The 48,033-nt window shown below is 28.6% G+C and carries 51 protein-coding genes; 7 read left to right on the top strand and 44 right to left on the bottom strand.

What is annotated here, in order from left to right; translation table 11 throughout:
- Positions 1-66: 66 nt before the first annotated feature.
- The 4 genes from B3630_RS13770 to B3630_RS13755 all read right to left on the bottom strand — a co-directional run bounded on the left by B3630_RS13770 (position 67) and on the right by B3630_RS13755 (position 3,349).
- A complete protein-coding gene (locus tag B3630_RS13770) occupies positions 67-1,101 on the bottom strand; it encodes a M42 family metallopeptidase (RefSeq protein ID WP_346870176.1) in 1,035 nt (344 codons plus the stop codon).
- 182 nt (positions 1,102-1,283) lie between these two features.
- Positions 1,284-1,706: a GNAT family N-acetyltransferase gene (locus tag B3630_RS13765; RefSeq protein WP_346899102.1), complete on the bottom strand. Its 423-nt coding sequence runs from the start codon at positions 1,704-1,706 to the stop codon at positions 1,284-1,286.
- Between the two features lie 340 nt (positions 1,707-2,046).
- Positions 2,047-2,559 (bottom strand): ferritin-like domain-containing protein, encoded by a 513-nt coding sequence (locus B3630_RS13760; protein WP_346899100.1) that lies wholly within the window; start codon positions 2,557-2,559, stop codon positions 2,047-2,049.
- A gap of 97 nt (positions 2,560-2,656) precedes the next feature.
- Positions 2,657-3,349, bottom strand: a complete 693-nt coding sequence (locus tag B3630_RS13755; protein WP_346899098.1) for a Crp/Fnr family transcriptional regulator — start codon at positions 3,347-3,349, stop codon at positions 2,657-2,659.
- Positions 3,350-3,443: 94 nt separating this feature from the next.
- Between B3630_RS13755 and B3630_RS13750 the strand changes: the two genes are divergently transcribed.
- The gene (locus tag B3630_RS13750; RefSeq protein ID WP_346899096.1) at positions 3,444-4,127 is read left to right on the top strand and encodes a YjjG family noncanonical pyrimidine nucleotidase; all 684 of its coding nucleotides are present in this window, start codon (positions 3,444-3,446) and stop codon (positions 4,125-4,127) included.
- Positions 4,128-4,305: 178 nt separating this feature from the next.
- Here the strand turns inward: B3630_RS13750 and B3630_RS13745 are convergent, their stop codons facing one another.
- From B3630_RS13745 to B3630_RS13640, 22 genes are all read right to left on the bottom strand, one after another.
- A complete protein-coding gene (locus B3630_RS13745; RefSeq protein ID WP_346870180.1) occupies positions 4,306-4,683 on the bottom strand; it encodes a PH domain-containing protein in 378 nt (125 codons plus the stop codon).
- 161 nt (positions 4,684-4,844) lie between these two features.
- Positions 4,845-5,828 carry a lipoate--protein ligase gene (locus B3630_RS13740; RefSeq protein WP_346899094.1) on the bottom strand — a complete coding sequence of 328 codons (984 nt, stop codon included), beginning with the start codon at positions 5,826-5,828 and terminating at the stop codon, positions 4,845-4,847.
- A gap of 53 nt (positions 5,829-5,881) precedes the next feature.
- Complete coding sequence (lpdA, locus tag B3630_RS13735; protein ID WP_346899092.1) at positions 5,882-7,261, bottom strand: dihydrolipoyl dehydrogenase; 1,380 nt, start codon at positions 7,259-7,261, stop codon at positions 5,882-5,884.
- 158 nt (positions 7,262-7,419) lie between these two features.
- Positions 7,420-8,874, bottom strand: a complete 1,455-nt coding sequence (gene gcvPB, locus B3630_RS13730) for an aminomethyl-transferring glycine dehydrogenase subunit GcvPB (protein ID WP_346899090.1) — start codon at positions 8,872-8,874, stop codon at positions 7,420-7,422.
- On the bottom strand, positions 8,874-10,214 hold the full coding sequence (gene gcvPA / locus B3630_RS13725; protein WP_346899088.1) for an aminomethyl-transferring glycine dehydrogenase subunit GcvPA: 1,341 nt from the start codon (positions 10,212-10,214) through the stop codon (positions 8,874-8,876). The genes gcvPB and gcvPA overlap by 1 nt, the downstream gene beginning before the upstream one ends.
- Before the next feature lies 1 nt (position 10,215).
- Positions 10,216-10,611, bottom strand: a complete 396-nt coding sequence (gcvH, locus tag B3630_RS13720) for a glycine cleavage system protein GcvH (RefSeq protein ID WP_346899086.1) — start codon at positions 10,609-10,611, stop codon at positions 10,216-10,218.
- Between the two features lie 12 nt (positions 10,612-10,623).
- A complete protein-coding gene (gene gcvT / locus B3630_RS13715) occupies positions 10,624-11,730 on the bottom strand; it encodes a glycine cleavage system aminomethyltransferase GcvT (RefSeq protein ID WP_346899084.1) in 1,107 nt (368 codons plus the stop codon).
- A 241-nt stretch (positions 11,731-11,971) separates the two neighbouring features.
- Positions 11,972-12,454 (bottom strand): flavodoxin family protein, encoded by a 483-nt coding sequence (locus tag B3630_RS13710; RefSeq protein ID WP_346899082.1) that lies wholly within the window; start codon positions 12,452-12,454, stop codon positions 11,972-11,974.
- A gap of 90 nt (positions 12,455-12,544) precedes the next feature.
- Entirely contained in the window at positions 12,545-13,972 is a 1,428-nt protein-coding gene (locus B3630_RS13705) for a potassium/proton antiporter (protein ID WP_346899080.1), read from the bottom strand.
- A gap of 222 nt (positions 13,973-14,194) precedes the next feature.
- Positions 14,195-15,244, bottom strand: a complete 1,050-nt coding sequence (locus tag B3630_RS13700; RefSeq protein ID WP_346899078.1) for an ABC transporter substrate-binding protein — start codon at positions 15,242-15,244, stop codon at positions 14,195-14,197.
- A 4-nt stretch (positions 15,245-15,248) separates the two neighbouring features.
- Complete coding sequence (locus B3630_RS13695) at positions 15,249-16,031, bottom strand: ABC transporter permease (protein WP_346899076.1); 783 nt, start codon at positions 16,029-16,031, stop codon at positions 15,249-15,251.
- Positions 16,025-16,858, bottom strand: coding sequence for an ABC transporter permease (locus B3630_RS13690; RefSeq protein ID WP_346899074.1), 834 nt, complete (start codon positions 16,856-16,858; stop codon positions 16,025-16,027). The genes B3630_RS13695 and B3630_RS13690 overlap by 7 nt, the downstream gene beginning before the upstream one ends.
- 1 nt (position 16,859) lies before the next feature.
- Complete coding sequence (gene potA / locus B3630_RS13685; protein ID WP_346899072.1) at positions 16,860-17,909, bottom strand: spermidine/putrescine ABC transporter ATP-binding protein; 1,050 nt, start codon at positions 17,907-17,909, stop codon at positions 16,860-16,862.
- Positions 17,910-17,973: 64 nt separating this feature from the next.
- Positions 17,974-18,513, bottom strand: coding sequence for a helix-turn-helix domain-containing protein (locus tag B3630_RS13680; RefSeq protein WP_035130168.1), 540 nt, complete (start codon positions 18,511-18,513; stop codon positions 17,974-17,976).
- Between the two features lie 532 nt (positions 18,514-19,045).
- On the bottom strand, positions 19,046-19,324 hold the full coding sequence (locus B3630_RS13675; protein WP_346899070.1) for a hypothetical protein: 279 nt from the start codon (positions 19,322-19,324) through the stop codon (positions 19,046-19,048).
- 52 nt (positions 19,325-19,376) lie between these two features.
- The gene (gene aroQ / locus B3630_RS13670) at positions 19,377-19,820 is read right to left on the bottom strand and encodes a type II 3-dehydroquinate dehydratase (protein WP_346871444.1); all 444 of its coding nucleotides are present in this window, start codon (positions 19,818-19,820) and stop codon (positions 19,377-19,379) included.
- Between the two features lie 18 nt (positions 19,821-19,838).
- Complete coding sequence (gene aroE / locus B3630_RS13665) at positions 19,839-20,651, bottom strand: shikimate dehydrogenase (RefSeq protein ID WP_346899068.1); 813 nt, start codon at positions 20,649-20,651, stop codon at positions 19,839-19,841.
- 37 nt (positions 20,652-20,688) lie between these two features.
- A complete protein-coding gene (locus B3630_RS13660; RefSeq protein WP_346899066.1) occupies positions 20,689-20,967 on the bottom strand; it encodes a chorismate mutase in 279 nt (92 codons plus the stop codon).
- A gap of 150 nt (positions 20,968-21,117) precedes the next feature.
- A complete protein-coding gene (locus B3630_RS13655; RefSeq protein ID WP_346899064.1) occupies positions 21,118-22,068 on the bottom strand; it encodes a patatin-like phospholipase family protein in 951 nt (316 codons plus the stop codon).
- 64 nt (positions 22,069-22,132) lie between these two features.
- A complete protein-coding gene (locus B3630_RS13650) occupies positions 22,133-23,038 on the bottom strand; it encodes an alpha/beta hydrolase (protein WP_346899062.1) in 906 nt (301 codons plus the stop codon).
- 162 nt (positions 23,039-23,200) lie between these two features.
- Positions 23,201-23,974: a peroxide stress protein YaaA gene (yaaA, locus tag B3630_RS13645; RefSeq protein WP_346899060.1), complete on the bottom strand. Its 774-nt coding sequence runs from the start codon at positions 23,972-23,974 to the stop codon at positions 23,201-23,203.
- A 65-nt stretch (positions 23,975-24,039) separates the two neighbouring features.
- On the bottom strand, positions 24,040-24,693 hold the full coding sequence (locus B3630_RS13640; RefSeq protein WP_346899058.1) for a pentapeptide repeat-containing protein: 654 nt from the start codon (positions 24,691-24,693) through the stop codon (positions 24,040-24,042).
- Between the two features lie 357 nt (positions 24,694-25,050).
- On the opposite strand from B3630_RS13640, the gene B3630_RS13635 reads away from it, so the two are divergent.
- Positions 25,051-25,959, top strand: coding sequence for a patatin-like phospholipase family protein (locus B3630_RS13635; RefSeq protein ID WP_346871437.1), 909 nt, complete (start codon positions 25,051-25,053; stop codon positions 25,957-25,959).
- Between the two features lie 97 nt (positions 25,960-26,056).
- Here B3630_RS13635 and B3630_RS13630 read toward each other — a convergent pair whose 3' ends face one another.
- The 4 genes from B3630_RS13630 to yeiL form a co-directional block, all read right to left on the bottom strand.
- Positions 26,057-28,150, bottom strand: a complete 2,094-nt coding sequence (locus B3630_RS13630) for a diguanylate cyclase (protein WP_346899056.1) — start codon at positions 28,148-28,150, stop codon at positions 26,057-26,059.
- A 52-nt stretch (positions 28,151-28,202) separates the two neighbouring features.
- The gene (locus tag B3630_RS13625) at positions 28,203-29,567 is read right to left on the bottom strand and encodes an MATE family efflux transporter (RefSeq protein ID WP_346899054.1); all 1,365 of its coding nucleotides are present in this window, start codon (positions 29,565-29,567) and stop codon (positions 28,203-28,205) included.
- Positions 29,568-29,771: 204 nt separating this feature from the next.
- Positions 29,772-30,746: a ribosome small subunit-dependent GTPase A gene (rsgA, locus tag B3630_RS13620; protein ID WP_346899052.1), complete on the bottom strand. Its 975-nt coding sequence runs from the start codon at positions 30,744-30,746 to the stop codon at positions 29,772-29,774.
- A 490-nt stretch (positions 30,747-31,236) separates the two neighbouring features.
- Positions 31,237-31,917, bottom strand: coding sequence for a transcriptional regulator YeiL (yeiL, locus tag B3630_RS13615; RefSeq protein WP_346899050.1), 681 nt, complete (start codon positions 31,915-31,917; stop codon positions 31,237-31,239).
- Between the two features lie 149 nt (positions 31,918-32,066).
- On the opposite strand from yeiL, the gene B3630_RS13610 reads away from it, so the two are divergent.
- A complete protein-coding gene (locus B3630_RS13610) occupies positions 32,067-32,492 on the top strand; it encodes a DMT family transporter (protein ID WP_346899048.1) in 426 nt (141 codons plus the stop codon).
- A 58-nt stretch (positions 32,493-32,550) separates the two neighbouring features.
- Positions 32,551-33,018, top strand: coding sequence for a DMT family transporter (locus B3630_RS13605; RefSeq protein ID WP_346899046.1), 468 nt, complete (start codon positions 32,551-32,553; stop codon positions 33,016-33,018).
- A 105-nt stretch (positions 33,019-33,123) separates the two neighbouring features.
- Here B3630_RS13605 and B3630_RS13600 read toward each other — a convergent pair whose 3' ends face one another.
- Positions 33,124-33,738, bottom strand: a complete 615-nt coding sequence (locus tag B3630_RS13600; protein ID WP_346899044.1) for a DUF488 domain-containing protein — start codon at positions 33,736-33,738, stop codon at positions 33,124-33,126.
- A 147-nt stretch (positions 33,739-33,885) separates the two neighbouring features.
- Here B3630_RS13600 and B3630_RS13595 point away from each other — a divergent pair, with 147 nt between their 5' ends.
- Both B3630_RS13595 and B3630_RS13590 read left to right on the top strand, forming a co-directional pair.
- Positions 33,886-34,371 carry a permease gene (locus B3630_RS13595; RefSeq protein WP_346899042.1) on the top strand — a complete coding sequence of 162 codons (486 nt, stop codon included), beginning with the start codon at positions 33,886-33,888 and terminating at the stop codon, positions 34,369-34,371.
- Entirely contained in the window at positions 34,368-34,916 is a 549-nt protein-coding gene (locus B3630_RS13590; protein WP_346899040.1) for a permease, read from the top strand. Before B3630_RS13595 ends, B3630_RS13590 begins: the two co-directional genes overlap by 4 nt.
- 149 nt (positions 34,917-35,065) lie before the next feature.
- Here B3630_RS13590 and B3630_RS13585 read toward each other — a convergent pair whose 3' ends face one another.
- The 13 genes from B3630_RS13585 to B3630_RS13525 form a co-directional block, all read right to left on the bottom strand.
- Positions 35,066-36,196, bottom strand: coding sequence for a DUF5808 domain-containing protein (locus tag B3630_RS13585; RefSeq protein ID WP_346899038.1), 1,131 nt, complete (start codon positions 36,194-36,196; stop codon positions 35,066-35,068).
- Between the two features lies 1 nt (position 36,197).
- Positions 36,198-36,584 carry a GntR family transcriptional regulator gene (locus B3630_RS13580; protein ID WP_346899036.1) on the bottom strand — a complete coding sequence of 129 codons (387 nt, stop codon included), beginning with the start codon at positions 36,582-36,584 and terminating at the stop codon, positions 36,198-36,200.
- A gap of 15 nt (positions 36,585-36,599) precedes the next feature.
- Positions 36,600-38,246, bottom strand: a complete 1,647-nt coding sequence (locus tag B3630_RS13575) for an ABC transporter permease (protein ID WP_346899034.1) — start codon at positions 38,244-38,246, stop codon at positions 36,600-36,602.
- Complete coding sequence (locus B3630_RS13570) at positions 38,239-38,952, bottom strand: ABC transporter ATP-binding protein (protein WP_346899032.1); 714 nt, start codon at positions 38,950-38,952, stop codon at positions 38,239-38,241. The genes B3630_RS13575 and B3630_RS13570 overlap by 8 nt, the downstream gene beginning before the upstream one ends.
- 208 nt (positions 38,953-39,160) lie before the next feature.
- Positions 39,161-39,670, bottom strand: coding sequence for a L,D-transpeptidase (locus B3630_RS13565; RefSeq protein ID WP_414633015.1), 510 nt, complete (start codon positions 39,668-39,670; stop codon positions 39,161-39,163).
- 95 nt (positions 39,671-39,765) lie between these two features.
- Positions 39,766-40,962 (bottom strand): alanyl-tRNA editing protein, encoded by a 1,197-nt coding sequence (locus tag B3630_RS13560; RefSeq protein WP_346899030.1) that lies wholly within the window; start codon positions 40,960-40,962, stop codon positions 39,766-39,768.
- Between the two features lie 62 nt (positions 40,963-41,024).
- Positions 41,025-42,002, bottom strand: a complete 978-nt coding sequence (locus tag B3630_RS13555) for a D-2-hydroxyacid dehydrogenase (protein ID WP_346899028.1) — start codon at positions 42,000-42,002, stop codon at positions 41,025-41,027.
- A gap of 385 nt (positions 42,003-42,387) precedes the next feature.
- Complete coding sequence (locus B3630_RS13550) at positions 42,388-43,626, bottom strand: cation:proton antiporter (RefSeq protein WP_346899026.1); 1,239 nt, start codon at positions 43,624-43,626, stop codon at positions 42,388-42,390.
- The gene (locus tag B3630_RS13545; RefSeq protein WP_346899024.1) at positions 43,623-44,252 is read right to left on the bottom strand and encodes a TetR/AcrR family transcriptional regulator; all 630 of its coding nucleotides are present in this window, start codon (positions 44,250-44,252) and stop codon (positions 43,623-43,625) included. The genes B3630_RS13550 and B3630_RS13545 overlap by 4 nt, the downstream gene beginning before the upstream one ends.
- Before the next feature lie 194 nt (positions 44,253-44,446).
- Positions 44,447-45,058 (bottom strand): class I SAM-dependent methyltransferase, encoded by a 612-nt coding sequence (locus B3630_RS13540; RefSeq protein ID WP_346899022.1) that lies wholly within the window; start codon positions 45,056-45,058, stop codon positions 44,447-44,449.
- Positions 45,059-45,089: 31 nt separating this feature from the next.
- Positions 45,090-45,284, bottom strand: a complete 195-nt coding sequence (locus tag B3630_RS13535) for a hypothetical protein (protein ID WP_346899020.1) — start codon at positions 45,282-45,284, stop codon at positions 45,090-45,092.
- A 134-nt stretch (positions 45,285-45,418) separates the two neighbouring features.
- The gene (locus B3630_RS13530) at positions 45,419-46,312 is read right to left on the bottom strand and encodes an SPL family radical SAM protein (RefSeq protein WP_346899018.1); all 894 of its coding nucleotides are present in this window, start codon (positions 46,310-46,312) and stop codon (positions 45,419-45,421) included.
- A 22-nt stretch (positions 46,313-46,334) separates the two neighbouring features.
- The gene (locus tag B3630_RS13525) at positions 46,335-46,784 is read right to left on the bottom strand and encodes a DUF523 domain-containing protein (RefSeq protein WP_346899016.1); all 450 of its coding nucleotides are present in this window, start codon (positions 46,782-46,784) and stop codon (positions 46,335-46,337) included.
- Between the two features lie 339 nt (positions 46,785-47,123).
- Here B3630_RS13525 and B3630_RS13520 point away from each other — a divergent pair, with 339 nt between their 5' ends.
- Positions 47,124-47,972, top strand: a complete 849-nt coding sequence (locus B3630_RS13520) for a patatin family protein (RefSeq protein WP_346899014.1) — start codon at positions 47,124-47,126, stop codon at positions 47,970-47,972.
- Positions 47,973-48,033 lie beyond the last annotated feature (61 nt).

The raw sequence follows: 48,033 nt of genomic DNA, 5'->3' as shown, positions 1-48,033 counted from the left end.
CCCATGCTGGGCGCACTTAAATAAGACTCAACCTACCATATCTAATGATAAATTGAGTCTTAATAACTATCTTGTTAAGTAAGCATATAATAATTTTATTGTTCCTTCTAAAGCTGTATAGTGAGTTCTTTCCATTCCATGAGAAGCATGAACTCCAGGTCCTATTAGTGCACCTTTAATATTATTTCCACCACTAAGTGCTGCTCCAACATCTGAACCATACATTGGATAAATGTCTACAGCATATTTTATTTCATTGCTTTTAGCAAGACTTACTAGGTCTGTAGTCATATTAAAATCATATGGCCCATTAGAATCCTTAGCACAGATAGAAACATCATATTCTGTACAAGATAAATCTTCTCCAATACATCCCATATCTACAGCTATCATTTCTGTTATATCCGATGGTATATAGGCTGAACCATGTCCAACTTCTTCATAAACAGATATAAATACTTTAGTAGTATAGGTAGGAACTATCTTTTCACTACTTAATATATGAAGAAGATTCATTAAACATGCAACGCTACCTTTATCATCTATAAATCTAGATTTTAAAAATCCACTTTCTGTTATAGTAGTTTTAGGATCTATAAATATAAAATCTCCAGGGCATATGCCTAGTTTTTCTACATCTTCTTTAGATTTTACAACTTCATCAAGTCTTACTTCCATATTCTTTGGATCACGAGCTTTAGATTTTGCATCTTCATACACGTGAATAGCAGGACTAGTGCTTAAAAATGTTCCATTATATATTTTTCCATCTCTAGTTCTAACCTTACAATATTCAGCATCTAAAGTAGGAACTATCGGTCCTCCAATTAAAGTAAACTTTAAAGTACCTTCACTAGAAATAGATCTTACCATAGCTCCTAATGTATCTACATGTGCAGATAACCCTATTACTTTGTCATTACTCTTTCCAGGAACAGTTATAACTCCACAGCCTTTAACAGTCTTTTCAAAAGTATAACCTAGCTCTTCTGTAATTGATTGGATTTTATCCATAACTTCATAACAAAATCCACTTGGGCTATCAATAAGCAATATTTCTTTTGCTGTATTTAAAACCTTTTCTTTGTTTACTGTTATCATTTTTCGCCCTCCCAATAATATAAATTTTATATTTCTATTATTCTGTAATCTTAGATATAAAGTAATTAATTTTTAAAATATCTAAATAATTATAATAGTCATATAATTTAGTCTCTCTAAATATTATAATATTCATCTATAAATTATTAAAGGGTTTATAAAAATATTTTTTATAAAGTTTTCTATTCAATAAATCCCTTTTCTTTCATTTTTTCAGCATTATTAAATAAAGCCATACCAGTTTTCATCTTTCTAAAATTAAAGCTATTATAAAATCCTTCTTTTCCCTTAGCAGCATATAAAATTACATTACATCCTCGCAATGACTCAAGTATAGTGCTTACAATTAATTTTCCTATACCTTTACCTTGATACTGCGGCAATATAGCTACATCATAAATTGCACCTTGATAAACTCCATCTGATAATGCTCTTCCAAATCCAATAAGCCTATTGTTATCATATATAAACACAGTAATATAACTATTTTCAAATGCTTTCTTATGGGTAGCTTCATCAAAATATCCCATACCTCCCAGCTTTAATATTTCTGGTATTAAGCTCCAATCCACCTTAGCACAGTCTTTTTCTATTTTTATATTCATAATATCACTCCCAAGTTATGTTGTTTTATGCTAATTATTGATTCTTATATTTATCAATTTTTAAGGTTTTATATAAGCATAGCCTTCTTCTTCTTTCTTTACAATTTCAGCTACTCCACCAGATACTACTTATATAAAATCTTATATAATAATGTTTAATCATAGCTATGAATTATTTTTTCCCAGTGTATTAAGTTAATAATATCTATATTAAAATAAAAAGTCCACCTCTCTTATATTAAATTTTCTTTCTTAAAAATAAAATAATCTGTGCTCCCCCATTAGTATAAGGATAATAATATTCTCCTTATTGGGTTTACACAGATTATTTTATACATTCTTATAATGTTCCATATTCATCTTTATCTAAAATAATTAAAGCTCTCGTTAATTCTTCCACATGTTCCTTTTCATCCCTAGTTATTTCATTTATAATTTTAATTAAAGTATCGTTATTTATATTTCTCACAAATTGTTCATAAAGTAAAATAGCCTCTAGTTCTCCTTTTATTCCTTTTCTAATAGTTACAAGTAGATTAACATCCTTATCATATTTATTAGTATAGTCTTTATACTTCTCTTTAGATGATATATCTACATGTTCTTTGGCTTCTTCCTGTAATTCCGCCTGTTCTAGATCAACACATCTTAGAGCATTTAAAAACATTGCATAATGCCTTTTTTCATCTTCCATAATATGATGAAATAACTCTTTAAGTTCTTTGTTTTCTGTAACTGCTATAAAATGACTATAATCATTTATTGCTACAACTTCTGCAACAAGTCCCTCTCTTAAAAAATCTTCAACACTTTTTGCTATGCCTTGCGGTTGTCTTTCAGTAGTATAACTCATAATAGTCCCCTTAATTATTTATCTACATTATATATATATTAAAAATTATTTTATCTTATGAATGGTTCTTGTACATTTACATATATTACTTCTGTATCTAAAGAGATTTCATATACACATTTTTAGATAACTCACTAAGTCTATCCTCATCTAATACATATATTTTTTTATTATCACATTTTATAATTGATTTCGATTCAAGCTCTTTAAATGTTCTCACCAAATGCCTATAAGTTGTTCCTAAAAATTCAGCAATCTCTTTAAATGATGAGTTTAAAAGTATATAATTTTTATCATCTTCTAAATGCTCAACTAGGTAGCTAGCTAGCCTATTTACAAGGGGATATACAAAGTTATATGAACTATTATTAATGGTTTCATGAAGCTTTTCACTTAAAGAGCCTACTAAATGATGTAAAAAGTTCACATTATCAATATAATTTACTCTAAGTATAGTTGATGGTATGGCAATTAAAAAAGTATTTTCTATAGCTTCAACATTACATTGTATGGGCTTATTTTTTAAAAACTCTAAATCTCCTATAGTATTAAAGGCTTTATAAAACTTTAATAGCATTGATTTACCATTTTCAAAGAGATAGGATATTTTAATTTTCCCATCTACAAGTAAATAGTAATATTCAAGTTCATCCTCCGCTTCTAATATAACTTCATCTTTTTCATAAAAATGGAGTTGAGCATAGTTTACTATATACTCATCAAATAGTTCTTCTATGTTATACTTAACAAAATACTTGTTTAAGAGTTGTTGGTTCAAAATTTTTTTCATAAATTCTCCTTATCATGACATATGTCCTATAGCTATATATATGAATATGGTAACTTATGAATTAGAGGATGTAAAGTATAGATGGAGGTTTATTATGAATTACGAAGTTATAATATTTGATGCAGATGAAACCTTATTTGATTTCAAAAAGTCCGAGAAATATGCTCTTAAAAATACTATGATTGAGTTCGGCATAGAGTATGATGAAAATTATCATTTAAAAGTATATAAGGATATAAACACACTTATATGGAAAGATTTTGAAAATAGACTTATCCTTCAGAGGAATTTGAATATTGAAAGATTTAAAAGATTATTAAGTAAATTAAATATTAAATTTGATGAAGTTAAATTTGCAAAATCATATATAAAACATTTGTCCTACGCATCATTTTTATACGATGATAGTATAGCTCTTATAAAAAGTCTATATAAGGACTATAGACTTTTTATAATTACTAATGGTCTTAAAGATGTCCAAGATAATAGAATAAGAAAATCTGTTATAGGAAAATATTTTGAGGATGTAGTAATATCTGATGAGATCGAAGTATCTAAACCTGATCCAAAAATATTTCAGCATACTTTAAAAAATATAAATCATACTGATAAAACAAAAATATTAATGGTAGGAGATAGCTTAACTTCAGATATACAAGGTGGAATAAATTTTGGTATAGATACCTGCTGGTTTAATTCTAATAAGATTATAAACAAAGGTGCTATAAAACCTACATATGAGATTACTAATCTTATGGAACTTAAGAATATAGTTTAAAAATAGATAATATTAATTCTTAGTTAACAATATACAATTTATATATTTATTTTAACAGCATAGAGCCCGTGAAAAAAAGTGGATTCACCAAGAATCCACTTTTACATATTCAAACTATTTTTTCTTTAACTTTAATCTTAGCTTCTAATACTCACTATCATGCACTATTATGTTTATACTATCTACTACAATATTCTGCTAATATTGATTGTACTTCATAAATGTTACAACTGCTGCTAAAGGTCTTTTCTATAGGCATGCTCATTCCCGAAACAAATATTTTAAGTTCTGCATCTAAATCAAAATGTCCTGATGTTTCTACTTTGAAATTAGTAATTGCTCTATATGGTACTGAATGATACTCTACCTTTTTACCAGTAACCCCTTGCTTATCAATAATAATTAATCTTTTGTTTGTAAATATAATCATATCTCTTACTAGCTTGTATGCTTTTTCCATTTGTTCATTAGAACCTAATAATTTCATATAGTCTTCCTTGATTTTATTGATATCCACCTCTGACGCATTTCCTATTACACTACTAAATAATCCCATGACCACCACTCCCTTTATAAAATCAATTTAATTATACCCTAAATAACAAATATTAGTAAATACTTTTATATAGTTTATCTTCCCTTAAATATGTTTTTATGTGTCCTTATATTTACTTTATATATACTGTAATTAAAATCTATCACTTAATTTAAACAATTTTATAAAAAAAATAATTCTATAAAATCTTCTTTTTTTATGTTTCCAAAATATCTTTTCATATTAATATTATCTATTACGCTGTGAATTTCTTCAGTATTATGCTTTTTACCTATAAGAGCTTTTTCAATATTTTCAATATTTCCTTCTCCAAAGAAATCTCCAAAAATTTTTATGTGCTGCATTATACCCTTTTCAACATCAATACTTAACTCTATAGTACCAATAGATAACTTTTTCTCATTATAAAAATTATATTTGGGCGACTTTCCAAAATTCCACTGCCAAGTTTCATATTTAGTTTTGACTAAATTTTTAACCTCTTCAATTTCCTTATTATCTAAAGTAGTTATAACCTTATCTTTTTCTTCTTTACCGATATACTCAAATATTTTATTTTTAAAATCTATAACACTAAAGGATTCCTGTAGATGTTCACTAATATTTGTAATTCTACTAGATACAGATTTAACTGCTTTATCTGAAAATTTTATGGGTTTAGAAATTAAGGCATCACTTAAGTTAACTATGTCAGAAGAAAATAATAAAGTCCCATGATGCATTACTCTATTTTTATATTTACATTGAGCATTTCCAGAAAACTTCTTACCATCTATTAAAAGATCATTTCTCCCTGAAAATTCTGCCTTTACTCCTAATTCATTTAATACACCGATGATTGGAATAACGAATGTCTGGAAATCATTAAACTTTTTTCCATCATCCTCAACTATAAATGTAAAATTTAAATTCCCAAGATCATGAAAAACAGCTCCACCTCCACTTTGTCTCCTCACAACTTTTATATCATGCTTTTTAATATATTCCTCATTAATTTCTGATAAAGTATTTTGATTTTTTCCAACCACTATACAAGGTTCATCTCTCCAAAGTACAAAATATTCACCATTCTTTTTTCTTAATAAATATTCCTCTAGAGCTAAATTAAAATAAGGATCTGTGCAACTATTATCAATATATCTCATTTTTTCTCCTTTTTATTTTGAATATAATATAATGCATATTCTAAAAATAGTAGTTACTTATTTATACTGTGTATAGCTTCTTTATTTAATCCTAAGACAGCTTCATGTAGTGCCTCACCTAACGTTGGATGACTATGAACCACTTCTTTCAGCTCTGATACCGTCATTTTCTTTTCAACCATTATAGTGCCTTCTAGTATTAGATCTGACCCATGGGGTCCAAGAATGTGCACACCTAAAATCACATTATTTTCATCACTTATAACTTTTACCAAACCTTCACCTTCACCTAAAGCTAAAGCTTTTCCATTAGCACCAAACAAGAATTTATTTTTTTTATAGTTTATTCCCTTTTCTTTAGCTTCTTCTTCTGTAATTCCTACTACTGCTATTTCAGGGAAAGTAAAAATACAAGAAGGAATCACTGCTTTATGACAAGGTTTATTTAATAATATATGTTCCACAGTTTCTACCCCTTGATGAGAAGCTGCATGAGCAAGAAGTGAAATCCCATTAACATCCCCAACAGCATATACACCCTTTAAAGAAGTTTCATAATTTTCGTCAACCACTATGCCTTTTTTATATGTGTCTATTCCTAATCTATCTACATCAATACCTTCAAAATTAGGTTTTCTTCCCTTTGCAAGAAGTACTTTCTCCCCTCTTACTTCAAAGTCACCTTTCTTACCCTGACATTGTATAACTATTTCTTCAGCCTCTCTAAAACTCATAACTTTAGTTGAAGTAAGAATCTCTATTCCAGACTTTTTTGCCATAGCTGAATATCTCTTTGAAATATCTTTATCTATATCGTATAGTATAGAATTTCTCGCAACTATTACTGTAACTTTACTTCCCATAGCATTAAAAATACTGGCAAACTCCATTCCAATCACTCCACCACCTATAACTACTAAGGATTTAGGTATATGATTAAAATCTAAAAGTTCAGTGCTTGTTATAATATTTTTACTATTATATACTCCTTCAATGGATGGGATTTCAGCTTGAGATCCAGTAGCTATAATTATATTTTTGCCTTTAATAGTTATTTCTTCTTCATTGCATACTATTACAGTATTCTTATCAATTAATGTAGCTTTACCTCTTATAAGTTCTACATTATTTCCTTTTAAAAGAGATTCTATTCCAGTTACTAAAGTTTTTATAATGCTTCCTTTTCTTTCTTGAATTTTATCTACATCTATTTCAGGATTACATGCTTTAATACCAAAGTCTTCAATATGCCTTAAGTTATTAAAAAGTTCTGCAGATCTATATATGGTTTTAGTTGGAATACACCCATAATTTAAACATGTCCCACCTAAGCTTTCTTTTTCTATAAGACACACTTTTGCTCCTAATTGCGCTGCTCTAATGGCAGCCACATAACCACCAGGTCCTCCACCTATTACAATTATATCTTTCATAACTACACTCCTCGTCTTAATATGTTCTATATGAATTACTATGTTAACTTTATATACAAGCTTATTTTAGTTAAAATTTTAACAAATCCTATGAAAAGGCATTAATATAATCTTTGACATTATTATATTAATGCCTATAAATTTTAATTCTTAAAAAGTTACTTACTCCACTTTAAGATTGGTATTCTGGCTGCTTTAACTTGATCTAACCTTCTTACTAAGGCATTTTGAGGAGCTTCATGTAAAACTTCTGGATTCTCCTTAGCTTCTATAGCTATTATCTTCATAACTTCAACAAACTCATTGATTGACTCTAAACTTTCACTTTCAGTTGGTTCTATCATAAGGGCATCTTCAACTATTAGAGGAAAATAAACTGTTGGTGGATGTACACCATAGTCAATCAATCTTTTAGCTACATCTAAAGTTGATATATGATTTGGGTTATCTTTTAAACCCGCAAAGATAACTTCATGCTTACATATCTGATCTATAGCTACCTTATAATAATCTTTCAAGGCTTCTTTTATATAATTTGCATTTAATACAGCATTCTCTGAAGCAGCTTTCAGTCCTTCTCTTCCCATAGTTAGTATATAGGTATAGGCTCTAACTAATACTCCAAAATTTCCATAAAAACTCCTTACTTTTCCAATAGAATCAGGTCTATCATAATCAAATACAAACTTCTCTTCTTCCTTTTTTATAATTGGAGCCGGAAGAAATTTAGAAAGTTTACCACATACGCCTACTGGACCTGCTCCTGGACCACCACCACCATGTGGTGTTGAAAATGTTTTATGAAGATTTAAATGACACACATCAAATCCCATATCACCAGGACGAGCTTTTCCCATAATAGCATTTAAGTTTGCTCCATCATAGTATAAAAGTCCGCCTGCTTCATGAACCAACTTACTTATATCCTCTATATTTTTCTCAAACAAACCTAAAGTATTTGGATTTGTAAGCATCAGTCCCGCTATTTCATCATTTAAAACTTTTTTAAGTTCTTCTATTGAAATCAATCCATCCTTATCAGATTTAATTTCAACTATTTCAAAACCTGCTACTTTTGCACTTGCAGGATTTGTACCATGAGCTGAGTCAGGAACTATTATTTTTTTACGTTTAAAGTCATTTCTATTTTCATGATATGCTTTTATTAATAAAAGTCCTGTGAATTCACCATGAGCTCCAGCAGCTGGTTGCAATGTAAAATCATCCATACCTGTAATTTCACATAACTTTAAGGAAAGGTCATAGATAAGTTCTAAGGCACCTTGTACATTTTCTGATGATTCTTTAGGATGAATTTTACTAAAACCAGAAAACATAGCCACATCTTCATTAATTTTAGGATTATATTTCATAGTACAAGAACCTAGAGGATAAAACCCCTTATCTACACAGTAGTTTTTATTAGAAAGAGCAGTATAATGCCTAACTACATCAACTTCACTTACTTGTGGAAGATATGCATCCTCTTCTCTTAACATATTTTTAGGTATAACAGACTCTATATTTATATCCTTTACATCTATTTGTGGAAGCCTATAACCTACTTTACCCTCACATGATAGTTCAAAGATAACTTTATTATAACTTTTCATTATATCTCCTCCATCACTTTAACTAATTTATCAATTTCATCCTTTGATCTTTTTTCTGTTACACAAAGCAGCATAGAATTCTTATATTGAGGGTAATCTTCTTCTAATATATATCCACCTAAAATATTATTATCTAATAATTTGTTATTTATTTCACATATGCAAGTATCAGATTTTACTGCAAACTCTTTAAAAAATGGTTTATTGAATAAAGGCTTATATTTACCACTCTCTATTAATTGATTAAAAGCATAGTGAGACTTTTTGATGCATTGAGCTCCTATTTCTTTTATACCTTCTTTTCCTATGGTAGCCATATATACAGCAGCACCTATTGCTATCAATGTTTGGTCAGAACATATATTAGAGGTAGCTTTTTCTCTTCTTATATGTTGTTCTCTTGCTTGAAGGGTTAATACATATCCTTTGTTACCATGACTATCATCAGTTTCTCCAACAATTCTACCTGGCATTTTTCTCATAAGCTTTTTAGTAGTATTTAGAAATCCTAGACCCGGTCCTCCAAAGTTAATATTAGCACCAAGACTTTGACCATCCCCTATAGCTATATCTGCCCCTAATTCACCAGGGCTTTTTAAAATACCTAAAGATAATGGATCCACACTCATAATAAATAAAGATTTATTTAAATGGATATCCTTCTCTAGTTCTTCTACTTCTTCTATAATTCCAAGGAAGTTCGGACTTTGTATAATAACTGCTGCTACATCTTTATTTAATAATGATTTTACCTTTTCAATATCTGTAACTCCATTACTTTCATCAACTTCTAGTAAATTGTATCCTTTATATTTTAGATAAGTTTTTAAAACTTGTCTTGTATCCGGATGTACTGTTTTTGAAACTATTATGGTATTTCGCTTCGTATTTTCTATAGCCATTACAGAAGCTTCTACTGCTGCTGTAGCTCCATCATACATAGATGAGTTTGAAACTTCCATACCTGTTAAGTTACAAATCATAGTTTGATACTCAAAAACTGCTTGTAAAGTTCCTTGGCTAATTTCAGGTTGATATGGAGTATAAGCTGTATAAAATTCTGTTCTTCCAGTTAAGTGTTTACATATAGAAGGAATATAATGATCATACATACCTGCACCTAAAAAACAAATTAAATCTTCTATAGATTTATTTTTATTAGCTAAGTTAGTCATGATTTTCTCAACTTCTAATTCTGATAAACCTTTATCAATGTTTAATTCTCTATTTAATTTTAAATTATCCGGAATATCTTTAAATAAATCCTCTATTGATTTTACGGAAATAAAATCAAGCATTTGATTTTTTTCTCTTTCTGTAATAGGAATATAAGGAAACATATTATTCACCTTCTTTACATAAATCTTTACATAAGTCTTCATACTCTTTAGCTTTTAATAAACTTTTTAATTCATCTTTATTTGACAACTCTACACAAATCATCCAAGCATCATATGCATTTTCATTTACTAGAATAGGATTATCAGTTAATTCTTCATTAACTTGTAGTACACTACCACTTGCAGGCATGAAAATATCTTCAGCAGCTTTAACAGATTCAATTGTTGAAAAAGCTTCTCCCTTAGAAAACTCATCATCTTCTGATGGTAAATCTACAAAAACTATATCCCCTAATAATTTTTGTGCACAATCTGTAACTCCTATATAAGCCTTATCTTCCTCTACTCTTATCCATTCATGATTCTTTGTATATAATAAATTTTCCAATACTAACATGATTAATCCCCCTTATTTTTGAGTTTTTTTACTATAAAACTTTTTATTGACAACTATTGCCTTTAACTCTTTATTTCTAACTTTTATAAAGATTTCTGTACCCAATGCTGCATATTTAGCATCAACCAAAGCAAATCCTATTGTTTTGTTTAAGGTAGGAGACATATACCCAGTGGTTACATGTCCTATTTCTTTATTATCCTTAATTACTATATAACCATGTCTTCCTATACCTCTATCTAGCAATTCATACCCTACTAATTTTCTTGTTACTCCATTTTCCTTTTGTTTTATTAAAACATCTTTACCAATAAAATTTTCTTTATTAAGTTTCACAAAAAATCCAAAACCCATCTCTAATGGAGTTATAGTTTCATCCATTTCATTTCCATACAATGGAAGTGTAGCTTCAAATCTTAGTGTATCTCTAGCACCAAGTCCAATAGGTTCAACTCCTTCATCTTCTCCTGCTATAAGTATTTCTCTCCACAAGACTACTACATCCTCCGGTTTTGCATATATTTCAAAGCCATCTTCACCAGTGTATCCTGTTCTTGAAATTAAAACTTTTTTATTACATATGTCTATATCATCTTTAAACTGGAAAAATCCTATCTCTGATAAATTAAGTTGTGTTAATTTCTGTAATACCTCTTGAGCTTTTGGTCCTTGAAGTGCCAATTGAGCAATACTATCAGAAATATCTTCAATGGTTACCTCAAAATTACCTTTGTTATCTAACATCCATTTAAAGTCTTTTTCTTTATTGCTTGCATTTACAACTAAATAATAATAATCTTCTGAAAATTTATAAGCTAGTAAGTCATCTACAACGCCACCATTAGGATAACACATGAAACTGTATATAACATCCCCATTTTTAAGTGTTTTTACATCATTTGTTAAAAGGTAATTAACAAATTTTTCAGCATCCCTTCCCTTTACTAGTACTTCCCCCATATGAGAAACATCAAACAAACCTGCTCTTTCTCTTACGGTTTCATGTTCATGTAGAATTCCCCTAAATTGAGTAGGTAATTCATACCCAGCAAACTCTACAATTTTTCCACCATTCTTCTCATATTCTCCTCTTAAAGGAGTAACTTTTAAATTGTCCAATTAACTCCCTCCTTAAATTAAAAATAATGTATATAAGTCTATTATAACTCTAATTTATTTATATGCAATATTTTACTCAAAATACAATATTTAAGAATAAAATGATTCATAACTTTTTAATACTTTTTAATACTGATACTAATCGTAAATTTTATATCATTTTAAGTAATAAAATAAAAGTCATAATTATAATTATGACTTTTATTTAACCATCTAATAAACATTGATAAAATCAGTGAAATTACTTGAATACTTCACTGTTATATAACCAGTTTTTCACTTTTTCCCGCTTTTCTTTTTCATCGCTAGAATCTACCAAATCAACTGTTCCAATTATATTATTTTCTTTTAAAATACCTTGTAATTTTTTAAAACACTTTTCTGCACCTCCACCAGCATGAGAAGCAAAAATTAAAACATTTTTCCCCTTTATTTCATTGTCAGAAATAAAAGTATTTACTGGTGGTGCATAACCGCTAGCCCAAATAGGTGTTCCAATAAATATGGTATCATATTCCTTCAAGTCAGGATTTTTGTTTTTTAACTTTGGTTTTTCCTTAAATATTACACTCTTTCCACCCCATAAAAACTTTCGAAATCCTCTTTTAGGAATTTCTTTTTCTGGTTTCAGTTCCAAGATGTCACATCCCAATTCATCTCTAATAATATTTGCAATAAGCTTGGTATGACCTTCTAATGAATAAAAAACTATTAAACTCTTCATTTTTTCACTCCTTACTAAAATATTCATTCTGTTAAGTTATAAGCATTTAAAGTGGCTAAAATATTTCATAGCCACTTTCCACAAAATTTATTAACCAATATTTTTTTCTAATAAATATTCTATATTGTTTCCACTTAAAACTAATATATCACCTTGCTTAATTAGTGTAGATCCTTTTGGAACTATTATTTCATTATCTCTTTTTATCATAACAATAAGTATCTCCTCTGGAATGTCCGCTTCCATTATAGTCTTATCTTTCCAATTATTATCAGAATCAACATTATACTCTATTAATGTTGTAGACCTATCTTCTTGATAGTCGGTAAATGTTTTTAATACTGTTTTTGTATCATCTACTAAATCTAGCTTTCTAGCTACTTTAGGAATTAATGTTCCTTGAATAGCTACTGATAATAAAGCTATAAAAAATATTATATGAAATATATCATTTTCTAATGGTATCCCTGATGTTATTGCATATATTGCAAAAACAATTGAAGCTGCTCCTCTTAATCCTACCCAAGAAACAAACAACTGTTGTTTAAATGGTATCTTAAACCAACTTAAAACACCAAAGGTTGCGATTGGACGTGCAATTATTATCATAAATATTGATATTAATATAGAGCTTCCTATAACACTTGGTAATTCAGAAGGAAATGCTAATAAACCTAATACAAAAAATAGCATAATTTGCATTATCCATGATACTCCATCAAAGAAATGAACTAAACTTCTCTTGTGTGGAATTTTGCTATTTCCAATAATAATACCAGCTATATAAACACTTAAATATCCATTACCCCCTACCCATTCACTTAATGCATAAGATAAAATAGCAATTGCCGTTATAAATATTGTATAAAATCCATCTACTTCAAAATTTGCATTTCTCATTATATAAACCGTTAGTTTAGATAATATCACCCCAATTAATATACCAAAAATTATTTGTCCAATTACTATAGGTGCTATTGAGCTGATACCCCCATTATTCATTAATGTTAACACTATTAATGTTAGCATATATGCAATAGGGTCATTACTTCCACTTTCAACCTCTAGTATAGAAGCAATTTCTCCTTTTAAGTTTAATTTCTGTGAACGTAATATAGAAAATACTGATGCTGCATCTGTAGACCCAACTATGGAACCTATTAGCAGCCCTTCTAAAAGACTTGTTTTAAGGACAAAATAACAGAATAATCCTGTCAATCCCGATGTGATTATTACCCCAAATGTAGACATTAAAATAGATTCTCTTGCAACAGGTTTAGCTTCTTTCCAATTGGTACCAAACCCACCATAGAACATTATAAATACCAAACCAAAGGAACATAATTCTCTTGTAAGCTCATAATTATCAAAATATATTCCTACTACACCATCTGAGCCAAATAACATTCCTAAAATGATGAATATAAGTAGCATTGGTACACCAAACTTATATAATACTTTACTGGATGTTATACAAATTAGTAATACTAATCCACATATAATCATTAACTCAAGCATATTACCTCCTAAATTTATATTGCTTATTATAATTAATTTTTTTAATTTTAGATATTCTTATATATATTATACAATAAAATTGTATTCGATACATAAAACTTCCTTACTAATCAAATTATATTTGTGTAAAATCTATTAAATTTAACAAAATTTTTAATGAATCTTCATTATGGTATAAAAAAATAATAGCTTACCATAAATAGGTTAGCTACTATTTTTATACTATTTAGATTTTATTTCAATCCATCTTTCATCATAAAGTTTAATGTTGTTACCAAGGTCTATGAATGATTCACATTTATCAAGAAGAGTCTTATCTGGATAAGCTACTGAGTTAGATTTAACGTCTTGTGAAAGCATTTCAAGAGCTGCTTTATTTGGTGTAGAATATCCTATATAATCTATGTTTTTGACAGCATTTTCCGGCTCTAACATAAAGTTTATAAATTTCTCTGCATAATCTTTATTTTCCGCATCTGTTGGTATGCATAGTGCATCTACCCATTTATTAGTACCTGTTTTAGGAATTCCATAAGCTAGATTTTCATTTTGGTCCATAAGAGTTACTGCATCTCCAGAATAAACTATTCCCATAGCAGCTTCTTCTCCTAAAAGTCTATCTTTACCTTCATCATTAACATAAGCACGAACTAAAGGCCTTTGAGCTATTAATTCGACCTTAGCTTTATCTAGTTCTTTTTCATTTATGCTATTTTGAGAATATCCTAACTTCATTAAGGCAATAGCCATAGTATCTCTAACTGAATCAAGCATTAGGATTTCTCCAGAGTATTTCTCATTCCATAAAATATCCCAACTGTCTACAGGATCACTTACCATATTTTTGTTATACAAAATACCAAAAGTTCCCCAGAAATAAGGTACACTATATTCATCATTTTCATCATAGCTAGGCTTTTTAAAGCTTTCATCTATATTTTTATAATTAGGAATATTAGAATAATCTATCTTCTGGATTAATTTCTCATCCTTCATCTTTTCAATCATATAATCTGATGGAACTATTAAATCATATTTTGATCCACCACTCTTTATCTTTTGATACATGATTTCATTGGTATCGTAGGTTTCATATACTACCTTTATACCAGTTTCTTCTTCAAATTTTTCTATTAGGGATTCATCTATATAATCTCCTACGTTATAAATATTTAAAACATCATCAGAAGATTTTGTCCCACAACCTGTAAGCATAGCTGTAACCATTACTCCTGTACATACTAGAGCTATAATTTTCTTTAATCTTTTCATCTTATTACTCCTTCCCTACCATTGCTTGCTTTTTGTTAGATAATAATAATAGTATTAATACTGTTATAAACATTAATGTAGTCAGTGCATTAATCTCTGGTTTAATACCTCTCTTTGCCATAGAATAAACCTCAATCGATAAGTTAGTTACTCCATTTCCAGTGTTAAAAAAGCTTATAATAAAGTCATCTATAGACATAGTAAAGGCAATTAAAAAGCCTGAAACTATACCTGGTTTTATCTGTGGAAGTATCACCTTTCTAAGGGTATACATAGGTTTTGCACCTAAATCCATAGCAGCTTCTTCTACATTATCTGGAAGCTGTTTTAACTTTGGCAATACAGATAAAACTACATACGGTATATTAAAAGTTATGTGCGCAAGTAACATAGTTAAAAAACCTAACTTTATATTAAAAAATATAAAAAGTATCATAAGACCTATTGCTGTTACTATATCTGGATTTAATACAGGTAGATAGTTTATATTGAGAAGCATTGCCTTTTTAGGCCCTCTCATTCTGTCTATTCCTATAGCACTTATTGTTCCTATGACTGTAGCTATTGCAGATGCCAATATTGCTACTACTACAGTAGTTATTAAAGCTGAAATTATTCTATCATTATGAAACAATTGCTGATACCACTTAAAAGTAAACCCTTGCCATCTTGCCATAGATTTTGAATCATTAAAAGAAAATAGTGCTAGAGCAAAAATAGGAGCATATAAAAATATAAATATTAAAATCAAATATATATTAGAAAATATTTTTTTTGCTTTTACCATAATACTCTACCTCCTCCTTTTTCATCATCTGAAAACTTAGAGGTTAATCGCATAGCTAATAAAATTAATATCATCATAAGGATAGATATTGCAGAACCAAAGTTCCAATCTCCAACAGAAGTAAACTGCTGCTCAATTAAATTACCTATGAGCATGTGCTTTCCACCACCTAAAAGTTGCGAGATTACAAAGGTAGATACCGCTGGCATAAATACCATAGTTATTCCTGAGATAACTCCTGGTATACTTAAGGGAAAAATTATCTTCATAAAAGCTGTAATTTTTCCAGCTCCCAAATCATAAGCAGCATTAACTAAATCTTGATCCATCTTTAATAGAGATGTATATATTGGTAGTACCATAAATGGAAGAAAGTTATATACCATTCCAAGAAGTACTGCACTATTTGTATATAATATATCTACTGAGTTTAGCCCAATGATATTAAGTAAGTTATTAAGCAAACCATTCTTTCCTAGAATTGCAAGCCATGCATAGGTTCTAAGCAAGAAATTCATCCACATTGGAAGAATAAATAACATTATAAGCATTCCACGTTTATGTTCTGGTTTTCTTGATATCATATAAGCAATGGGATATCCCATTACTAAACATAAAATTGTTGATTGTAAGGCTAAGCTAATAGATCTTGTAAATACCTTTATATATAAAGGATCCATTAATCTTTTAAAATTATTTATAGAGAATTGATAGCTCCCACTCACTTTTTCTGTAAAACTAAAAAATACTATTAGAAGAAGAGGTACTATTATAAACAAGGAACTCCATAATACATAAGGATAAGCTAAATATGATTTCTTTTTCATTCTACGCTTCTCCTGACTTTTTCATTATGTGAATATCTTCTGGATAAATATCCATTCCTATTTCTGTACCTATAGAAAAGTTTTTAGTATTATGAAGAATAAAATTCATACTCTCTTCCTCTACTTCTAATTCATAGTGAACTCCTTTAAACACAGAAGATTTTACTATCCCTTTTAAGTTTCCTTCTTCTTTATTTACTATTTTTATATCCTCTGGTCTTATTACCACATCTATATCTTCATCTTTATCAAAGCCTTTATCAACACATTCAAATATACATCCACAGAATTTAACCTTAAAGTCTTCTAACATTATTCCGTCTGTAATATTGCTTTCTCCTATAAACCTAGCTACAAACTTATTCTCAGGTTCATTATATATATCTTCTGGAGTACCCATTTGTTGAATCACTCCCTTGTTCATTACTACCACAGTATCAGACATAGTTAGTGCTTCTTCTTGATCGTGAGTTACAAATACAAAAGTAATTCCCAATTGCTTTTGTATTCTTTTAAGCTCTATTTGCATTTCTTTTCTAAGCTTTAAGTCAAGAGCACCTAAAGGCTCATCAAGAAGTAATACCTTTGGTTCATTAACAATAGCTCTTGCTATAGCTACTCTTTGTTGCTGACCACCACTTAGAGATTCAATTTTTCTTTTTTCAAAGCCCTTAAGATCTACTAATTTCAAAACTTCATTTACTTTTTTATCAATTTCACTTTTGGAAAGTTTCTTTATTTTTAATCCAAAAGCTATGTTTTCATATACGTTCATGTGAGGAAATAGTGCGTATTTTTGAAACACTGTATTAATCTGTCTTTCATATGGAGGTAAGTCATTGATTTTCTTATCTTCAAATATAACTTCACCTTCACCGCAAGTTTCAAAACCTGCTAAGATTTTTAATGTAGTAGTTTTACCACAACCACTTGGACCAAGTAATGTTATAAACTCATTCTTTTTTATACCTAAAGTTATATTGTCTAAAACTTTGTTGTCTTCAAAGGTCTTAGATATACCTTTAATTTCAATTATATTATCACCCAACATAAACACCTCTTTTATAATATAATGCTAATTATACTCTTTGAGTAACCTTATTAAATCTGTCTACTTAAAATGACGGTGGTGTACTTACCCATATTACTGTTGCCTCAGTTTTTCCTGTATTTGAAATGTAATGATTAGACTTCGGCTTAAAATAAAAGCTTTCTCCCTTACGTATTTTATATACCTTATCTCCTAAATGCAGGTTTACAATGCCATGAAGCACAAGTCCAAATTCCTCTCCCTCATGAGGAGTTTCTTCTTTGTATTTCCCATTTGGTTCTAATGTGAGCATTATAGGCTCCATCTGATTTTTTTGAGCATCTGGTACGAGCCACTTTAATCTATACTTTAGATCTTCATCCTCAGTTTCAAACATATCATCATTTGTAAACTTGACTCTTTCATTAATCTTCTCGCTAAAGAATTCATTTAAATTTGTGCCTAGTATCTGAAGAATGTCCATAAGTGTTGCAATAGATGGAGATGTGAGATCATTCTCAATTTGTGAGATGAACCCCTTGGATAATTCACATCTATTTGCAAGTTCTTCTTGTGTTAACTGTTTTTCTATTCTAAGACTTTTAATCTTCTCTCCAATTTGCACGATTCCACCTCAATCTTATGTATTATACTAAACCTTAAGTTTACATTTACTAAACAAACAATATTATTCTATATTTTTTTTATTAATAAATCAATAGATTTATTAAATTTTTTTATATTTTTATGATTTTTTTTCATAATAAATCCTTGAATATACCTTATGTTTATGAAAATATGTTTATATTAATATTCTTCATGTTTAGTAATACTAAGTATATTCCATAATAAAAACTTCCTAGTATTAATTGTACTAACCTTCAACTAAATACTAGAAAAACAATTTGCTTTAACTATTTTAAAAAAATATTTTATAACCACAATAAACACTATATATTTTGTAAAATAATGTAAATACTAACATTTTCCACAATTCTATCCACAATATAATTAACACTAAGTGGATAAATCTTAGATTATCCACCTTTTTTCTGAAAATTTACTTTATTTTATCCACAATTTATAAATTAAAAAAATAATAAACAACTAAGGTGTTATNNATAACACCTTAGTTGTTTATTTTTCATTTGATTATACTAAATATCACCTAATTCTTCTAAAAGCCTATCAAATTCTCTTATTTCAACCCAATCATAAAGATTAATATTTTCCTTTGAATGATATACTCTGAAATCTTCTAAGGATACTTTAACTTCATTCTCTCCCTCAGTTGTGAACCATAGGTATTTTTCATTACAAGAATTCAATTCTTTTATTTCGCTAAAAGGGTTAATATCATCCTCATAATAAAATCTAACTCCACTTTCATCAAGACTTGTATAGATGTCTATTATCCTATTATTAAGCTCATTCATAAGTTTTCCTTCCTCCTAGGTTACAAATGTTTAATTAGTATTATAACCTACTTTAGCTAGAAATCTTCATTTTATTTTCTAGAGCATTTATAGCCATTATATATCCATATTCTCCAAAACCACATATCTGGCCTATACAGGCTGGAGCTGTAACTGATTTTTGTCTAAAATCTTCTCTATCATAAATCTGTGATAAATGAACTTCCACAGTATCTATGTTTACACTTTTTATAGCATCATATATTGCATAGCTATAGTGGGTAAAGGCACCTGGATTAATTATTATTCCATCATATTTTTCATAGTATGCCCTTTGAATGAAGTTAATAATTTCCCCCTCTATATTGCTTTGTAACATCTCTATATCATGTCCTAATGATTTAGAGCATTCCTTTATGTAATTTTCAATCTTCTCAAAGCTTTTTGAGCCATATATATGTTTTTCCCTTATGCCCAAAAAATTTAGGTTAGGTCCATTTATAACCATAATTTTCATAGCAATCACCTCTTATAATTAACTAAACTCTCTATTTAAAATTTCATATATATCTTTAATTGCTTGATCATCAATAGAATTCTTTTGCCATATTTCCTGTGCTTTTACGCCTTGTCCTATGAGCATAGATAATCCCCCTACAACTTTTTTTCCTAATTCTTTTCCCTTTAATAAAAATTTTGTCTCAGATGGGTTATATACTATATCTACAACTGTTTGAAAGTTACTTATGATAGTATCATTAACAGGAGTGGCATCTTCATTAGGAAACATACCTACTGGAGTTGTATTAATTATCATATCTCCTTGAATTTCTTTTAATTGCTCATAACTTATTAGGCGAACTTTTTCATGATTTATTCCCTTATTTTTTTCTGGTGTCCTACTTACTATATAAACATTTTCAGCTCCATTGTCTAATAAATAACACACAGCAGCCTTTGTAGCTCCACCATTTCCCAAAATTATAGCTATTGAGTCTTGTATCTTAACATTATGTACCTTTAACATATATCCAAAGCCATAGTAATCTGTGTTATAACCATATAGTTTATTATCCTCTAGCGATATTGTATTAACAGCACCTATTCTTTGTGCTTCTGGTGATATCTCATCTAAATACTTAATAATTTCTTCCTTGTAAGGAATAGTTACACTGGCTCCTTTAATTTTTAAAAGTTTAAGTGCATCTATGAATTTTTCTAAATTTCCTTTAGGTATTTCAAATAGTTTGTATGCACCTTCTACTTCCATAGCCTGAAATATTATCTTATGTATTCTCGGTGATAAGCTATGTCCTAATTTCTCACCTAGTATGCCGTAAAATTCCATAACATTACTCCTTTATATATGATTAATTTAAATAACTTTACTTATGCTTTTTTATAATGATCTCTTGTAAGCTTCTACTTAACTCCATTATACTTAAGAAAAATCTTCTTGCTAATAAATCATAGTTCTTATTTTTTAAATTGTCTACATTTTTTTTAATAATCTTTGATTCTCTTTCCTCATCATATATTGGTAAATCATTTTCTTCTTTATAATTAGCTACTCTTATAACAACATCCATTCTTCTCTCAAATAGATTTATAAGTTCTTTATCAATCTCATCGATTTCTTTTCTACATTGCTCTATTTCATTCACTTCAATTCACCCTTTTCTAAATTATCTATATACATTAATTGAATTTACTAATATATAATAACACTTATTTATATATTATTTCCACTAAAAATAAATAGACTCCTATAGGAATCTACTTTTTTATCTATATATTTTTACTTTACATAATATTTATTTAAATTTATTTATTCCAAGTTTTCTCTTTATTCTTTTTGTATTTCTAGATATCCAACTTTCCTTATTTTTTTCTTCAAGTTCTTGTAATTCCTTGTCCATAGCCTGTCTTTCTAATTCTTCTTTTAATTGATATCTTGCCATTTCAAAAATAGGTTCTAAAAGATTTTTAGTATCATAGTAACCTCCTTGAATTCTCTTGTTTTTAGACTCTTCATCTAGATTTAATAATCCATCTAATATTTTTGTTTCTATGTCCGAAGGAATTAGTTCTATGATTTTTGCATTTGGAAAATCTTCTCTTCTTATTTTAGCTTCCTTAGATAATAGTACAGCTATTATTATATCACACCCTTCTTCATATACTGGTTTTATAGGAGTATTATCTACTAGTCCACCATCTAAATATGTCTTTCCACCAATTTCTTCACTTTCATATATCATAGGAAGGCAAGCCGTTGCTAATAATATACTTCTAGCCTTTTCTTCTTCATAGTCATTTATTTTAAAATATTTAGCAGAGAACTCTGGCATTTCAGTACATGATACATAACATATTTTATTTGACTTTTTTAATTTATCAATATTTATATATTTCTCTATAATCTCCTTAGCTCCATCCCTAGGAATATCACCCTGCTCTAACTTCTTTGTCATATACTTTTTTACTAAATTCATATTTCTACTACCAATAGCGAGGGTTACGCCTTTCCTCATTAGGACTTTATTATTTACTGGTAACAACTTCTCTATTGTAACTTCTTGCCACATTTTCTTCGCTTCTTCAAAATCATCTTGAGCAAATAAAGCTGCATTTATAGCACCTATAGAAGTACCTGAAACTATTTTTATGTATTTATCTATATTTAACTCTTTTATAGCTTTCCATACTCCTATCTCATAAGCTCCTTTTCCGCCTCCACCAGATAATACTAACCCTACTCTCATTCCCCTTCATCCCCCATTAAAATATTATCTTGATTTTATAATATTTATTAGTCACTTTTTATTATTATATCATTTTAAGAAAGTTTTTTACTTCATTTTCATATTTCTCTTGATTAGTGGCATAACAAGTATTATGCTTAGCTCTTGGAATTATACATAAGCTTTTTATTCCCTTTTTAATTTCATACATTTCTATGGACATATAACATGGAATTAATTCATCTTCATCTCCATGAATGAACATAATTGGTACTTTGCTTTCCTTTACCATATCCATTGGACTTATTTCTTCTAAAGAGAAGCCACATACTTTTTTTATTTTATGATTAGTGAGATTATAGAAAGGGAAAAAAGGAATCTTGTATTTATTTAACTTTCTTTTTATAACCTCTATTGCATTTGCATAAGCTGATTCCGATATTATAAAATCTATTTTATTCTTTCCTAAAACTGAATACATAAGACCTGTAGCACCTCCCATAGAATGTCCATGTACACCTATAAAACATTTCTCCCCAACTTTTTGTCTTATACAGCTTACCCATAAATCTAAGTCTTCACACTCATATCTTCCATAGGTAGCATAAGTTCCTTCACTATTACCATGACCTCTTTGATCTACTAAAAGAATATTAAATCCTTCTTTTATAAAAAACTTTATATATTGGCAAGACCTGTAGTGGCCAACCAAGTATCCGTGCAATATTATTATTATTTTTTTTGAAGGTAAATTACAGTTTAGATAATATCCTTTCAACTTATATCCATCTTTGCTTTGTACAATTAGCTCTTCCAAATTTAACTTTTCATACTCATCAATAGAATATAATCCCATGGTGTAAAGACTATTAAAGGTTTCTATCTTATCACGCTTTTTACCAAGAGTAGAATAATAAAATAAACAATCTATAGTTTTAATAAATATTATAAAAAGTACTGTCATTATAATTAATATATTAGCTATTATCATAATTTGCTCCTATTATCATCTTATAATGTTTTAAAATAAAAAAACTCGTATTTTAAATACAAGTTTTTATTTTATATATTTTAGTAATCCCCTACTTTTTATAATTAATGCACCTTTAATTTCTTTTACAATGTCACATTATTTAATACTAAAGTCATATACCTAAAGAATTTTTTCTCTAGTAAAAACTAATTTAGTATTGCTACTTAATTCTTTATTATAACAATAACCTTCTTCTTTAAAATTCTTTAAACCTTCTATATTATCTATATTATTTTTAACAATATAACTTACCATAAACCCCCTAGCTCTCTTAGCATATGTTACTATAATCTTATATTTTCCTTCTATATTTTCTTTAAATTCAACATCATAAATATTAATAGTACCTAGCTTACTTTTATCGATGGATTTAGAATACTCCAGAGAGGCCAAATTTAAAATTGTCTTATCTTCTTTAAGATTTAAATCATGAACTATATTTTGAGTAATCTTTTTTGTCCAAAATTTATATAAATCTTCTTCAGGTATACCTCTTAACTTTGTAGCCATCTCTAACCGATATTCTTTTATATTATCTAAAGGTCTTAAAACCCCAAATAAACCTGATAAAATCCTAATGTGATTTTGCGCAAACTCTATGTTTGCTCTGTCATATTCAAAAGGATTTATAGCTCTATATACTTCCCCTCTAAAGACAAAAATAGCCTGTTTAGTATTTACTTGTTTGTCATAAAAGCATTGAAATCTATTATAATTTACCTTTGATAACTTATTACTAATTTTCATTATCTTAGCTATTTCTTCTACATTGTAATTTTTAATTATATCTACTAATTCTCTTACTTCATCTATAAATACAGGTTCGGTACTTTCATCTATAAATATTTCTTTTTCAAAATCTAAAGATTTAGCTGATGATATTATTGTTATCATATGTTTTCTCCTAACTTTAAATATCCTAATTAAAATTCATTACTTTGTCAGTCTCTTTAATATATCTATTCCTTAATTACAATCCCTAAAATTCTCGAAAGTGATAGTGCTTGCATTGGAGTAACTACTATTCCATATAAATCTCTTACATCTCCAATAAGTCCTTCTATATCACTATTTCTAAAATCAACACCTTTCACCATAGCCTTAGATATATCAATTTGTCTCATGTTCACATTTTCAAAGTTTACTTTATTAAACTTACTATTTTCAAAAATCACATTATTAAATGATGAATCTATAAAGTTCACATTTTTAAGAGTAGAGAAAGATATGTTACTATAGTCACCGTTACACTGATTTAATGTGACATTTTGAATATTTGTATCTGTCAAGTCTATACCTATAAGCTTACAGTTTATCATTTCTACCCTATGCAGAATTCCATTATTGAAATTAGAATTTGATAAATCACAGTTTTCAAACTTTACATCTATCAATTCAATATGAGTAAATTTTACATTTCTAAAATCTACATTTTTAAATATAACTTCCGAGAATTCAACATGTGATGCACGATCATTACTTATGTCGCAATTAAGTATCATTACATTATTAAAATAGTCTTCATCATTTATATTCTTTTCTAAAGAATATACCTCTTCATTTATTGCTGTAATTTTAGGTAATAATACATTTTTTACTTTTCTCTCTTCCATATTTCTTCTAGCTATGTACTATATATAATTAACATAGCCTAATTTTCACCATCCTTCACTATTTTCATTTAATCTGATTATTATCTAGCATATTTAAATATTCCCCAGGTAATCTCAAAAACCTTTATAAACAGAGTTCTTAGCTTCTATGATGCTTAGAAATCGTTATCCAGGGACACAGCAGGTCTTTATACTACCACTTTGAAAAAGATGGAGTATTAGAGCTGGTAGTCATCGGATAAACAGAGTTCTTAGCTGCTTCATAAGTTAAAGATATTTTAAAACAGATAATAACCTATTCACATACCTATATAATCATTAATATAATAATCATATAAGCTACAATGGAGGTGTCTAATGTCTACATTTAGAATTATTGTATTTGATGGTGGAGGAATTCGTGGTGCTCTATCCACGCGTATATTAAAACGCATTTATAATAAATATCCTGATATTTTAAAGTATACAAACTTATTTGCTGGTACTTCTACAGGTGCTTTAATAGCCTTAGCTCTAGCTTCTGGAAAGGATGGAAATTATGTTGATAACTTATACAACTATGAGACTGTAAAAAGTATATTTTATCCTTCTCATCTTAACCTTTTCAGACCTAAATTTAATAATAAAAACTTAAGAGAAGTCATATTATCTGTATTTACAGAAGAGCTTACCCTTGGGGATCTTAAAAAATATGTATTCATCCCCTCCTTTAATGTAAAAGGTTTTTCATCTGATAACTGGCAATCTGTATTTTTTAATAACCTTTCTCGTGGTTCGACATACACATCTAAAGTTGTAGATGTAGCTTTAGCTAGCTCTGCCGCTCCTACTTATTTCCCTTCATACAAGAACTTTATAGATGGAGGTGTAATTGTAAATAATCCTACAGCTGCCTCTATGATTTCCGTAATGAAGCTCCTTAAACCTAAACATTCACTATCTGATTTTCGTATATTATCTATTGGTACCGGCTCCACACTTAACCAGATAAAATCAGATACATCTTCTTGGGGTGCTCTCCAATGGATGCTCAGGCCGAAATGTAATGTTAAAACACCTTTGGTTTCAATACTACTAAATGATACACCACTAGAAGACTTATATTGTAAAGAGCTTATCGGTCCAAATTACTTTAGAATAAATCCTATACTTAAATATAAAATTCCTCTTGATGACTATTCAAAAGTTCCATTACTTAAAAATGCTGTGGACAATCTAGACCTTTCAGATACCTTTAAATTTATAGAAAATCATTTTTTACGTTAGTACAAAATTTATTTGATATAAAAAGTTATTCTATAATGATTATAGAATAACTTTTTTATTTTTTATATACATTTTGTAATTAATTAACTTTATATAATTAAGAATAATTTTCATACTTAACAAGTTTATTTTTTCCTTCCGCTTTAGCTATATATAGTGCTTCATCGGCAAAATTAATACATTGATCTATATTCTTCTCTTTACCTGAATACATAAATATACCTAGGCTAGATGTCACTTTTAATTTAGATTTTTCTCCATAATATATATTAGCTCTTTCAATTGATGTTCTTATACTGTCACAGATTGAATAAATCTTTCTTTCACTTATGCCTTGTAAAATCACTAAAAATTCTTCCCCACCATATCTCCCTGCAATTCCATGATTTTTAACATTATTTTCAATTATGCCTCCAACCATTTTTAATACACCGTCTCCATAACTATGTCCATATTTATCATTGATTAATTTAAAATCATCAATATCTATCATTATAACTGCTAACTTCTTTCTTTCTCTTGCACACTCCTTAAATATTTTTTTTCCTTTTTCAAAAATTTCCATTCTAGACAGTAATCCTGTTAAAAAATCATGAGAAGAGAAGTATTTAGTTCTATTATAAAGACAAGAATTTTCTAAAGCTATAGCAACATAGGATGCTAATATCTTTAATTTATTTAAATCATTTTCTGTATATGCATTTTTCTTATAGCTTTGTACATTTAAAAAACCTCTAACTTTATTCTCTAAAATCAAAGGACAATACATAGCTGATTGAGTATCATCACTATTTAATTCTATATTAAGGTCTGGTACATATTTCTTGTACTCTTTATACAAATCATTAATTAAAATAGTGCTTCTGTTTCTAGCACAATAAGCTCCTATGCTAGTCTCATATTCTACATTAACATTACTTAAATTTAGCCTATTTCCTCTATCTATAAATAGTGCATAATCTAAAACCCCTTCTGATTCCTTAAGGGTAGAAACACCCACCACTTCTGCATCCATAATCATTGATATTTCCTTATGTATATTTTCTAATATATTCTCAAAATTAAGATCTGAAGTTATTTTTTGACCTATAGTTGATATTACTTTAATATCATCATATAACGACTTAAATATAGCTGCTTCTTGTTTATTCTTTTCATTTTCTAAATCAGCAAGACTTAATTCACTAGTTATACAGTTCAATTCATCATTTATTTCAACATACTTCTCATAATACTTTAATGCTTCCTTATATTTATTAATCTCTTTGTTAGATGAATACAGTTGCTTATATATATTCCTACTAATTAGTACGCATTTATTTTTTTCAGATATTTCTAATGCCCTTATTAGTTTATTAATAGCTTCAACATATTTATTATTAATTATATCACTCTGAGCCCAAGACTCTAATATGCTAGCTTGAACTTCATAATAATCCTTCTTTGTGGCATGCTCTAATGCAGCTAAATAATCTTTTTCTGCTTCCTTTTGATTACCAGCCTTAAAATTAATTTTTCCCCTTATCCTTAAAGCTTCACTTCTTATAATTTCATAATTCAGCTTTTCTCCAATTTCAATAGATTCATTAATAAAATTCATAGCCTTTTCTAAATTACCAAGTTCACATTCAATTTCAGCAATAACTTGATACATATTTGTTTTAAAATTATCATTATAATCATAAGGTATGTCTTGCAATGAATCTATAATTTTTTTAGCCTCATTATATTTTTTTAAATTTAAATAATTAACACAAATATTATTTAATATTACAAAAAAAAACTTATCATTTTTTATTTCTTTTGCTATTTTCAAAGCAATCTTTCCCCATTTTGTACTCAATTCACATAATCCTAATTGAAAGTAGGCACTCATAAGACCATTTGATACATATAATTTCCCTTTTTCATCACTTATACTTTGAAATAGTATATTAGCTTTTAATAACCACTGTACTCCTTTTTCATATGTACCTGAATAATTAAAATACCACCCTATAGTTCCACTACACCAAGCTAATCCTCTTATATTTTCATTTTCAGTACATATTTTTAAACCTTCATCTAATATACTTTTAGTATTCTCTAGGTTAATTACTAGCTGTTCGTTAACATACTCTATAAATTGGTCTATGTAACTTGAATCTTCCTTAAGCCTATTTAGTACATCTTCTTTTGAATATTTGTACATAGATTTCATAACCCCCTATTTTTATTGTGCTATAAGGTATTAATTACTCCTCTTATTCTATGCCAAAATCTCTTGTAACATCTCTCACCCATTTCCCACTACTTACTCTCACTATACTAACCAAAGATTTTATTATCTCATCACATCTAATTATAAAAAATACAGCTACTATTGGTAGCCCTAATAAATCTACCGCTATGAATCCACCTGGGATGGCTACACACCACATAAACAAAATATCATTTACCAATACAAATCTTGCGTCTCCTCCACCTCTTAGAACTCCCATCATCATATTACTTCCCAAAGCTTGGAATATAACAATAATAGAGGTTACACTCATGATTTCCATAGCTATAGCCTTTGTACTTTGTGGAACATTGTAGAAGTTCACTATTATAGGCTTAATAATATATATTATTCCGCTGGCAATAAGCCCTGTAATTACACTAAAAACACCTATTGTAAAGGCATATTCCATAGCTTTGTTCTTTTTACCCTCACCTATGGTATTACCAATAATAACAGCTGCAGCATTAGATAATCCAAATATAAACACTGTTACAAACTGTTGTGCAACTCCATTTATACTATTGGCTGCTACTGTACTTGTTCCCATTTTTGCTACAATAACTGAAATCATAGATGAGCCTGTAGACCAAAGCAACTCATTAAATAATACTGGTGTACATGTAGATACATAATCCTTCAATATAACCTTATCCACCTTTAATAGATGCTTAGGTCGTAATTTTATCTTCTTCTCAAAGTAAATCATAAATATTATAACTATTATAAATTCTGTGATTCTTGCCATAACGGTAGCAATGGCTGCTCCTCTTATGCCTAAGGCTGGGAATCCAAATTTTCCAAAAATAAATACCCAGTTAAAAAAAGCATTTACCAACAATGACACACTATATACTAACATTGAAATTTTTACTGTTTTTACAGAACGAAGCATCATTATTGTACAGTTTGTTAAACCATAGAATATGTATCCTATGCAGACTATTCTAAGATAGCTAGCCCCACCTTGTATAACAGCTATATCATTAGAAAATATACTCATAAACTGTGTTGGTAATAGTGCTGCTATGGATATAAATATAATTATTATAACGGTACAAACTCTATACATAATTGCAAGTATCTTATGAATAGAATTTACATCTTTCTTGCCCCAATATTGAGATATCATAATATTTGAGCCACTAGCTAGTCCAAAAAGTAGAATCATCAAAATAAAAAATAAATTATTTGCTAACGCTACTGATGATAATTGGACTTCCCCTAAAGATCCTACCATTAAGGTATCTATCATACTTACTGCAAAAGTAATTAAGTTCTGTATAGCTATGGGTATTGATATACTAAAAAGTAATCTGTAAAATTTCTTATCTGTAGTTATCTTCATATATATATTCTCCGTATTAATCCAATTTAATAAAATAATTATAACATATTTCATATATAAAATAACCATACATATTTCTACAAATGTGCATGATTATTTCAGAATAATAAATATATTAATGCTAATTTCTTTATCATGAATATATTAATAAAATTATTTATGCTCTTAGAAATTTTTATCAATTTCTAAGATGCATGTTTTTACCTATCTTCTCATTCTAGCTTTTCTTTCATTTATTCTCTCTTTAGCCCTTCTACGTTTTTCTTCATTAGCTATTTCTTTTTTTATTTTCTCATAACTTATAAATCTCTCCTTAGATAATTCTCCTCTTTCAATAGCTTGTTGAACAGCACATTTAGGTTCACTTTTATGCTTACAATCAGAAAAGTGACACTTCAATGCAAGATCCTCTATATCCTTAAAGGTGGATTCTACATCTCCCTGACTTAGCTGAAGTTCTCTCATTCCTGGAGTGTCTATTATGGCTCCTCCTGTTGGCAACACAAACAACTCTCTATGGGTTGTAGTATGCCTTCCTTTGTCATATTCGTCAACTTCCTTGGTAATCTGTACTTCTTTTTCTAATAACTTATTTATTATAGTAGATTTTCCAACCCCTGAAGACCCAATAAAAACTACAGTATCATCGCTTTTTATAATATTTCTTACTACCTCTACACCTTCACCAGTTAAAGAACTTACACTTATCTTATCTATCCCTAATGCCACCTGATCTAATGATAATAATTTATCTTCTAAATCCTCACATAAATCCAATTTAGTTAATAAGATAACAGGTGTAGCACCACTATCCCATGCTATATTAATATATCTTTCTAACCTTCTTAGGTTAAAATTATTATTTAAAGACATTGTTATAAAAATCTTATCTATATTTGCAGCTAAAGCCTGTTGTTCACTTTTAACTCCTGCTACCTTTCTACAAATAAGAGTTTTTCTTTCTTGAATCTGATGTATTATTCCTTCTCCATGACCAAGCTCTTCATAATTAACCCAATCCCCTACAACTGGATAATCCTTTTTATTAATCAATTCATATTGTAACTTACCTGATAGGGTAGCTGATATTTCTCCCTTTTCAGTTATTATCTTGTATAAATTTCTATGCTGAGCATATACTCTTCCAATTGAATATTCATTTATATTATTTTCTCTCACCTATATAATCCCTCTTTCTAACTTTATAATTTAATTTATTTTCACTTAATAAAATGTTGAACTTATGCACTTTAGCTTTTTTATAATAATCTTACTGGTTAAAAAGCTTTATTTTTGCATACAAAAAAAACCTTGGATTAAGCTACTCCAAGGCATAAGTTCAAATTAAATATAGTTATAAAATTAGGATTATAATCTTATTATACTTCTAAGGTTTTAAACTGAATATAATTATTAATCTACTTAAACTAACATTTAAATCTTAAATTTGGAGCGGCTGTATATACTTCATCTAATACTAATTTTTCTCTGTTCATCATAATACAACAACTCCTCTCAAATTCCATTTATATATTTATAATATCAATACATATATTAAGTATACATCAAATATACATATTTGTAAATAATTAAATGACAAATTCCTATAAATATTTTTTATTTTAGAATTTTATATAATTAGAAATATTTATATATCCATCTTTATTACCTATTTATATAAATCCACAGCTAAACTACTAAGTATTTCTTCATTAATAATTTCATATCCATAATTGTCTTTTTTTAATACTTCTATTTTTATTAAATTATTTATAGTCCTTAATAGATGTCTATAGCTAGTTCCTAGCAATTCAGCAATTTCTGTTAATGTTTCATTAAATACAACTCTATTTCCTTCTTCCCTTGTTGCCATTATATAGCTTGCTAATCTGTTTTCCAGTGGATATAATAAGTTGATTGATCCATTTCTAGATGAAGTGTCCATTTTATTTCCCAAGGAACTGCATATAAATCTTAGAAACTTAGCATCATTAAGTAGTTTTTCTCTTACCTTTTTAAAAGATAAGCCAATACAATAAGAATCCTCTATAACTTCCATATTTGTAGTTGCCTTTGTAAAATTGATTAGTTCTAACTCTCCTAGTACCATAAGTGGATAGCAAAAGCATATTAAGAGCGATTTACCATTTTTTAAACTAATGTATACTTTAGCCTTCCCTTCTACAAAAAAAAATAAATAATCTATAGGCTCATCTTCCTTACATAAATATTCATTCCTCTTAAAGTGAAATAATTCCATATATTCTCTCATATCACTGGTAAAGATATCATGAATATTGTATTTATTTATATATGTATTCATAAGTTCTGGGTTATTTATTTTCTTCATATTTTTCTCCTAAATCATATCAATCATATAAATATTTATTAAAATCATTTCTCATCTTAAATACTTTCTTAATACAACTATGACATATGTCATAATACTTCTCAACTACTTTATGATAAATTCAATATGTAACTAAAAGGGGGATTGTCATGAATATTTTTATTTCTATATTTATAGGAGCATTAATTTCAGTAATGCTTGTGTTTAATGGAACCTTATCAAGCACTATTGGTAATTATTCTTCTAGTGTACTCATTCACATAGTAGGTTTAATTACTATTATTACTGTATTATTTGCTACTAAGTCAAAATTAAAAATTCAAAAAGGTATTCCTATTTTATGGTACAGTGCTGGAGCCGTTGGAGTATTTACAGTGCTTTTTAGTAATATAAGTTTTATGGCTCTTGGTGCTTCTTTAAGCATTTCTCTAGGATTACTTGGTCAAGCAATTTCTTCTATTATCATAGATAACTATGGATTACTTGGAATGAAAAAGATTAAATTTAACGGTAAGAAGTTCATAGGTTTATCAATTATGATTATAGGTATAATAATCATGACTATTTTTAAATAATGATAGGAGGTGAACTTTAATAAGGTTATTTATTCTATAACCTTATTAAGGATAAATAATGATATATATTATAATTTCTATTTTAGCTGGTGTAACTATTGTTATAGGTAGGACTATAAATTCTAAATTAGCAGAGAAAATCGGTATATTTCAAGGGACCTTTTTTAACTATGTAGTTGGACTGTTTTTCTCAGTAGTATTTCTCCTATTCAGCAAAGAAACCTTTCCTTCATCCTTTAGTAGCTTTAGAACAATACCCTTCTTAGCATATTTAGGAGGACTTCTAGGAGTTATAACCATAGTTATTTCAAATTATATGACTCCGAGAATATCTTCTTTTTATCTAACTCTCTTTATATTTATTGGACAATTGTTTATGGGTATAGTAATTGACTATATAACCTTAGGTAAAGCATCTACAGGAAAAGTTATTGGAGGTATTTTAGTTCTTATAGGATTGGCATATAATCTTATAGTAGATAAAAATGACACTACTTGTGATGGAAATGAAATGCTCAAAGCATAGGCAAATGAATACATCCAAATTATTCATCAATAATAAGTCCAAGTATAAGTAATTAATAATAAAAATTCCTTACGCCTGGACTTGAATTATTTCATAGATATCCTTTTATTTTAAATGTTCAATCCGATATCCGATTTCTTTATTGGCTAATCGATATCCTTCTTCTATTAATTCTTCCTCTGTAGGTGCAGTTCCAAGGATATTATCTATAGTAATTTGATCTCTATCACTAAAATATTTATCTAATAGATTTCTTTCCATATCTTCCTGAGAAGCTAGAGAATAATCGTCTAATATATGTCCTACAGTGAATCCATGATCTCTTAAAGCCCTTCCCACTAAGATGCTTCTATGACATCTTATAGGATCTTGCATCGCACCTAATAATGCTATCCTATATCCTTTTTCACAGCCTTCCTTTAACCTTTCAATACCTTTCATAAAATCTTCTTCATATACTACCTTCTCGAAATCTGAATACCCTTCATCATAATATGATATCTTATTTTCTCTCTTAGCAGCTAACTCTTTAGCCATATAGATATAAATAAAGCCTTCCTTTTTTAAAGTTTTCCTTATTGTTTCCTTGTCAAATTGAGTATTATACTTTGAATAAGGAGTTCCTCTAATATCTACTACACAGTCAATGTTATAATGTCTTAGCATGTGAATTAACTTCTCTACAGTATAATTAGAATGTCCTATTGTAAATATTTTCATAATTTTTTCTTCCTTTATTAGTATAATCTATATTATTCATCACTCTTCTCTTTTCATACCCTTGATAATACTTATTATACTATAATTATGTAACCTCACAAATTTATGAGCATAATATGATTTTATAGAGTTATTGGAAGTGATGTTATGACAGGTGTTATTCTATACACTTTAGCTTTAGTGCTACTTCTTATTTCTTTAATTAAAGATAAGAAGAAAACTATTAAAGCTCTTAAAATTTCCCTTAAATCCTTTGAAAACATAATGCCTCAATTTCTAGGCATCATTATCACTGTAGGAATTTTCCTTTCTATTGTAGATACAACCACCATATCAAAATTAATCGGTTCTAATTCTGGTTTTTTAGGAGTTATTCTTTCTTCTATTATTGGTTCCATAACTATGATGCCAACCTTTGTAGCCTTTTCTTTAGGTAATACACTACTTGAAAATGGAGCCGGTTATCCACAGGTGGGAGCTTTAATTTCTACTCTAACCATGGTTGGTATCATGACATATAGCTTAGAGTCAAAATATATAAGTAAAAAAGCTGCCTTTCTTAGAAATTTTATAGCCTTTGTCTTTTCCTTTGTAGTAGCTTTCTTTATTGGAAAGGTGGTGACTTTATTTTGATTAAACTTTTTAAATTTCTAAAGCGATATTCCTTTTTCCTTTTAAGTTTAGTAATCCTTATCTTAGTATTCGTCTTTAATTGGGACTTAGGAGCTAAAAGCTTTATTAATGCTCAATCTAGCTTTATGCAGATGTTATCCGTACTTCCACCTATTATGATTCTTCTAGGACTTATTGATGTGTGGGTTCCTAGGGAAGCATTATTGAAATACATGGGTAAAGATTCTGGATTTACTGGTGTTTTAATTGCTATTCTTATTGGCTCTATAGCTGCCGGACCTATGTATGCTGCCTTTCCTTTTACTGCAGTGCTTTTAAAAAAAGGAGTTAAATTTAGTAATATTATTATTTTTATGAACGCTTGGTGCGTTACTAAAATCTCTACATTACTCTTCGAAATTTCCGCTATAGGTTATGTCTTTACCCTATCAAGACTAATAATTGATGTGCCTGGAGTAATTGTTATGGGATACCTAGTTGAAAGGTTTATGGGAAAAGAAGCTTTAGATAATCTATATTTACGTTATAATACTGAAGAAGTATAGGTAAAAAATTAAGGAGCTACTAAAGCACTTTAATGTTTAAATTGCTGTTTTAGTAACTCCTTTAATATTAACTCTGTTTTCAGTAAATATCTAAATTATATTTTAATTTGTAAAGATTAATTTTTATTATGATATTGTTTCATATTATTTTACTTAAGTAATATAGACATGACTATACTACCTATTATAAATAATATAAGTCCTCCCACAGCTATCCAAGACTTTGGATGAGCAAAGTTTACTGTCCAACCTACACCCAATCTTTTCTCTACCATCCAAGCTGGATCATTTTTATTATAATAAATGCTTCCTAGTATCCATTTATCATCATCATCTTTATATAACTCATCTTTTTCATCTTTTGTTTCAATATTTCTTCCACCTTGACCTACTTTGATAAAAACAATGATAAATATAATCATAGTTATCATGAAAATTATCATAAATACATAGTTAATTATCATAGGATCAAAGTTAAATAATATAGATGCTTGAATTAAAGAAAACATAATAAGCATTTGGAGTATCATTACCATCATTAGTATTGACCCTATTTTTTTAAACTTTTTCTTTCTAATAATGGCCTTCTCAATACTTCCACTATTTAAATCCACCTTAGAATTGATGATTACTTTATTTATTCCATATAGTAATGCAGTCAAGAAAATTTGAACAATAGGAAATTGATATACTATAAAATGCCCCCTTAAAGTCTCTTTTTTAAACTCCCCAAAACTAGTATAAGGAATCTCCATCACCTCAGGTAATACATCATATTTATACATAGTTATTAGAATACTTATTAAAGGAAAGATAAATAATAATAAAAACCATTTTGAATCTATAGGTTTTATTTTTTCATCCTTTTTAGGCTTTCTTAAAGTAGTCTCTACTACTACCACATTTCTTTTAGTATAAGTCCAATTTCTATCTTTCTTTAAGCATTTAACCTTCTTATAATATGGGATATATACTAAAGAGCTTATTACTAAACTACCTATAATAATTATTGACATTATAATTCCTAAAGTATTTTCACTATAGTTATCCAAATTAAAGAATAAACTATTTACTCCTAAAAGCATAATAAAAAATATAATAGAAATAACTATTCTATATGATTTTTCTATATCTTTCAGTTCCTTTTCTTCTTGATATTCCTTAGGAAATCTAACTCCAAAGAAAATGCCACTATTAGATGTTCTATTCACAAAAAAACTAATTAAAAATATAAATAATAGCATAAAATTCATGAACGCCAAGAATAACCATTTATCCATATTAGCTATCCTCCTTCTTAAATCCACTAAAAATAGCGTCAATATAGCTCTTTATATCTTCTTTACTTATACCTCGATTAAAGCACTCAGCCATATAATACTCTAACTCGTAATTTAAGTTCTCCTTAAACTCCTCGTTAGAACCCTTTAAGCTAAGAGAAATAAAAGCTCCCTTTCTTCTATCTATTTTAATATAACCATCATCCTTTAAAAGTGAATATGCTTTATTAACTGTATGCATATTCACTCCAATATCATCAGCTAACCCTCTAACAGATGGAAGTTCTTCTCCTTCTTCTAGTTCGCCTCTCGCTATACCTTCAACTACCTGATTCTTTATCTGGACATATATAGGTATCTCTGAGTCAAAATCTATTTTTAAAATCAAAATCTCATCTCCTATTTAACTCCTTAGTTTATTAAACAACTCTTCTCCCTTAGTTTTCAATATTGTATATACTAATAATATCAAAAGTACTAGTAGTAATGCTATAACCCCTAAATATAAATTTATATTTGTAATTGCAAATACCTTATTAATTCCAATAGTTATAAAAATCATTACACCTACAAGTACTCCTCCCATAAGAATACTTATTATAGAACTTAAACTTTGCTTTACTACTTGTACTTCTGAAGTCCAGTCTAACTTAGGAAAATATAAATTAATTAGCAGGCCCCCTACTGATACTAAAATAGCTAGTAAAGTAGGAATTACTATAGTCCACATAAAATTTATTGGAGTTAACTTAAAGGCTATGGCAAACATAATTGAATCCACTACTATAGTTGGTATTAGTAAAAAAATATTAACTCCTATCTTACAAATGAATATGTCTTTAACTTCTAATGGTGATGATTTTAAAATCCATAAATTTCTTCCCTCAATTGATATAGCAGAACCTGTAGTACATGTTAATCCTACACCAAAGGATAATATTATAAGTGGTGCAAATTGCATTACCTGTTTTAATAGTGGTGCTAGTAACTGAAGATCTGAATCACTAGATTGCGCCATCTGATTTATGAGAAAATCTCCTCCCATAACTAGAGATGCTACAGCAGCTACAGTTACTAAGATCATGCCTATTATTGTGTTTGTAACATATACAGAAGATGAAAAATATCTCTTAAATTCTTTCTTTATTAAGGCTCCCCTTATAGTATTTGTTTTTAAAGATGTTAATTTATAATTAGATCTTTTAAAAGTTTCTCCCAGTCTTAAATTTATTGACTTAAAGCTTCTAGCAAAGATTATTAAAAATACTATAAAAGGAATTATAGACCATAAAATAAACTTAGTCATAGATAATAAGCTTAAATTAGCTAAAGCATCAGTAAAGTAATAAGAAGGCGGATAAATAGTTTTTATCCCTTGCATTATAGATGTACTGTTTGCTATAACTATATTTATGATTTTATCCATTTTAAACGAACCTATCATTACTACAACCACAACTATCAAGGTCCCTATATTTAAAATTAAAGTTTTTCTCTTCATTCTTGAAGATACATAGCTAAGAGCAAAAGCTATAATAGCTGCCATAACTATAGGTATAAGTGGAATGAAAATTATTCCTACGGATAAATAAATAAAAAATATTATACTTGTACCTGATTTCATAAAATAAACTATAGACGGTGGAATTGTTACTAATGCTACAAATAAATAATTCAATAATAATAATTCAATCATCTTACTAGCTAAGATTATACTCGGCTTTATTGGTAAGCTCATTAAGGTTTCAAAATCCCTTGATGAGAAAAGAACTCCCTGAGCTTTGTATACAGAAGTAAAAAATGAAAACATAGTACTAAGAATCATTGCAGTCATCAAAATAAGGCTTAAAAATCCATACTGTCCTAATTGCTCTACTATAGCCAAGGAATACATTACAATTAATAAACCTATAGAAAATATACCTATTAGTATTGCAAAAAATATAGACATGTTTTTTATTTTTTCACTCCTTGATTCTTCCTTTAAGAATTTATTTATTCCCCATGTATTCATAATGCTATTTTTTAATAGAATTTTTAAATTACTCATTGTCAATCAACTCCATAAATATTTCTTCTAGACTACCATCGCCTTTAACTTTATTGGTGTCTCCTGAAGCTACTATCTTTCCACCCTTAATGATAGCTATCTTATCACATAATTTTTCAGCAACTTCTAGTACATGGGTAGAGAAAAAGATAGCTCCTCCTTCATTACATAATTCCCTCATGAATTCTTTTAAAATATGTGATGCCTTAGGATCTAGTCCAACAAAGGGTTCATCTAGAATTAATAATTTAGGCTTATGAATAAGTGCTGATATAATAGCTAATTTTTGTTTCATTCCATGAGAGTAGGATGAAATTAAGTCTCCTAGAGATTTTGTAAGTTCAAAGGCTTCACTATACTTCTTTATAAGTGTTTCTCTTTCTTCTTTTGACACCTTAAAAATATCTCCAATAAAATTTAAATATTGAATGCCTGTTAAGGAATCATATAAATCTGGATTATCAGGAATATATGCTATATCCTTCTTACATTCTAGTGCGCTTGTCTTTATTGAATTACTATTTATTAAAATCTCTCCTTCTTCAAAATCTAAAATTCCTACTACTGCTTTAATGGTAGTAGTTTTTCCTGCACCATTATGACCAATAAAACCAAAGATTTCCCCACCTTTCACTTCAAGTGATAAACTATCTACTGCTTTTTTACCACCACTATAAGACTTTGAAAAATTATTTATCTTTAACATTTTACATACCACCTTATTTGTTATATCTGTTATATATATAATATAACAGATATAACAAACCTTCAAGTGAATAATAGAATTTTTTATATCCTATTTTTAATAGTTCTTCAAAACAAAAAGGGTTTTTACAAAATAATTTCTTAACCTTTATAAAATGCTTAGCATTTATTCAAGATTTATCTTATTTGTAAAAACCCTTCAAATTCATCTATTCTATATAAATAGTACTTCCCTTTGGAACATTATCATATATCCATTTCGCATTTTCCTTTGCAAGCCTTACACATCCATCAGAAATTCTCATACCTAATCTTCCATCTCTCACCGTTCCATTTAAGTTATATATTATGGAATGGAATAGATAATTCCCTTTGATTTGTGTATAATAATAGCACTTATACCCATGCTCAACTCCAAAATATGGACCTTTTATACCAACTTTAAAGATCCCTTTTATAGTCGGTGTGGATGGCTTTCCTATTGAACACTTATAACTCTTTACTAATGACCATCGATTACCATTTTTTTTAAATATATTAGTCCTAAATTTATTAAGTTCCACATATATTAAGTATTCAGTATCACTTTTCAATGCTTTTGAATTTACTTGTTCCGTAGCTTTTGTATTGTAGTCACTCCTATATGCACGCTTCTTTCTCATATCCATAGAATTTAATTTACTCTTAACTGACCTTAATGCATCTATTATATATTTCATAATTACTCCGCTATAATATTTGTATAAGTATATATTATGTACTTAATTACAAAATGTTAACGTGATTTAGAATTGATTCTAAATCACGTTTTATACTATTTACCTTTAATTTTATTTATAGCGTAATCTAGAGCTCCCTCTAGATTGTTATTATTCTTTCCGCCACCCTGAGCTTGATAACTACTTCCGCCACCTTTACCATCAATTAAGGTAATCGCATCTTTTAAAAGGTCATTCATAGATATTCCTTTAAAATCCTTTGATGCTGCAAAGATGAGATTTGCTCTTTCTCCATTTTTAATTGCCATTAACGCTATGGTGTTGCTATTATCAATAATTTTTGAAGTTACCTTATTTACGTACTTAGTATCTTCATTATCATAAACTTTTTTAACTATAGTTACATTACCTACTTTCTCACCTTGCTTCACCATGTCTTTCACTTCATAAGCAGCCACTTCTTCACTTAATTTTCTATTTTTATCTAGAGCAACTTTAAGATTTTCATTCATGTTTTTTATTCCATTAATAGCTTCCTCTTCACTTGCATTTAAATATCTACATACACTTGTAGTAAATCTATCTTTTTTAAATGAATCTTCCACAGCTCTTTTTCCTGCTACATATTCTATCCTTGTAGCTCCCTTATGTTTTTCCCATCTTCTTACTTTAATCATTCTAAGTTCTAAAGTTGACTTTGGATGCACTCCACAACAAGCATTAATATCTAAATCTGCGATCTTAACAACTCTTATTTCTTCATTAGTATTAGGTAATGCTCTTCTTAAGCCCATCTTCTTTAGCTCTTTTTTATCTGGAACTAAAAACTCTACTTGAAGATTATCTCCTATAATTAGATTTGCAGCTTTCTCAGATTCTCTTATCTTTTCTTCCTCTAATATTCCTTCTATATCTACAGTACATATTTCTTTTCCCATATGAAAACCTACTGTGTTTGCATTAAATATCTTATAAAAACATCCTGATAAAACGTGCTGACCAAGGTGTTGGTCCATACCATCTCTTCTTCTTTCCCAATCTATAGAACACTTTAATTTATGAAGCTTTATAGGTTTTTTATTAAGAACATGATATATAATACCTTCTTCCTCATATACATCTATTACTGGTTCATTTTCTATAAAGCCTAGATCACAAAATTGACCTCCACCTCCTGGGAAAAAAGCTGTTTTATCTAAAACCACATGAAACTTCCCGTCCTTGTCTTCTACCTTCTCTAATTCAGCTACAAATTCTTTAATATATTGATCTTTATAATAAAGCTTCTCCATTGTATTTCTCTCCTTTAATCAATGTATAACTAAAGTTCTAGCTTTAGCCTTAATTTATAAAATTACTTTGTCTTTAAATCTCTATATCCTGTAGATAAGTTAACTACATTCCTGAGTTCCTCTCCCTTTATAAATCGTTCTAAATTATTAACAGCAATTTTAACTATACGATGGTGAGTTTCCTTTAGATTATAATTTCCTGAAACATGAGGTGTAATTATTGCATTTTTTATTCCCCAAACTCTATGATCCTTTGGCAATGGCTCAGGGTCTGTCACATCTAAAGCTGCTCCTAAAAGTTTCCCACTTTCTAAAGCATCACAAAGTGCTTCTGTATCTATAGCTGTACCTCTACCTACATTTATAAGCACAGAACCTCCTTTCATCTTAGAAATTTTTTCTTTAGAGAATAATTTATAGGTTTCCTTAGTTTCTGGTAAACTTAATGCTACTACATCTGCTTTAGGTAATAGCTCATCAATCTTATCCATAAGATATAATTCATCTAAATATTCAGGTTTATTAGTATCACTTCTTCTTACTCCTATAGTGTATCCACCTAGAGCTTTTATTCGCTTGGCAAAGTCTCCTCCAATATCACCAAGTCCAATAACTAAAGCAGTGCATCCATAAATAGATTTAACTTCACCCTCATTCTTCCAAATATTATTATTCTGATTTTCCCTATAAAGGTATAACTTTTTATATATAGAAAGTAACACACCTATCATATGTTCTGATATAGCGAGTCCATAGGCTCCAGTTGAATTAGTTAGTTTTACACCCCTTGGAAGCACTCCTTCTTTTACAAAGAAATCCGCTCCTGCACTATCAAGTTGTAACCACTTTAAGTTTTTACATCCTTTAACCATATCTAATGGAGGATTACCTATAATTATGTGGGCATCTTCAAGACTCTCCCTATTTATCTCTTTAGCTGAAGTAAATATAAAGTTATATCCAGGTGCCACTGACATTAAATCAATTTTATGTCTATCGTCCATAGGCATTAATACAACTACATTAATTTCTTTTTCCATAATTAATCACTCCTAATATATTAATTTTCTAATAATACTTATTTAAGACAATAAATATATTCCTTAACTTCATACCAAGGTACCGCATACCCTACACCCTTAGCACAAAAAATTGAAATTTATCTTTTAATATTTCCTTTAAGACTTCTAGTTGTATTTTACCACAATATTCTTTTATGTTTCAGTTATAAATGTAACTTCTCCTAAAACTTTATTTATAAAAATAACTTTTATTACTGGTGGATTTATTATAACAATCTAATATTGTTATAATAATTAAAATCCCTATTACAAAAGCCACTCAAATTGAATTTCTTCATATTAAGTGGCTTGATTTATTTAATGGTTTCATAATCATCTTTTTTTGATTTCTATATATATTATCTCATTCATTACTAATTTCCTCTTTTTTATTAAATTCTCCTGCCCACTCAAAAGCCTTTTTGGATGCTATAACTGCGATAACCTCGTTAATAACCGCTGCTGCCGCAATTGTTCCTTGGATGACCTTAGCGTATTCTGGTACTGATCCTGATAGAACAGAAACCGCTATACCTGTAAATACAAGAGATACACCTGAATGAGGAAGCAATGTGAGGCCTAAATATTTTTTCACAGTTTCTGGTGAATCTGTTATAGCAGCTCCAATGAATGCTCCACCACATTTTCCTACAGCTCTTGAAATGATATAAATTGCAGTAAATAGTCCAGCACCTAAAATTAGATGATAGTCAAGTGGTGTTCCCAGATTTAAGATAACTACAATCATAGAAATACCAAGAATAGGATTAAATGAGTTCATAATTTGCTCTAGACGTTCTTCTGAAATAATATTAGAAAACGTTGCTGAGAAAGCCATACCAATAAGCATAAAGTTAAGTACAGGCTTTGGTAAAACTAAATCATTAAATATAAAACCAACGCCTGCTGATATTAGTATGGTTGCACTCAGTAACAATACTGTTACTTTTGGTGAACGTTCTCTTTTCAGTACAACTCCTGCAAGAAATCCTACAACATTCCCAATAATAATTGGTAATAAAATTACAAGTAATATCATATAAGCCGGTAGTTTTTGTTCAGATAGATTGGCAGAGATAATAGATATAGTTGAAAAAAACACAATTACTCCTACCATATCATCAAGGGCTGCCATAGGAATTAATGTTTTAGTTACAGGTCCGTCTGTTTTAAACTCACGTACAATAGAAAGTGCTGGTGCTGGTGCAGTTGCAAGAGCAATACCTCCAAATATAAATGCAAGATAAATAGGAAATCCTACAAAATAAAATACAACCCCAAATACCAAACTCACAACAAAAAATGTTCCTAATGATTGGGTTAATGTTGTTATGATAATTTGCTTGCCCGACTTTTTAATTTTTTTCCAAACAAGCTCCGTGCCTATTAAAAGTCCCACTACGCATTCTAAAATATGCATAATTGGTTCATACCAATGAGCATTTAAAACTGCATCATTTACAACTCCAAATGCATTTGGTCCAAGTATCATGCCTGTAAGTAACCATCCTAGAATAGCTGGTAACTTAATCTTTGAAACAAGCTTTCCTACAATAAAGGCAATAGCAATTGCCATTAAAAACCTTAGAATTAATAATATCATTGCTTCTCCTCCTCCTTTGAAATACCATAAAGCATAATATTCAGTATTTTTGACAGTTTCAGTTCGTGCATTTCTATTAGTGAATTAAAGTCTAGATTTTCATAAGCTTTACTTTGAAAATAACCATTGAACATTTCTTGAAAAACAAAGAAGTATTCCATTGCTTCTTCTTTTGTAATATTATCTCGTAGTGCTACATTGCTTAACGCCATACGGTAGTGACGTATATTAAGTGTGTCAAAATCACCTCTTAAGTCTTTGATTTGTTCTTTCAAATGTACAGGTGGTTGTAAAATTGCATGAAAGAATATATGACTGTAATAAATATTCTCCTTAAAAAAACGATACCTTAAATCAAAATAATTTTGCATGTACTTCTGAAAATCCAATCGGTCAAATTCTTCTTTGCTAAGATAATCTACAAGCTCATCAAAACAAACCTTAACACATTTTAAAAATAACTCATCTTTATTTTTAAAATAGTGATAGATAAGTCCCTTTGAAATTTTGTTATCGTTGCATATATTGTTCAGCGAAGCATTTTCATATGTCTTTGTTCCAAACTCCGCTATGGCAGCATTTAATATTTTATCTTTACTTATTTGACTTTTCTCTTTTTGATTCATAATATCCTCCAAATATAAATATTGACCATGTGGTCTATTATATATTATCAAAAACAAACCACACGGTCAATAATATAAATAATTTAATTAATAATTTTTATAACAATTTAAATCTTAAATATAAATTTACTTAATTTTTGTTTATAAATATAAAAAGAGCATCCTTTCTTAAGAATGCTCTCATAATTACATATTTAATTTTTTATACCACACATACTAAACAGTTGATATGGCTGACCTTTACTTTCATTTTCTTTTATGCCTGAATAAAATACCCTTGAACTTACAACTTGAAACCCTGCTTTCTTTAGCAATGTTTCCATCTCTCCAATTTCAAACCCGTTATGTCCATTAAATCCATGTAATTCATCATGGAATCCACCATCATCAGGACACAAATCTACAACTACTAACTTTCCATCCTTATTAAGTAGCTCATGTAATTTCTTTGTTACCTTTGGTAGATCTTCTACATGGTGAAAAACCATAGATGTATAAATCACATCAAATTTTTCATTATCGTTAAAATGAAATAAATCCCCACACCAAGTTTTCATATTTTTTATTTTGTTTTTTTCTATTTTAAATTTTAACTGTTCTATCATTCCTTCAGATAAATCCATCATCAATATATCAGAAAATCTATGAGTTAAATTTTCTGATATAAGCCCTGTACCACATCCAAATTCTAAGGCTTTTAAAATTTTATCTTTATCCAAATAGTTTTCTATTTCAGTACTAATTTTCTTTGCTCTTTGAACCCTATATTTTGTATCCCATTTTTGAGACTCCTCATCAAAATGCATATCTTCATCCCCTTAAAATAAATTTCTCCCTTTAACTTATACTTCTTCTTTTCTTATATCTTTTTTTTAATAGTTTATCTATAAAAATATAGCCTCCAAGAATTATAACTATTCCTAATGCCCATTTAAAAATCTCTGGAATATCTACATCCCTAAGTAGATACCTGAAGCCATCCGCAAGTAAAAATCCTATTATCCAATAGACTATTGATTTAATATCCTTCATTTTAATTATATAGATTTTGTCTTAACATATATAAGGCAAAACTGTTCCCCCTTTTAATTAAATTCTGTATATATTTTATCATATATTTAAACATAGATTAAGTAAGGTAAAGTTAATAATCTATCTTAATAGTCTTAAAATAAGCTCAGCTGTTCCTCTTCATAATTCTTTCTATAACCCTTGATTATATCCTTCATTTCGTATATAATTCCATATTTGTTACATTCTTCAGTGAAGATCTTCCAAAGCTTCTTTGAATTAAAAGATTCACATTCATATTTATCACCATAGGTATGAATATATTTTATAACTAAGTTCTCCTTTTGAAATAGTCTACTTAATTGTTCATAGTAATAGGCCCTTTGATTTCCTCTAAGGGTAAGCCCCATTCCATAAGCAAATATAAATTTAGCTCCTGAATTATGAGCTTCTCTAACTATATTTCTTATATTATCTTCTGAATCATTAATAAAAGGAAGAATTGGCATAAGCAATATTCCTGTATATATCCCACTATCACTAAGCTGTTTTATAGCCTTAAATCTTTCGCTGCTAGGTGCTACATTAGGTTCTACCCTTTTACATAGCTCATCATCAAAGGTAGTTATAGTTATTTTTATTAACACAGGAGAATGCGTTGAAATCTCCTTTAATATATCAATATCTCTAGTAATTAAAGGACTCTTTGTGGCAATGGAAACTCCAAAGTTATTTCTATTAATCTCCTTCAATGCTTCTCTTGTTAGCTCACATTGTTTTTCAAAGGGATTATATGGATCACTCATAGCTCCTGTTCCTATTACACCCTTTTTCCTTTTCCCTTTAAGTTCTTTTCCTATAGCTTCTACAGCTTTTTCTTTTGCTCTAACTCTATCAAAATCTTCTATTTGATAACATTCACTTCTGGAGTCACAATAAATACATCCATGACAACATCCTTTATAGATATTCATATTATAATTGATATCAAACCATGAATTATTAGGTATATATTGAGATATTAATTTTTTTGCAGATATATATTCCATGCTAATCACCCCAGCTTAAATATTAATTATTTAAATTCAATTTATCTAGGTCATTCTCTGTATAGACTTCAATTTCATTTTTCATTAATAATTCTGCTACCACTCCATTACCTTCTATTAGCTTTCCAGAAAATTTCCCATCATATACCATACCATAGCCACATGAAGGACTTCTAGACTGTAGTATTGCCTTCTTTATACCAGCAGCTTTAATAATTCCTAAGGTTTTCTCAGCTCCCTTAAAAAAACTTTTAGTTAAATCTACACCGTCCTTACTAATTACTCTTTTATTAGAATTTTCATCTATAAAAATCTCACAACACGCCCTTGGAGTAGGCAAACCAGCTAATTGTTCTGGACATATCGCTATAGCTTTTCCTACTTTTACTAATTCAGCTACATATTTATTCTCACTATTACTTCCATTATATCTACAATTAATTCCTGCTAAACATGAACTTACTAAATACATATATAGTCCTCCTTTATTTTTTATCTGTAACTTATACTACAATACCCAAACTCTTACACCAGATTGTTTTGTTATAGTCTTAAGTTTACTTTCTTCTATTTTTATTAGATCACTAAGATATATTTCTTCATACTTTCAACCTACTTATTATACCTAATAGTAATTTATAGATATAATTATATCATAGCTTATTTTTAAATTAATATATCTTAACTTTCTATGGAGATATATGTATAATAAAATATGGAGTTTATTTTAAAGAATCGTAATTAAAATAATATTTAAATTTAATTATGTAAGACAACAAACTAACAAATTTAATTTTAAGGAGTTGACATCATGAGTAGTTTAATTCTTGAAGGTGGAACCTTTAGACCTATTTTTAGTGCTGGTATAATGGATGCTCTTTTAGATAATGATATTATGTTTCCTTATTGCATTGGTGTTTCAGCAGGTATTACCAACGGCTTTTCATATATATCAAAACAAAAGAAAAGAAACTATGACATTCTAATTAACCATAGACATGATAAAAGATATATAGGCTTTAGAAACTTTTTTAAATGTAAAAGCTTATTTGGTTTAGATTTTGCTTTTGATGAGTTACCTAATAAGATTTATCCCTTTGATATGGATACCTTTAAAAGCTATGAAGGTAAAATTTTAATTGGTGTAACTAATGCTAAAACTGGAGTTACCGAATATTTAAATGGTAAAGATTTAGATGAAAAATGCAATATGCTAAGAGCTAGTTGCGCTATACCTCTTTTCTTCCCTCCAGCTATAATTAATGATAATGAATATTTTGATGGAGGCATCTGTGATCCTATTCCTGTATTAAAAGCCATGGAAGATGGAAATGAAAAACATCTAATTATTTTAACTAGACCTAAGGGATATGTAAAGGAATTAGGTAAAGGCAATATTTTTGCTGCTAAAGTTTTAAAAAAGAAATATCCTAATTTAGTAAAGCCTCTTCTTACACGTCATGAGCTTTACAATGATAGAGTTAAGTATTGTGAACAACTTGAAAGAGATGGCAAAGCTATAATTTTAAGACCTACTGCAGAAGATGGTATAGATAGCTTTGAAAAAGATCTTAATAAAATTAAACATGCCTATAACCACGGATATAATATAGCTTTAAAAAGAATTGATGAAATAAAAAAATTCTTTAGCATTTCATAAAAATATTTATGAATAAAACTATTTAAATATTTACCTATAAACCTATGAAACTATATAAATA

The organism is Clostridium sp. UBA7503 (assembly GCF_002477055.1).
Lineage (GTDB): Bacteria > Bacillota > Clostridia > Clostridiales > Clostridiaceae > Clostridium_J > Clostridium_J sulfidigenes.
The sequence above is the reverse complement of the archived record's forward strand: the minus strand, read 5'-3'. Positions and strand labels throughout refer to the sequence as shown.

Bases quoted from the DNA above. Each gene is read 5' to 3' on its own strand.
- B3630_RS13770 (WP_346870176.1), bottom strand. From the start codon at position 1,101: ATGATAACAGTAAACAAAGAAAAGGTTTTAAATACAGCAAAAGAAATA.
- B3630_RS13765 (WP_346899102.1), bottom strand. From the start codon at position 1,706: ATGAATATAAAAATAGAAAAAGACTGTGCTAAGGTGGATTGGAGCTTA.
- B3630_RS13760 (WP_346899100.1), bottom strand. From the start codon at position 2,559: ATGAGTTATACTACTGAAAGACAACCGCAAGGCATAGCAAAAAGTGTT.
- B3630_RS13755 (WP_346899098.1), bottom strand. From the start codon at position 3,349: ATGAAAAAAATTTTGAACCAACAACTCTTAAACAAGTATTTTGTTAAG.
- B3630_RS13750 (WP_346899096.1), top strand. From the start codon at position 3,444: ATGAATTACGAAGTTATAATATTTGATGCAGATGAAACCTTATTTGAT.
- B3630_RS13745 (WP_346870180.1), bottom strand. From the start codon at position 4,683: ATGGGATTATTTAGTAGTGTAATAGGAAATGCGTCAGAGGTGGATATC.
- B3630_RS13740 (WP_346899094.1), bottom strand. From the start codon at position 5,828: ATGAGATATATTGATAATAGTTGCACAGATCCTTATTTTAATTTAGCT.
- lpdA (WP_346899092.1), bottom strand. From the start codon at position 7,261: ATGAAAGATATAATTGTAATAGGTGGAGGACCTGGTGGTTATGTGGCT.
- gcvPB (WP_346899090.1), bottom strand. From the start codon at position 8,874: ATGAAAAGTTATAATAAAGTTATCTTTGAACTATCATGTGAGGGTAAA.
- gcvPA (WP_346899088.1), bottom strand. From the start codon at position 10,214: ATGTTTCCTTATATTCCTATTACAGAAAGAGAAAAAAATCAAATGCTT.
- gcvH (WP_346899086.1), bottom strand. From the start codon at position 10,611: ATGTTAGTATTGGAAAATTTATTATATACAAAGAATCATGAATGGATA.
- B3630_RS13710 (WP_346899082.1), bottom strand. From the start codon at position 12,454: ATGAAGAGTTTAATAGTTTTTTATTCATTAGAAGGTCATACCAAGCTT.
- B3630_RS13705 (WP_346899080.1), bottom strand. From the start codon at position 13,972: ATGCTTGAGTTAATGATTATATGTGGATTAGTATTACTAATTTGTATA.
- B3630_RS13700 (WP_346899078.1), bottom strand. From the start codon at position 15,244: ATGAAAAGATTAAAGAAAATTATAGCTCTAGTATGTACAGGAGTAATG.
- B3630_RS13695 (WP_346899076.1), bottom strand. From the start codon at position 16,031: ATGGTAAAAGCAAAAAAAATATTTTCTAATATATATTTGATTTTAATA.
- B3630_RS13690 (WP_346899074.1), bottom strand. From the start codon at position 16,858: ATGAAAAAGAAATCATATTTAGCTTATCCTTATGTATTATGGAGTTCC.
- potA (WP_346899072.1), bottom strand. From the start codon at position 17,909: ATGTTGGGTGATAATATAATTGAAATTAAAGGTATATCTAAGACCTTT.
- B3630_RS13675 (WP_346899070.1), bottom strand. From the start codon at position 19,324: ATGAATGAGCTTAATAATAGGATAATAGACATCTATACAAGTCTTGAT.
- aroQ (WP_346871444.1), bottom strand. From the start codon at position 19,820: ATGAAAATTATGGTTATAAATGGACCTAACCTAAATTTTTTGGGCATA.
- aroE (WP_346899068.1), bottom strand. From the start codon at position 20,651: ATGGAATTTTACGGCATACTAGGTGAGAAATTAGGACATAGCTTATCA.
- B3630_RS13655 (WP_346899064.1), bottom strand. From the start codon at position 22,068: ATGAGAGTAGGGTTAGTATTATCTGGTGGAGGCGGAAAAGGAGCTTAT.
- B3630_RS13650 (WP_346899062.1), bottom strand. From the start codon at position 23,038: ATGATAATAGCTAATATATTAATTATAATGACAGTACTTTTTATAATA.
- yaaA (WP_346899060.1), bottom strand. From the start codon at position 23,974: ATGATAACAATAATATCATCAGCTAAATCTTTAGATTTTGAAAAAGAA.
- B3630_RS13640 (WP_346899058.1), bottom strand. From the start codon at position 24,693: ATGGAAGAGAGAAAAGTAAAAAATGTATTATTACCTAAAATTACAGCA.
- B3630_RS13635 (WP_346871437.1), top strand. From the start codon at position 25,051: ATGTCTACATTTAGAATTATTGTATTTGATGGTGGAGGAATTCGTGGT.
- B3630_RS13630 (WP_346899056.1), bottom strand. From the start codon at position 28,150: ATGTACAAATATTCAAAAGAAGATGTACTAAATAGGCTTAAGGAAGAT.
- B3630_RS13625 (WP_346899054.1), bottom strand. From the start codon at position 29,567: ATGAAGATAACTACAGATAAGAAATTTTACAGATTACTTTTTAGTATA.
- yeiL (WP_346899050.1), bottom strand. From the start codon at position 31,917: ATGAAGAAAATAAATAACCCAGAACTTATGAATACATATATAAATAAA.
- B3630_RS13610 (WP_346899048.1), top strand. From the start codon at position 32,067: ATGAATATTTTTATTTCTATATTTATAGGAGCATTAATTTCAGTAATG.
- B3630_RS13605 (WP_346899046.1), top strand. From the start codon at position 32,551: ATGATATATATTATAATTTCTATTTTAGCTGGTGTAACTATTGTTATA.
- B3630_RS13600 (WP_346899044.1), bottom strand. From the start codon at position 33,738: ATGAAAATATTTACAATAGGACATTCTAATTATACTGTAGAGAAGTTA.
- B3630_RS13595 (WP_346899042.1), top strand. From the start codon at position 33,886: ATGACAGGTGTTATTCTATACACTTTAGCTTTAGTGCTACTTCTTATT.
- B3630_RS13585 (WP_346899038.1), bottom strand. From the start codon at position 36,196: ATGGATAAATGGTTATTCTTGGCGTTCATGAATTTTATGCTATTATTT.
- B3630_RS13575 (WP_346899034.1), bottom strand. From the start codon at position 38,246: ATGAGTAATTTAAAAATTCTATTAAAAAATAGCATTATGAATACATGG.
- B3630_RS13570 (WP_346899032.1), bottom strand. From the start codon at position 38,952: ATGTTAAAGATAAATAATTTTTCAAAGTCTTATAGTGGTGGTAAAAAA.
- B3630_RS13565 (WP_414633015.1), bottom strand. From the start codon at position 39,670: ATGAAATATATAATAGATGCATTAAGGTCAGTTAAGAGTAAATTAAAT.
- B3630_RS13560 (WP_346899030.1), bottom strand. From the start codon at position 40,962: ATGGAGAAGCTTTATTATAAAGATCAATATATTAAAGAATTTGTAGCT.
- B3630_RS13555 (WP_346899028.1), bottom strand. From the start codon at position 42,002: ATGGAAAAAGAAATTAATGTAGTTGTATTAATGCCTATGGACGATAGA.
- B3630_RS13550 (WP_346899026.1), bottom strand. From the start codon at position 43,626: ATGATATTATTAATTCTAAGGTTTTTAATGGCAATTGCTATTGCCTTT.
- B3630_RS13545 (WP_346899024.1), bottom strand. From the start codon at position 44,252: ATGAATCAAAAAGAGAAAAGTCAAATAAGTAAAGATAAAATATTAAAT.
- B3630_RS13540 (WP_346899022.1), bottom strand. From the start codon at position 45,058: ATGCATTTTGATGAGGAGTCTCAAAAATGGGATACAAAATATAGGGTT.
- B3630_RS13535 (WP_346899020.1), bottom strand. From the start codon at position 45,284: ATGAAGGATATTAAATCAATAGTCTATTGGATAATAGGATTTTTACTT.
- B3630_RS13530 (WP_346899018.1), bottom strand. From the start codon at position 46,312: ATGGAATATATATCTGCAAAAAAATTAATATCTCAATATATACCTAAT.
- B3630_RS13525 (WP_346899016.1), bottom strand. From the start codon at position 46,784: ATGTATTTAGTAAGTTCATGTTTAGCAGGAATTAATTGTAGATATAAT.
- B3630_RS13520 (WP_346899014.1), top strand. From the start codon at position 47,124: ATGAGTAGTTTAATTCTTGAAGGTGGAACCTTTAGACCTATTTTTAGT.